55 protein-coding genes and 1 riboswitch (2 of these 56 cut by a window edge) are annotated in these 57671 nt (G+C 33.0%); of the genes, 21 read left to right on the forward strand and 34 right to left on the reverse strand.

All coding sequences use genetic code 11. The features are described 5' to 3' along the window. Positions 1 to 1464 carry the 3' portion of an ArnT family glycosyltransferase gene (locus CELAL_RS13200; protein WP_013551398.1) on the forward strand. It extends 198 nt beyond the left edge of the window, so only the last 1464 of its 1662 coding nucleotides appear in the window; its start codon lies beyond the left edge, outside the window; the stop codon is at positions 1462 to 1464. On the opposite strand, the gene CELAL_RS13205 is transcribed toward CELAL_RS13200, so the two are convergent. The 3 genes from CELAL_RS13205 to meaB are packed head-to-tail and all read right to left on the reverse strand — an operon-like array spanning position 1461 to position 4386. Further along, a complete protein-coding gene (locus tag CELAL_RS13205; RefSeq protein ID WP_013551399.1) occupies positions 1461 to 2330 on the reverse strand; it encodes a lysylphosphatidylglycerol synthase transmembrane domain-containing protein in 870 nt (289 codons plus the stop codon). The genes CELAL_RS13200 and CELAL_RS13205 overlap by 4 nt on opposite strands. Next, the gene (locus tag CELAL_RS13210) at positions 2314 to 3270 is read right to left on the reverse strand and encodes a glycosyltransferase family 2 protein (RefSeq protein WP_013551400.1); all 957 of its coding nucleotides are present in this window, start codon (positions 3268 to 3270) and stop codon (positions 2314 to 2316) included. Before CELAL_RS13210 ends, CELAL_RS13205 begins: the two co-directional genes overlap by 17 nt. A 33-nt stretch (positions 3271 to 3303) precedes the next feature. After that, positions 3304 to 4386, reverse strand: a complete 1083-nt coding sequence (meaB, locus tag CELAL_RS13215; RefSeq protein WP_013551401.1) for a methylmalonyl Co-A mutase-associated GTPase MeaB — start codon at positions 4384 to 4386, stop codon at positions 3304 to 3306. Positions 4387 to 4515: 129 nt separating this feature from the next. On the opposite strand from meaB, the gene CELAL_RS13220 reads away from it, so the two are divergent. Then, positions 4516 to 4941, forward strand: coding sequence for an organic hydroperoxide resistance protein (locus CELAL_RS13220; protein ID WP_013551402.1), 426 nt, complete (start codon positions 4516 to 4518; stop codon positions 4939 to 4941). Between the two features lie 50 nt (positions 4942 to 4991). On the opposite strand, the gene CELAL_RS13225 is transcribed toward CELAL_RS13220, so the two are convergent. Next, on the reverse strand, positions 4992 to 5894 hold the full coding sequence (locus CELAL_RS13225; RefSeq protein WP_041558149.1) for an aldose epimerase family protein: 903 nt from the start codon (positions 5892 to 5894) through the stop codon (positions 4992 to 4994). 88 nt (positions 5895 to 5982) lie between these two features. On the opposite strand from CELAL_RS13225, the gene CELAL_RS13230 reads away from it, so the two are divergent. Genes CELAL_RS13230 through CELAL_RS13240 form a run of 3 tightly spaced genes read left to right on the forward strand, consistent with a single transcriptional unit; the run spans position 5983 to position 8612 of the window. Beyond that, positions 5983 to 6540 (forward strand): RNA polymerase sigma factor, encoded by a 558-nt coding sequence (locus CELAL_RS13230; protein ID WP_013551404.1) that lies wholly within the window; start codon positions 5983 to 5985, stop codon positions 6538 to 6540. Continuing rightward, positions 6524 to 7108, forward strand: coding sequence for a hypothetical protein (locus CELAL_RS13235; RefSeq protein WP_013551405.1), 585 nt, complete (start codon positions 6524 to 6526; stop codon positions 7106 to 7108). Before CELAL_RS13230 ends, CELAL_RS13235 begins: the two co-directional genes overlap by 17 nt. After that, positions 7086 to 8612, forward strand: coding sequence for a hypothetical protein (locus CELAL_RS13240; protein ID WP_013551406.1), 1527 nt, complete (start codon positions 7086 to 7088; stop codon positions 8610 to 8612). The genes CELAL_RS13235 and CELAL_RS13240 overlap by 23 nt, the downstream gene beginning before the upstream one ends. Before the next feature lies 1 nt (position 8613). Here the strand turns inward: CELAL_RS13240 and msrA are convergent, their stop codons facing one another. Then, on the reverse strand, positions 8614 to 9279 hold the full coding sequence (gene msrA, locus CELAL_RS13245) for a peptide-methionine (S)-S-oxide reductase MsrA (protein WP_013551407.1): 666 nt from the start codon (positions 9277 to 9279) through the stop codon (positions 8614 to 8616). Between the two features lie 135 nt (positions 9280 to 9414). Here msrA and CELAL_RS13250 point away from each other — a divergent pair, with 135 nt between their 5' ends. The 6 genes from CELAL_RS13250 to CELAL_RS13275 all read left to right on the forward strand — a co-directional run bounded on the left by CELAL_RS13250 (position 9415) and on the right by CELAL_RS13275 (position 13658). Then, positions 9415 to 10308, forward strand: a complete 894-nt coding sequence (locus tag CELAL_RS13250) for an IS1595-like element ISCal1 family transposase (protein WP_013551408.1) — start codon at positions 9415 to 9417, stop codon at positions 10306 to 10308. 59 nt (positions 10309 to 10367) lie between these two features. Further along, positions 10368 to 11054 carry a peptidoglycan DD-metalloendopeptidase family protein gene (locus tag CELAL_RS13255; RefSeq protein ID WP_013551409.1) on the forward strand — a complete coding sequence of 229 codons (687 nt, stop codon included), beginning with the start codon at positions 10368 to 10370 and terminating at the stop codon, positions 11052 to 11054. A 179-nt stretch (positions 11055 to 11233) separates the two neighbouring features. Next, positions 11234 to 11470 (forward strand): hypothetical protein, encoded by a 237-nt coding sequence (locus CELAL_RS13260; RefSeq protein ID WP_013551410.1) that lies wholly within the window; start codon positions 11234 to 11236, stop codon positions 11468 to 11470. A gap of 438 nt (positions 11471 to 11908) precedes the next feature. Beyond that, positions 11909 to 12151 (forward strand): hypothetical protein, encoded by a 243-nt coding sequence (locus tag CELAL_RS13265; RefSeq protein ID WP_013551411.1) that lies wholly within the window; start codon positions 11909 to 11911, stop codon positions 12149 to 12151. Positions 12152 to 12584: 433 nt separating this feature from the next. Beyond that, positions 12585 to 12827, forward strand: coding sequence for a hypothetical protein (locus CELAL_RS13270; protein WP_013551412.1), 243 nt, complete (start codon positions 12585 to 12587; stop codon positions 12825 to 12827). A gap of 600 nt (positions 12828 to 13427) precedes the next feature. Continuing rightward, the gene (locus tag CELAL_RS13275) at positions 13428 to 13658 is read left to right on the forward strand and encodes a hypothetical protein (RefSeq protein WP_013551414.1); all 231 of its coding nucleotides are present in this window, start codon (positions 13428 to 13430) and stop codon (positions 13656 to 13658) included. Positions 13659 to 13792: 134 nt separating this feature from the next. Here CELAL_RS13275 and CELAL_RS13280 read toward each other — a convergent pair whose 3' ends face one another. From CELAL_RS13280 to CELAL_RS13310, 7 genes are all read right to left on the reverse strand, one after another. Then, positions 13793 to 14998, reverse strand: coding sequence for a sensor histidine kinase (locus CELAL_RS13280; protein WP_013551416.1), 1206 nt, complete (start codon positions 14996 to 14998; stop codon positions 13793 to 13795). Positions 14999 to 15183: 185 nt separating this feature from the next. Continuing rightward, positions 15184 to 18546, reverse strand: a complete 3363-nt coding sequence (secA, locus tag CELAL_RS13285; RefSeq protein WP_013551417.1) for a preprotein translocase subunit SecA — start codon at positions 18544 to 18546, stop codon at positions 15184 to 15186. 176 nt (positions 18547 to 18722) lie between these two features. After that, complete coding sequence (locus CELAL_RS13290; RefSeq protein ID WP_013551418.1) at positions 18723 to 18947, reverse strand: DUF2795 domain-containing protein; 225 nt, start codon at positions 18945 to 18947, stop codon at positions 18723 to 18725. 127 nt (positions 18948 to 19074) lie between these two features. Continuing rightward, positions 19075 to 19647 (reverse strand): cob(I)yrinic acid a,c-diamide adenosyltransferase, encoded by a 573-nt coding sequence (locus CELAL_RS13295; protein WP_013551420.1) that lies wholly within the window; start codon positions 19645 to 19647, stop codon positions 19075 to 19077. Positions 19648 to 19845: 198 nt separating this feature from the next. After that, complete coding sequence (locus CELAL_RS22460) at positions 19846 to 20334, reverse strand: hypothetical protein (protein ID WP_013551421.1); 489 nt, start codon at positions 20332 to 20334, stop codon at positions 19846 to 19848. 6 nt (positions 20335 to 20340) lie between these two features. Further along, positions 20341 to 22221, reverse strand: a complete 1881-nt coding sequence (locus tag CELAL_RS13305; RefSeq protein WP_013551422.1) for an ABC-F family ATP-binding cassette domain-containing protein — start codon at positions 22219 to 22221, stop codon at positions 20341 to 20343. A 27-nt stretch (positions 22222 to 22248) separates the two neighbouring features. Next, entirely contained in the window at positions 22249 to 23427 is a 1179-nt protein-coding gene (locus tag CELAL_RS13310) for a lipoprotein N-acyltransferase Lnb domain-containing protein (protein WP_013551423.1), read from the reverse strand. A 99-nt stretch (positions 23428 to 23526) separates the two neighbouring features. Here CELAL_RS13310 and CELAL_RS13315 point away from each other — a divergent pair, with 99 nt between their 5' ends. Then, complete coding sequence (locus tag CELAL_RS13315) at positions 23527 to 24291, forward strand: CDP-alcohol phosphatidyltransferase family protein (RefSeq protein ID WP_013551424.1); 765 nt, start codon at positions 23527 to 23529, stop codon at positions 24289 to 24291. A 290-nt stretch (positions 24292 to 24581) separates the two neighbouring features. On the opposite strand, the gene lptB is transcribed toward CELAL_RS13315, so the two are convergent. From lptB to CELAL_RS13335, 4 genes are all read right to left on the reverse strand, one after another. Continuing rightward, entirely contained in the window at positions 24582 to 25319 is a 738-nt protein-coding gene (gene lptB / locus CELAL_RS13320) for an LPS export ABC transporter ATP-binding protein (protein ID WP_013551425.1), read from the reverse strand. Positions 25320 to 25413: 94 nt separating this feature from the next. Continuing rightward, a complete protein-coding gene (locus CELAL_RS13325) occupies positions 25414 to 25767 on the reverse strand; it encodes a carboxymuconolactone decarboxylase family protein (protein WP_013551426.1) in 354 nt (117 codons plus the stop codon). Further along, positions 25760 to 26596, reverse strand: coding sequence for a twin-arginine translocase subunit TatC (gene tatC, locus CELAL_RS13330; RefSeq protein ID WP_013551427.1), 837 nt, complete (start codon positions 26594 to 26596; stop codon positions 25760 to 25762). Before tatC ends, CELAL_RS13325 begins: the two co-directional genes overlap by 8 nt. Then, on the reverse strand, positions 26596 to 27561 hold the full coding sequence (locus CELAL_RS13335) for a KpsF/GutQ family sugar-phosphate isomerase (protein WP_013551428.1): 966 nt from the start codon (positions 27559 to 27561) through the stop codon (positions 26596 to 26598). The genes tatC and CELAL_RS13335 overlap by 1 nt, the downstream gene beginning before the upstream one ends. Before the next feature lie 204 nt (positions 27562 to 27765). Between CELAL_RS13335 and recQ the strand changes: the two genes are divergently transcribed. The 7 genes from recQ (at position 27766) to thiH (ending at position 35800) form a co-directional block, all read left to right on the forward strand. Next, complete coding sequence (recQ, locus tag CELAL_RS13340; protein ID WP_013551429.1) at positions 27766 to 29967, forward strand: DNA helicase RecQ; 2202 nt, start codon at positions 27766 to 27768, stop codon at positions 29965 to 29967. A gap of 155 nt (positions 29968 to 30122) precedes the next feature. Next, a riboswitch (TPP riboswitch) is annotated at positions 30123 to 30218 on the forward strand. A 118-nt stretch (positions 30219 to 30336) separates the two neighbouring features. Next, a complete protein-coding gene (gene thiS / locus CELAL_RS13345; RefSeq protein WP_013551430.1) occupies positions 30337 to 30540 on the forward strand; it encodes a sulfur carrier protein ThiS in 204 nt (67 codons plus the stop codon). A 62-nt stretch (positions 30541 to 30602) separates the two neighbouring features. After that, positions 30603 to 32462 (forward strand): phosphomethylpyrimidine synthase ThiC, encoded by a 1860-nt coding sequence (gene thiC, locus CELAL_RS13350; protein ID WP_013551431.1) that lies wholly within the window; start codon positions 30603 to 30605, stop codon positions 32460 to 32462. A gap of 154 nt (positions 32463 to 32616) precedes the next feature. Further along, on the forward strand, positions 32617 to 33213 hold the full coding sequence (locus CELAL_RS13355; RefSeq protein WP_013551432.1) for a thiamine phosphate synthase: 597 nt from the start codon (positions 32617 to 32619) through the stop codon (positions 33211 to 33213). Positions 33214 to 33247: 34 nt separating this feature from the next. After that, positions 33248 to 33901 carry a thiamine phosphate synthase gene (gene thiE / locus CELAL_RS13360; protein WP_013551433.1) on the forward strand — a complete coding sequence of 218 codons (654 nt, stop codon included), beginning with the start codon at positions 33248 to 33250 and terminating at the stop codon, positions 33899 to 33901. A gap of 2 nt (positions 33902 to 33903) precedes the next feature. Continuing rightward, complete coding sequence (locus tag CELAL_RS13365) at positions 33904 to 34674, forward strand: thiazole synthase (protein WP_013551434.1); 771 nt, start codon at positions 33904 to 33906, stop codon at positions 34672 to 34674. A gap of 16 nt (positions 34675 to 34690) precedes the next feature. Beyond that, positions 34691 to 35800, forward strand: a complete 1110-nt coding sequence (gene thiH / locus CELAL_RS13370; RefSeq protein WP_013551435.1) for a 2-iminoacetate synthase ThiH — start codon at positions 34691 to 34693, stop codon at positions 35798 to 35800. Between the two features lie 2 nt (positions 35801 to 35802). On the opposite strand, the gene CELAL_RS13375 is transcribed toward thiH, so the two are convergent. The 15 genes from CELAL_RS13375 to CELAL_RS13445 form a co-directional block, all read right to left on the reverse strand. Next, positions 35803 to 36858, reverse strand: coding sequence for a S66 peptidase family protein (locus CELAL_RS13375; RefSeq protein ID WP_013551436.1), 1056 nt, complete (start codon positions 36856 to 36858; stop codon positions 35803 to 35805). A 46-nt stretch (positions 36859 to 36904) separates the two neighbouring features. Next, on the reverse strand, positions 36905 to 37750 hold the full coding sequence (locus tag CELAL_RS13380) for an aldo/keto reductase (protein WP_013551437.1): 846 nt from the start codon (positions 37748 to 37750) through the stop codon (positions 36905 to 36907). A gap of 167 nt (positions 37751 to 37917) precedes the next feature. Then, complete coding sequence (locus CELAL_RS21550) at positions 37918 to 38526, reverse strand: toxin-antitoxin system YwqK family antitoxin (protein ID WP_013551438.1); 609 nt, start codon at positions 38524 to 38526, stop codon at positions 37918 to 37920. A 246-nt stretch (positions 38527 to 38772) separates the two neighbouring features. Beyond that, positions 38773 to 39369 (reverse strand): toxin-antitoxin system YwqK family antitoxin, encoded by a 597-nt coding sequence (locus tag CELAL_RS13390; RefSeq protein ID WP_041557731.1) that lies wholly within the window; start codon positions 39367 to 39369, stop codon positions 38773 to 38775. A gap of 371 nt (positions 39370 to 39740) precedes the next feature. Beyond that, positions 39741 to 40298, reverse strand: a complete 558-nt coding sequence (locus CELAL_RS13395; protein WP_013551440.1) for a hypothetical protein — start codon at positions 40296 to 40298, stop codon at positions 39741 to 39743. A gap of 22 nt (positions 40299 to 40320) precedes the next feature. After that, positions 40321 to 42720 (reverse strand): TonB-dependent receptor, encoded by a 2400-nt coding sequence (locus CELAL_RS13400; protein ID WP_013551441.1) that lies wholly within the window; start codon positions 42718 to 42720, stop codon positions 40321 to 40323. A 39-nt stretch (positions 42721 to 42759) separates the two neighbouring features. Beyond that, positions 42760 to 43101 (reverse strand): hypothetical protein, encoded by a 342-nt coding sequence (locus CELAL_RS13405; RefSeq protein ID WP_013551442.1) that lies wholly within the window; start codon positions 43099 to 43101, stop codon positions 42760 to 42762. A 316-nt stretch (positions 43102 to 43417) separates the two neighbouring features. After that, the gene (locus CELAL_RS13410) at positions 43418 to 43738 is read right to left on the reverse strand and encodes a hypothetical protein (RefSeq protein WP_013551443.1); all 321 of its coding nucleotides are present in this window, start codon (positions 43736 to 43738) and stop codon (positions 43418 to 43420) included. A gap of 126 nt (positions 43739 to 43864) precedes the next feature. Next, positions 43865 to 45001 (reverse strand): sterol desaturase family protein, encoded by a 1137-nt coding sequence (locus CELAL_RS13415; RefSeq protein WP_013551444.1) that lies wholly within the window; start codon positions 44999 to 45001, stop codon positions 43865 to 43867. 174 nt (positions 45002 to 45175) lie between these two features. Continuing rightward, positions 45176 to 46924 (reverse strand): WG repeat-containing protein, encoded by a 1749-nt coding sequence (locus tag CELAL_RS13420; RefSeq protein ID WP_013551445.1) that lies wholly within the window; start codon positions 46922 to 46924, stop codon positions 45176 to 45178. Continuing rightward, entirely contained in the window at positions 46921 to 48186 is a 1266-nt protein-coding gene (locus CELAL_RS13425) for a hypothetical protein (protein WP_013551446.1), read from the reverse strand. Before CELAL_RS13425 ends, CELAL_RS13420 begins: the two co-directional genes overlap by 4 nt. Positions 48187 to 48206: 20 nt before the next feature. Then, positions 48207 to 48668 (reverse strand): hypothetical protein, encoded by a 462-nt coding sequence (locus CELAL_RS13430; RefSeq protein WP_013551447.1) that lies wholly within the window; start codon positions 48666 to 48668, stop codon positions 48207 to 48209. 27 nt (positions 48669 to 48695) lie between these two features. After that, positions 48696 to 49523, reverse strand: a complete 828-nt coding sequence (locus CELAL_RS13435) for a phosphodiester glycosidase family protein (RefSeq protein ID WP_013551448.1) — start codon at positions 49521 to 49523, stop codon at positions 48696 to 48698. A gap of 124 nt (positions 49524 to 49647) precedes the next feature. After that, entirely contained in the window at positions 49648 to 50742 is a 1095-nt protein-coding gene (locus CELAL_RS13440; RefSeq protein ID WP_013551449.1) for a DUF6688 domain-containing protein, read from the reverse strand. 88 nt (positions 50743 to 50830) lie between these two features. Continuing rightward, positions 50831 to 51025: a hypothetical protein gene (locus CELAL_RS13445; protein WP_041557732.1), complete on the reverse strand. Its 195-nt coding sequence runs from the start codon at positions 51023 to 51025 to the stop codon at positions 50831 to 50833. Between the two features lie 645 nt (positions 51026 to 51670). Here CELAL_RS13445 and CELAL_RS13450 point away from each other — a divergent pair. Together CELAL_RS13450 and CELAL_RS13455 are read left to right on the forward strand one after the other, a co-directional pair. Continuing rightward, positions 51671 to 52588 (forward strand): serine hydrolase, encoded by a 918-nt coding sequence (locus CELAL_RS13450; protein ID WP_013551450.1) that lies wholly within the window; start codon positions 51671 to 51673, stop codon positions 52586 to 52588. An 18-nt stretch (positions 52589 to 52606) separates the two neighbouring features. Next, entirely contained in the window at positions 52607 to 55432 is a 2826-nt protein-coding gene (locus tag CELAL_RS13455) for an MFS transporter (protein WP_013551451.1), read from the forward strand. A 32-nt stretch (positions 55433 to 55464) separates the two neighbouring features. Here CELAL_RS13455 and CELAL_RS13460 read toward each other — a convergent pair whose 3' ends face one another. The 3 genes in view from CELAL_RS13460 to CELAL_RS13470 are tightly spaced (at most 57 nt apart) and all read right to left on the reverse strand, a layout consistent with a single transcriptional unit that may run on beyond the window. After that, complete coding sequence (locus tag CELAL_RS13460) at positions 55465 to 56196, reverse strand: SDR family oxidoreductase (RefSeq protein ID WP_013551452.1); 732 nt, start codon at positions 56194 to 56196, stop codon at positions 55465 to 55467. 11 nt (positions 56197 to 56207) lie between these two features. Beyond that, positions 56208 to 57023 carry a haloacid dehalogenase type II gene (locus tag CELAL_RS13465; RefSeq protein ID WP_013551453.1) on the reverse strand — a complete coding sequence of 272 codons (816 nt, stop codon included), beginning with the start codon at positions 57021 to 57023 and terminating at the stop codon, positions 56208 to 56210. Positions 57024 to 57080: 57 nt separating this feature from the next. Beyond that, a protein-coding gene (locus tag CELAL_RS13470) for a TetR/AcrR family transcriptional regulator (RefSeq protein ID WP_013551454.1) crosses the window boundary here: on the reverse strand, positions 57081 to 57671 show its 3' portion. The gene runs 12 nt beyond the window's last position; only the last 591 of its 603 coding nucleotides appear in the window; its start codon lies beyond the right edge, outside the window; the stop codon is at positions 57081 to 57083.

Consider the following 57671-nt stretch of genomic DNA (forward strand, 5'->3'; position numbering starts at 1 on the left):
CTTGCTGCGTTATCTTTCAAGATTTTTGGGCTCCACGATTGGGCCTATCGTATTCCTGGAATGCTAGCTATATTTTTAGGAGCCTATAGTTGTTTTGGTTTAGGAAGGTTATTATATAATGAATATGTAGGCAAAACTGCGGCTTTAATTTTTCTTACCTCACAAACTATAGTTTTATCTGTAATAGATGTTAGAACAGATGCAGTATTAACCGGTTTTACAATTTTTGCGCTTTGGCAACTGACTAGCTATATTAATAAAAATTTCCTTTTAAATATTGTTTTAGGAGCTTTTGGAGCAGGTATAGCCTTTTCTACAAAGGGGCAAATTGCATTGGTAGTTTTAGGGCTTCCTATATTGTGTCATTTAGCATACACGCGTAAATGGATACAGTTTATCAATTGGCGCGTTCTTATTGGTGTTTTGGTTTTTGCAATTACAATAACGCCTATTCTTTATGCGTATTACCTACAATTTGATCTGCATCCAGAAAAAATAATTCGCGGTCAGAGCAATAGAAGTGGGATATTTTTTATTCTGTGGGAACAGAGTTTTGAACGTATGAGTGGTGAAGGAATCGGGAAAAATAGTAGTGACTATTTCTTCTTTTTTCACACTTTTTTATGGGTTTTCTTACCCTGGACCCTAATAGGGTTATTTGCTTATTATTGTAAAGTAAAAACATTTATAAAACTTAAATTTAAATACAATCCTAAATACGAATTTTTAACGCTTGGAGGTATTACATTTATTTTTATAGTGATCAGTTTTGCTCAATTTAAATTACCTCACTATTTAAATATTGTAATTCCACTATTTGCAATACTTACCGCAGCATATTTACATAGCTTAAATGTACATTCAAAAGATAAAACTATTAAAATTATCTTAGGAATTCAGTATTTTATATTTGCACTCATATTTGTTGGAACTACATTATTCTGTTTTTATGTATTTGAATTTGAGTCTATTATATCTTATGTTTTATTTGCTGTTGCAGGTGTAATTTGCATCTATTTTACATTGAAGCAAGAGGCTTATGCTATTCGCGTCTTAACAATAGCATCATTAGCTTCTCTTTTGTTAAACTCCGTTTTAAACTTTCACTTTTATCCTAATTTATTAGCGTATCAGGCAGGTTCTGCAATGGCTAAAGTTGTTGCTAAAAATAACATTCCAGTAGATAAAATTTATAAATTGAGTGAAGAGCATACCTGGTCTTTAGATTTTTATAATCAGAAACCCGTTCAAATCACAAAAATAGATGCTCTAGAAGACATTGAAGATTCTTGGGTGTATATATCTGGAGATGAATTACTGCAGTTAAGAGATGTTGGTCTAGATTGGGATCAGCAGTATGAGGTGGATGATTTTAGAATAACCAGGCTTCAAGCTAGATTTTTAAATCCGGCTACTCGTAAAAAAGTAATCAAACATAAGTACTTAATTCACCTCGTAAATTAAGGATTCGTCTGTAACTTCGGTTTTTTAAAGTGATAGTAAATGCCAATAAACGATACGGATGCAGTAATTAAGAAAAACACCATACTGATACTTATGGATGTACTTTCGTCTAAATTCAATAGGGTAGCACCATAGAAGAACGTTAGTTCTCTACTTCCTATACCGCCTATGGTTAAAGGGATAACAGAGACAATTGAAGATATTAAAAATATAAAAAGATACGCCACCGTATTACTTTCAAAGTTTAATGCTTTTAAGATAAATAGTACGCTAATTAATTGAGATAATTGCACTAAAGCAGAATATCCAAATGTTTTCCAAAAAATAGAAAGCACATAATTAAAGAATTTCTTAGTTAAAAACCAGAAAACTACAATGCTTAAGACTATTGCAGTAATAGCATAGATTTCAATATTTTTTAAGAAGCTTACCTTAAGAAAAATAATAAGAAGGCAAGCGTATATAAAAAGCAATAATAAACCGCTTAAACGATCTAAAACTAATACGGATACAATTTTTTTAGTGTCTACAGGGAACTCCTTTTTAATAATGTACCCTTTGTAAGCGTCACCACCAATACCACCAGGTAAAAATAGATTGTAGAACATACCTAATGCATACAGCTTCAAATTACTTTTATGGGTTAGCAATACATTTAATTGATGAAAATATAAATTAACTCTAAAAGCAGAAATAACCTTAGATATGATAAAGAATAGTGTAGCTAAACTTAAGTATAATGGATCTGTTTTTTTTAAGGTTTCAAAAACATCCGTATAATTAATTTTAGTAAAAACAAAGTATAGTAAAACAGCACTAATTATAATTTTAAGTGCTGTTACTAGCTTTTTATTGGGCTTTATCACCTATAAGAATTTTTTTAATTCGGTATGGTCGTTTCTGTTGTGATTCATAATAGGTTCTAATTAGTAATTCCATCACAATACCTATTGTAAATAGTTGAATACCAGCCAATATAAACATCAATCCAAAAATTAATAATGGACGATTGCCAATATCTTCACCCATTAACTTAACGACAAGTAGATAGATGTTTATTGCGCCACCTAAAAGCATAAGTAAAACTCCGAAAATTCCGAATAAGTGAATAGGTCTTTGAAAGTATTTACGAATGAATAATAACAACATCATATCTGCAATTACTTTAAATACTCTTTCTAAACCATATTTAGAAACCCCTGCATGTCTTGCATGATGTTTTACAGGTACCTGCTTAATTTGTGCGCCTTCTAAATAGGCTAGCAACGTTATAAAGCGATGCATTTCTCCGTATAAATTTAGATCTTTTGCAATATCTTTAGTAAATACCTTTAAGGCACAACCATTATCCTTTATGTCTAATTTAGTCACACGACGAACTAAAAAATTTGCAATTTTAGAAGGGATTTTCTTTACTAAAGAATCTTTTCTTTTTTGACGAATACCAGTAATTAAATCATATTCTCCTTCAATCGCATAAGAAAGCATTTGAGGAATATCACTAGGGTCATTCTGTAAATCGCCATCCATAGTGATAATGTATTCTCCTTCTGCATAATCTATTCCTGCGGCCAAGGCTAAACTTTGTCCGTAGTTTTTCTTTAATTCTATTAAATGAACTTTGCTATCGTTCATTTTTTTAACCATCATGCGTGTTGCATCTGTAGAGAAATCATCTATGTAAATGATCTGATAAGAATACCCAACCAGACTTTCATGGATTTTTTCGGTAAGTAAAACAACATTGTCTTCTTCATTATATAAAGGAACAACAATAGAAAGAAGCGCGTTAGTTAAAACAGTCATAGTAATTAAATTGAAGCTGCAAATTTATGCTTTTTATTTAAGTTCCTTTTGGTGTATCGCCAACAATTGCTCTGCAGCAACAAATGGGGACACTTTTGCATTCATAACCTGTACTGTAAGTTGTTTTAGTTGTTCTTGTATGGCATCATCTTCATAAAATCGTATTTTTAGATTGTCTTCTATAGTTTGAAGTAACCAAAATTTATTTTGATACTTTCTCTTTTCATACATCGAATTTAAAGTTGCTTTTTTAAAATTTATAATGGTTTGCCAGACTTCAGAAATACCTTCGTTTTCTAAAGCGGAACATTGCAATACCATAGGAATCCAGCCATTTTCTTTTGGCGGATAAAAGTGTAGGGCTCTAGTAAATTCTATGCTTGCTAGTTTGGTTGCTTGTTTATTTTTTCCGTCGGCTTTATTGATGACAATAGTATCCGTCATTTCCATAATGCCTCTTTTTATTCCTTGTAACTCATCTCCGGCTCCAGCAAGTTTTAGTAATAAAAAAAAATCGACCATGCCATGTACTGCTGTTTCACTTTGGCCAACACCAACAGTTTCAATTAAAATAACATCAAAGTTGGCAGCTTCACATAAAATAATAGATTCCCTTGTTTTTCTTGCAACGCCTCCTAAAGAATCTCCTGAAGGAGATGGTCTTATAAAGGCATTCTCATCTTTAACCAAAGCCTCCATTCTTGTTTTGTCTCCTAAAATACTTCCGCTACTTAAAGAGCTCGTTGGATCTACTGCCAGAACAGCTACTTTTTTACCTATACCCGTAAGGTATTTGCCTAAAGCTTCAATAAATGTGCTTTTACCTACACCTGGCACTCCTGTGATACCTACTCGTAAGGTGTTTTTTTTATTTGAAATACAAGCTTCAATTATTTGATTGGCTTGTGCTAAATGTGTTCTATTCTTACTTTCAACTAAGGTAATAGCTCTACTTAGTGCTATTTTATCTCCGCTATTAATATCTTGAATTAGGCTAGCTACAGACGGTTGTTTTTTTCTAAAGTTTTTTATTCTAGCAATAGAAGCTTCATTAGAAATAGCATTAAGATGTATTCCCTCTTTTTCTTCTAGAGCTGATTTTTTATTTTTTTTCAAGGAGATAATTGGTGTTTTATAGAAAAATAAGGCTTTTTACTAAACATTCACACAAATTTAATAATTCATTTTTCGTCAGTGATTGTTCTATTAGTATATTATGGTCTTAAACTATTAAAATAAATTGAAATGAAAACAATATTCGAATCAAGTGCAACAAATACAGGTGGTAGGTCTGGTCATGTAACTACGGAAGGCGGACTAATTGATTTAGATGTGAAAATGCCGAACGGCAAAGATCCTATCGAAGAAAAATATACAAATCCAGAACAATTATTCGCTGCAGCCTATTCTACCTGTTTTGCGGGTGCCTTGCAAGCTGTAGCTAAAGAAAACGGAGTAGATGATTTAGGTGATTTTAGTGTTACCGCTATTATTGGTTTTGGTAAAGATGAAGATGGTTTTAATATCGAAGCAACTTTAGATGCTTATTTACCTACTGTGGATAAAGAAAAAGGAGAAGAGCTAATTAATGCAGCTCATGAAATTTGCCCTTATAGCAAAGCTACCAGAGATAATATTACTGTAAATCTTAATTTGCTTTTAGACGAATAAAAATTTACAACTCAGTTTACTAAAAATAAAGCCCGATTATTCGGGTTTTTTTATGCTTTGAATCTAAATATAGATTGGTTAAAATATTTTTCTCCTTTGTTTAAAACACTCGACGGGAAATTGGGTTGATTAGGAGCATCAGGATAGTTTTGTGTTTCAAAACAGATAGATCCTGTAGTTTCTGGCGTGTAAATGACTACTGCAGCTTGGTTGGTTGTTACTTCTAAAGTAATTCCGGAAATTGCAGAATGTACTGATGCGCAAATTTCTTTACGCTTATCAATTACAAAAGGAGTATCTAGGCGTGTTGTGTTTATTTTTTTATTTTCTAAGAAATCATACTTGGTATGCGCAACTTCAGTTAGTTTCCCCGTAGGGATAAGGTTGTCATACGTATCTAGAATTTTAGTACAATCTAATTGTAAGTCGTAATGGTTTATTTCGGCTGTGTTGTCTAATTTAAAGTATGAGTGATTTGTTAAATTAACTACTGTTTTTTGATCAGTTGTGGCTTCATGGGTAACAATTAAAGCATTGTCTTCTAAAGTATACGTAACGCTTACTTTTAAAGTACCAGGATAGCCTTCTTCCAGGTGTTCACTTATATATGAAAGTTTTATAAATGGATTACCTCCGTGATTAACTTCATCAACTTTAAAATACTTCTTATTAAAACCTGCGGAACCACCATGTAGGTGAACACCTTTTTCTTCTTGTATAGGGTATATTTTTTTATCAAGAGTAAATTCTCCTTTAGAGATTCTTCCTGCATAACGCCCAATACACGCACCTAAAAACATAGGATTGTCTAAGTAGTCTTTAGGTTGTTCAAAACCAACGACCATATTGGTAGGATTGCCGTTTTTATCTTTTACAATAATCTTTTGAATAATGGCGCCAAAATCTAGAACAGTAAGTTCAATCTTGTTATTTTTAATAGTATTTTGAATCAAAGCTGAAAAATTTATAAACAAATTTAAACTTTTTTGCAACACTTTAATAATGCTATCGTCTTTAAGGTAACAACAATTATAAACCATCTTGGAAAAAGTGCTAAAATTCCAAACAGTTCTAATAGAACAATGTAAGGCTAACGATCGTAGAGCGCAAATGAAGCTTTATGAAAAGTACTGTGATGGCATGTACTGTGTCGTGATGCGGTATTTGCAAAATAGTGATGATGCAGAAGACGTTTTGCAGGAATCATTTATTAAAGCATTTTTGAAAATAGATCAGTTTAAAGGAGAAGTGACCTTTGGTGCATGGCTAAAAAAAATTGTTATTCATAAATGTATAGATTTTTTAAAGGCTAAGCGTAATGCACATATTTCGATAGAAGAGAATGAATTGCTTCTTGTTGAAGATGACGATTGGGATGTAGAAGTATCAATAACCATTGAGGAAGTGCGAACAGCTATTCATACCATTTCAGAAAAATATAGGTATGTTCTACTGCTCTATTTAATGGAAGGATATGATCATTCAGAAATTTCTCAGATTTTGAATATTCAGGAAACCACTTGTAGAACACAACTAATGAGAGGTAAAGCTTATTTAAAAGAACATTTAATAAAAAATAAATATGAATCAAGATCTTAGAAACCTTTTTAAAGAAACACCTGAAAAGGAGGGTTATAGCTTAAATTCTGGTCATAAGGAACGTTTTGCTAATCGCTTAGATCAAGAATTGCCTAAAAAGACAATTGTACCCATTTTATTTTTTATGAAAATTGCAGCCACGGTATTAATCATGATTGGCGTAGGTGTTTATTTCTATGCCAGTAATCGGGTTGAGATTATGGTCGAAAACCCAAGCGTAGTGGGGTTAGCTGAAAAATCTGAAATTCAAGAGATTTCTTTAGGTGATTTATCACCTGATCTTAAAAAAGTAGAGAACTATTATTTGGCAACTATCAACCTAGAGTTGGCAAAATTAGAAGTATCTAAAGAGAATAAAGGATTGGTAGAAGGTTTTATGGAACGATTAGCAGAATTGAATAAAGAGTACCAAGGCCTCAATAAAGAATTAAATGCCATTGGGCCAAATGATCAAACTATTTCAGCGCTAATACAAAATTTACAGTTGCGTTTACAGTTGTTGCAGAAATTAAAGAACAAGTTAACCGAATTAAAATCATCAAAAAATGAAACAGCAATCAGTATATAAACTAGTATTCATATTCTTATGCATAGTAACTTCTGGGAACGCTCAAAAGCAGACTAAAACCTATCTTGAAAATTTTAATGTAAAGGAGAATGCTATAATCAATATCAATACATCACATACCGATATTGAATTTGAGACGTGGGATAAAAACCAAATAGAAATAGAAGTAGTAATAGAAATAGAAGGAGCTTCTAATAATGATATGGCAAGTTATTTTAAGCAAAACGAACTGAATATTGCAGGAAATAGTAGTCAAATAACCATTACTTCGGGAACACAGAATTCTTGGACGGCGCTTCATACTCCAGGCGCATTTAAAAGTTCATGGGATGCTAATGAATTTGAATTACCAGAGATAGGTGAGCTGCCAGAAATAGAGCATTTAGCGCTTATGTTAGATTCTCTTGAATTTCCTGAAATTCCTAGAATAAATGTTCCAGAATTTGATTTAGAAGCGTTTAAGAAAGACGGTGACGTTTATATGAAAAAATGGCAAACAGCATTTGATGCAGGTTTTTCTGAAAAAGATAGGAAAGCATTTAGCGAATTAGAAAAAAAGGTGGAAGCAGAGCATCAGAAAGCAGAAAAAATAAGACTTGAAATGATGAGCACCAGAGAGAAAGCGTATGAAGAGCGCAGGGCAAAATTAACTGCTGCACGAGCTGAACGTTTTGGTGAATTAGAAGAAAGAAAAGAGTATTTAGAAGAGCGTAGGGCAGCGTATAAAGAAAAGCGAGGAGCAATGCTTGAGGAGTTAAAAGAAAAATCGGAATATAAAAAGCAGCAATTTGCAGGTAGAAGAACAGATACTATACTGAGTGACGCGATATCGTTTGGCTATTACACGATGCCAAATGTATATTACCAGTCGTCTAATGCGAAGGGTGTTAATTCTAAAATAAAAGTAAAAAAACATATAAAAATAAAAATGCCCAAGTCTGTAACCCTTAAAATGAACATACGCCATGGAGAGGTTAAGCTTGCAGCGAATACCAAAAATATTCAAGGAACTTTTGCGTATTCAGGATTGTATGCCAATAGTATTGATGGCGATCAAACGCAAATTGATGTTTCATACTCACCTGTAAACATTCAAAATTGGAATTACGGTAAATTAAAAGTGAGTTATTCAGATAATGTTTCTATAAATACAGTCAAGAATTTAACACTAAGTGCTACGTCTTCAGAGGTCACAATTGCGCATTTATTAAAAAATATTTTTGCTAAAAATAACTTCGGTTCCTTAAAAATAAATGAGGTTAGTAAAGATTATTCGGCAATAGATGTATCTGTACAGAACGGAGCGCTAAAGTGTAAAATACCAAAATCCCCATTTACAATTACGGTAAATGAGGAGAGTTCTAAAGTAATAGCACCTACATCATTAAATTTAGTAAAGACTAAAAATGATAAAACTACCCTAAGTAAAGGGTATTATCTTTCTAAAAATACAGATAAGACCTTTACTGTTAATGCTAAATACAGTGAAGTGGTGCTAGAGTAGTTTAATGATTACCTTTCTTTATTAGTTCAGGAAATTTACTTTGAAATTTTTTCAACCTAGGTACAGAGACACCTCTTATGTAAGAATTGTCAGGGTGTTTTTTTTCATAATCTTGATGGTAATCTTCTGCATCATAAAAGATATCAAATTTGGTAACCTCTGTAGCTAATGGCTTATTGTAGACCTTATCATTTTTTAATTTAGTCATATAAGCTTCAATAATTTTTTTCTCATTGTCATTTTTATAAAAGGCAATAGATCTATATTGTTTTCCCATATCTGGGCGCTGACCATCTACAGTTGTTGGGTCATGAGAGCCAAAGTATACCTTCACTAAAGTTTCAAAACTTACTTCTTTAGGATTATAATAAATTTTTACGGCCTCTGCATGTGTAGTCCTGCCGTAACCAACGGCCTCATACGTAGGGTTTTTTTCTTTTCCTCCAGAATAACCAGAAACAACTTCTTTAACACCCTTGACACTTTCAAATATAGCTTCTACACACCAGAAACAGCCACTCGCAAAATATGCAGTTTCATAAGAAGACAAATCTTGAGCAGGAACCTCGCTATGTATGGGCGTAATTTGTTTGTCTTTTATTTTTGATTGGCAGCTCGTAGTAACCAATGCTAGGAGTGCAATAGATGTAATTTGTAAATATTTCATAGTGTTTTTTATTATTAGTGGTATATCTTTAAATTTACTTACGGAGTGCTGCTTACCTAAGTTGTTAATTATATATTAAATTTTAGAGGTCAGTAGCTAACTTCGTATCTTGATACTCAGTAAATATATTAAATTATGGATATTTTCAAGGGTCAAAATCTTCTAGAGTTCTCTGATTGCTTCAAAACGGACAATGATTGCAAAGAATATTTAGCAAATATTAAGTCTAAAACCCCTTTTAAATGTTCTAGATGCAATCATATAGCCTGTCAAACACGTGCTGATTTCTCTAGGCAATGTAATATTTGTAGACATACAGAATCCGCAACAGCAGATACATTATTTCACAAGGTAAAGTTTGGTGTTCGCAAAGCATTTTTTATTTGTTTTGAGATGGCTACAAGCACGAAAAGCTTATCTGCAAGTTATATGGGAGTACGTTACGGAGTAACAGAAAAAACAGCTAGACTTTTTATGCTTAAGGTCAGAGAAGCTATGTCTTCGAGTGGGAATAATCCTATGGACGGAGTTGTTCATGTAGATGAATTTGTTTTAGGGGGCAGAGAAGAAACAAAAGTTGGCAGAAGCTACAATGCTAAGAAAAAGAAGGCGGTTACAGCTGTTCAGCTTACAGAAGATGGAAAGGTAAAAAGAATGTATGCTATGAAAATAGATGATTTTTCAGCACAATCCTTACAATATATTTTTGTCAACCATATCAGCCGAAACGCAAAGATTACTACAGATAAATGGAGAGGCTATAGTCCTATTGCAAAGGCTTACGACATCACACAAATAGAAAGTAATGGAGGGTTAAATTTTAAAGCGCTTCATACAATGATACATCAGGTTAAATCTTGGATAAGAACAACTTATTCTTGGGTTAGTGACAATAATTTAAATAGATATTTCAATGAATTTTGTTTTAGAATAAGCAGATCTCAAAGTAAAGCTACAATATTCAATAATCTTATTGTTAAAATGGTCAATAATGATAAAATCAATCAAGCTGAATTAATAAGTAATTAACTACTGACCTCTATTAAATTTAATTGCTTAGGCTATACATAATCATTTGTTGTAAATATATGAACCTATTAGAAGACTTATTGTTAGACTATTCTAAAAAGAGTATCTCCATTTTAGATGCAGAGATTTCGATTACTAGCTATTGTGCATTAGATCTCTCTATTTCTAATGATTTTTTAACTACTGTAGCAATAACAGATCCGAAGGAATGCCAGGAATATATAGATAAGGTGCTCACTTTAAATAAAGCAGAAGTAGCTTACGGAGGTTATTTAGAAAGAAGAAACCTCTATGCGGATAAATCTAATTTTTCAAAAGAGCATAGCGTGGCTAGAAATATACATTTAGGTATTGATTATTGGGCAAATGCAGGCACTAAAGTTTTAGTTCCTATTGAAGGTAAGGTGCATAGTTTTAAAAATAACAGTACGGTGGGCGATTATGGTCCAACAATTATTTTAGAGCACATTCTTAATAAAGTATCTTTTTATACGCTATATGGTCACTTGTCTCTAGATTCAATTAAAGATTTAAAAACTGGTCAGGTTTTTAAAAGAGGTACTTGCATTGGGTCTTTAGGGACTCCAGATATAAATGTAAATTATGCACCACACCTACATTTTCAGGTTATAAAATCTATACAGGAGTATATGGGTGACTATCCAGGGGTGTGTAGTGCTCAAGATCTAGAATTTTACAAGAATAATTGTCCAAACCCCAATCTTCTATTAAAAATAGGTGTTTAAAAACCATCGGTAAAATACCGATAATTACGATGATAGAATTTTGAAGTAAAAACCGTTATCGGATAAAAATCTGCTTACATCTAGATAATCCCCAGTCACCGATAGTTAAATGGTATTGGGCGAGAATCGACGAAATACGCTTTAGCTTGGTAGTATCTTTACAGTATAATACACAAGTCATGAAAACTATCTTAACTATTTTATTTGTTCTTTTTATCGGTCTATTTGCTCAAGCACAAGATGCTAAAGCAGAAGTAAAGGTAGCTGCACAAGTAGAAAGTGTTGTTTTAGTTTCTTCAACAATAGAAGCTACATTAAATAGTAACGAAACTAAAGTTGCTCGTTTATACATGGATAGAAATTATAAAGTAAAAAAGCCTTGTCTTTTTACACAAAAGCAAACAAAACTAAATTAGCATAATTTTACTTGATCCATACGTTATATAATTCACGTACATCTTTATAGTTTTTTTTGCATAGAATCTTCTCTTCTCCGTATCATTTAATTTACCTCTTTATTATTTAGTATTTGTTTTTAGCGCTATGTGCTTTGAACTTAATTTTTTATTACTAGAAGAACGTGTCTCAAGTACGCTATTCTAAAAGATATGGTATTAGTTACTTTTTCTCTGCTATATGTATTCTGCTGATGTAGCTATGGAAAAGACATATTTGTAATCATCGGTAAAATACCGATAATTACGGTGATAAAATTTAGTAGTAAAAACCGTTATCGGATAAAAATCTGCTTACATCTAGATAATCCCCAGTCGCCGATAGTTAAATGGTATTGGGCGAGAATCGACGAAATACGCTTTAGCTTGGTAGTATCTTTACAGTATAATACACAAGTCATGAAAACTATCTTAACTATTTTATTTGTTCTTTTTATCGGTCTATTTGCTCAAGCACAAGATGCTAAAGCAGAAGTAAAGGTAGCTGCACAAGTAGAAAGTGTTGTTTTAGTTTCTTCAACAATAGAAGCTACATTAAATAGTAACGAAACTAAAGTTGCTCGTTTATACATGGATAGAAATTATAAAGTAAAAAAAGCCTTGTCTTTTTACACAAAAGCAAACAAAACTAAATTAGCATAATTTTACTTGATCCATACGTTATATAATTCACGTACATCTTTAAAGTTTTTTTTGCATAGAATCTTCTCTTCTCCGTATCATTTAATTTACCTCTTTATTATTTAGTATTTGTTTTTAGCGCTATGTGCTTTGAACTTAATTTTTTATTACTAGAAGAACGTGTCTCAAGTACGCTATTCTAAAAGATATGGTATTAGTTACTTTTTCTCTGCTATATGTATTCTGCTGATGTGGCTATGGAAAATACATACTTGTAATCATCGGTAAAATACCGATAATTACGATGATAGAATTTTGAAGTAAAAACCGTTATCGGATAAAAATCTGCTTACATCTAGATAATTCCCAGTCACCGATAGTTAAATGGTATTGGGCGAGAATCGACGAAATACGCTTTAGCTTGGTAGTATCTTTACAGTATAATACACAAGTCATGAAAACTATCTTAACTATTTTATTTGTTCTTTTTATCGGTCTATTTGCTCAAGCACAAGATGCTAAAGTAGAAGTAAAGGTAGCTGCACAAATAGAAAGTGTTGTTTTAGTTCCTTCAACAATAGAGGCTACATTAAATAGTAGCGAAACTAAAGTTGCTCGTTTATACATGGATAGAAATTATAAAGTAAAAAAAGCCTTGTCTTTTTACACAAAAGCAAACAAAACTAAATTAGCATAAGTATGGAAGTATCATTAATACTAGTAATAGCTCTTACATTCTTTAATATTATAAGGTTAAATATACAGACTACTTCAAAAATGAAAGAGATGTTTGTTGCTATGAAAAAATAAAGTCACTCCTTAGTAGAGTCTAGTCTTAAAATAATAGAATAAAAGGTTCCTGAAAAGGAACCTTTTATAGTTTAATAATTAAACCATTTGCAATTGCATTTAGAGGTCTTTTTAGGAGGTTATGGCTGTTTCCAATACTCATATCAAATTGTACTTTTAGAATCTCTAATATGTTGTAAAAAAGAGAAATAAGGATTCTAGATTGTGCTTGTTGTTTGGAAATTTAAATGAGTTGTATTTAATTGAATTGTAATAGTTCTCAACATAAAAGATGAATTTTAAACCTTTTATTCGAAATGATGAAAGGGTAAATACCGATTAACGACCTGAAATTACGATGATGCATTTTTAAGTGAATTACCGTTATCGGACAAAGGGTTCTTTACACCCTGATAAAGTTCATTCACCGTTAGATAAATGGTGTTGGGCGAAAATCGACGAAACGCACTTTAGCTTGGTAGTATCTTTACAGTGTAATATCCAAGTCATGAAAGCAATTGTAACTATTTTATTTGTTCTTTTTATCGGTTTATTCGCCCAAGCTCAAGAAGCGAAAGTAGCTACTCAAACAGAAAATGTTGTTTTGGTTGCTCCAACGGTAAAGACTACATTAAATAGTAATGAAACTAAGGTTGCACGTTTATATATGGATAGAAACTATAAAGTGAAAAAGGAATTATCTTTTTATACAAAAGCAAACAAAACTAAATTAGCATAATTATGATGGTAACAACTATAGTACTAATAACTTCAATTCCTCTTGTAATTTTATTTTTAAATACCAAACAGAATACAGCTAAACAGTTAAAGACCGTAAAGGTAAAAGTAACTAAACGTTAAGTAGCCTATAGTTTATGCGATTGGTTGAAAGTTTTGACCAATCTCTTTAAATGTTATAATATAATTGGTTCCTTTTTTAGAGGCATCTTTTAAGATAGAACCCTGCAGTTGTCTTGTAAGGTTGTAGATAAGTTTTAATCCCAGAGACGTTGTTGTTTGTGGTGTGATACTTTCTTCATAACCATCTCCATTATCACCAATGTTTAAGACGTAATCCTGATCTTCTTGGCCTTTTTTAAGAGCGATACTTATTTCGCCTTCACCATTGTCTTTAATACCATATTTTAAAGAATTTGTAATGGCTTCATTAATAAGAAGTCCTAATGGGATGGCAGTATCTATTCCAAGATTAATATCTATAATATCAATAGCTACTTTTATTCTATTATCAGTTCCTTTTATAGACCGGACTAAGTAATCACTTAATTCCTCTACGTACGACTTGTATTCAATTTTTGATAAGTCTTCACGCATGTACAGCATTTCATGTACCATAGCCATAGAGTTAACCCTATTCTGGCTACTCTTAATCATTTTTTTCATTTCCTCATCTTTCATGTTTCTTGCTTGTAAACTTAAAAGACTAGATACGGTTTGCAAATTATTTTTTACACGATGGTGTACTTCTTTAATAAGCGTTTCTTTTTCACGTACTTTTTGTTCGACCTCCATTTTGGATTTGTACAAATTATAATGTGTTTTGACCAATATCTTACCAAATACTCCGCCTAGTATATATAAGGAGAAAAGAATACTTATAAAATTAAAGAGATCTTTTGAGTCTTCAGGAACTACATTCCTAATATAAGGAAGATTTAGAATAGACTGAAAGTAAATTAAGGTAACGATAATGAATGCACAATAGAGGTAAACTTCTCCATAGCGCTTTGTAGTTACATAGCCAGCAAAAACAACTAAGCCTAAGACAAAAATAAATGCGCTGTTAATACCGCCGCTAAATAAGGTAATAATAATACAGCTAAATAAAGTTACAAGTGATGTAACATTATACATCAATGATAAATTTTGATGCTTTTTAAATGCAAAGGTGTTTGCTAGGTTTATAATCGAAAATAAAAAAAACACGTACGGAATTACTTCTGTAATCTTTAAAAAGTAAATACATATGAAACCAAACACTAAGGATAGGGCTGATGAGATGTAATTTACTTTTAGAATTAGGTTTTTTTTGGTTTTAAGGCGTTGTTGGTGAGCCATTTATTTAGTTTTACTGCTAATAATTTTCCTTAACAGGTGGAATTTCCAAGCATTAAGATAAGTATTTTCTCTATAATACCATCAAAATACAAAGAATCTTATGTAAAACTAAATATGTTTTTTGGTTAAAAGCAAAAACGACAGCCATTATAGGCTGTCGTTTTAGAATATATTTTATATGAAAATTAATGCGCTGTGATCACCCATTCTCCTTTTGAAAGAAGTGGTTCGGCTTGTTTAAACTTTACCGTTTTACTTTCTCCAGACATTACATTTTTAATAGTAACACGGTCATTACGTCCAATTTTTGGAGCTTCACGGGTTATTGTCTCGGTAATTGCAGGTCTGCTTCCTTGATTTTGACCTACAGCTCGATGTTGTGCAGCAAGTTCATCACTATTTAAAACCTCTTCTTTACTAACGTTTAAACTTTCTTTAGGCTCACTAATAGTTTTGGCTTCTTGAATGTTAGTATCGTTGCCATTAGGGATTTCTCCTTTATATAAGAATGCTACAACTTCTTTATTAACGTTTTCAATCATTCCTTTGAATAATTCAAAAGCTTCAAACTTGTAAATTAACAATGGATCTTTTTGTTCGTGAACCGCAAGTTGTACAGATTGCTTCAATTCATCCATTTTACGTAAATGAACTTTCCATGCATCATCAACGATGGCTAAAGTGATATTTTTCTCAAAATCTGTAATCAACTGTTTACCTTCACTCTCATAAGCTTCTTTTAAATTGGTAACAATATTAAAAGTTTTTATGCCATCAGAGAAAGGAACCACAATACGTTCAAATTTGTTTGCATCATCTTCAAATACATTTTTAATTACCCGATTTGCAACGGTAGCACTACGCTCCATTTTATCTTGATAATGTTGGTATGCATTTTTATACAATAAAGATGCTATTTCTTGAACACTTCTCTTTGTAAATTCTTCTTCTGATAACGGGGACGTAATCGAGAAGTATTTAATCAATTCAAATTCAAAATTCTTATAATCACTAGCATTCTTATTTGTTTCCGTAATTACTTCGCAAGTGTCATAGATCATATTTGCAATATCAACCTTTAGACGCTCACCTTGTAAGGCATGACGACGACGTTTGTAGACAACCTCACGTTGTGCATTCATTACATCATCATACTCTAATAATCGCTTACGAACTCCAAAGTTGTTCTCTTCAACTTTTTTCTGAGCACGCTCAATAGATTTGGTCATCATTGAATGCTGAATAACTTCACCATCTTCTAAGCCCATTCTGTCCATCATTTTTGCTACTCTGTCAGAACCAAATAAACGCATTAGGTTATCTTCAAGAGATACATAGAATTGTGAACTTCCTGGATCTCCTTGACGTCCAGAACGACCTCTTAATTGGCGGTCAACACGACGAGAATCATGACGTTCTGTCCCAACAATTGCTAAACCACCTGCTTTTTTAACGGCTTCTGATAATTTAATATCGGTACCACGACCAGCCATGTTTGTAGCAATAGTTACAATACCAGCTTTACCAGCTTCTTCAACAATATCTGCCTCTTTTTTATGCATTTTAGCATTCAAAACATTATGAGGAACTTTGCGAATACTAAGCATACGAGATAAAAGCTCAGAGATTTCAACAGATGTTGTACCTATTAAAACAGGTCTTCCAGCAGCAGAAAGTTTAGTAACTTCTTCAATTATCGCATTATACTTTTCACGTTTTGTTTTATAAATTAAATCATTTCTATCATCTCTAGCAATAGGCCTGTTGGTAGGAATCTCCATAACATCTAGTTTGTAGATTTCCCAAAACTCTCCTGCTTCTGTTATAGCTGTACCCGTCATACCGGCAAGCTTATTATACATTCTAAAGTAGTTTTGTAAAGTAACTGTGGCAAAAGTCTGTGTTGCAGCTTCAATTTTTACACTTTCTTTAGCTTCAATAGCTTGGTGTAATCCGTCAGAATAACGACGACCGTCCATAATACGACCCGTTTGTTCATCAACAATCATTACCTTATTTTCCATAACAACATATTCTACATCTTTTTCAAAAAGTGTATATGCTTTTAATAGTTGATTTAAAGTATGAATACGTTCGCTTTTAATACCAAATTCTTTGAAAAGTTCTTCTTTAAGTTCAGCCTCTTGCTCAACATCAAGATTTTGACTTTCAATTTTAGCGATGTCTCCACCAATATCAGGCATTAAGAAGAAGGTAGGATCTTGTTCCCCAGAGATATGTTCTACTCCTTTTTCGGTAAGCTCTATCTGATTATTTTTTTCGTCGATAACAAACCAAAGTGCCTCATCTACTTTTGGCATTTCACGGTTGTTATCTTGCATGTAGTAATTCTCAGTTTTTTGAAGCAGTTGTTTTACACCTTCTTCACTTAAGAATTTTATTAATGCTTTATTTTTTGGTAATCCACGGTGAACTCTTAATAATTGAAAACCACCTTCTTTAGTATCACCAGAAGAAATTAATTTTTTAGCTTCCGCTAAAACGCCTGTTAGATATTGCTTTTGTAAGGTTACAATATCGTTTACTTTTGGTTTTAATTGATCAAATTCTTGAATGTCTCCTTTTGGTACAGGACCAGAAATAATTAAAGGGGTACGTGCATCATCTACCAAAACAGAATCGACCTCATCTACAATAGCAAAGTTGTGCGGACGTTGTACTAAATCACTTGGCGTATGCGCCATGTTATCTCTCAAATAATCAAAACCGAATTCATTATTTGTACCGTAAGTAATATCTGCATTATAGGCTGCGCGTCTACCATCAGAATTTGGTTGATGATTATCTATACATTCTATAGTAATACCGTGAAATTGAAATATTGGAGCCATCCAAGCGCTATCACGTTTGGCTAAGTAATCATTTACCGTTACTAAATGAACTCCATTACCTGTCAATGCATTTAAATATAAGGGTAAAGTTGCTACTAAAGTTTTACCTTCTCCTGTGTGCATTTCAGCAATTTTGCCTTCATGTAATGCAATACCACCAATAAGCTGAACATCATAATGTACCATGTCCCAGGTAACCTCTTTACCAGCTGCATTCCATGAATTCTGCCAGATAGCTTTATCACCTTCTAAAGCAACATACTCTTTTGTTCCAGAAAGCTGTCTGTCATACTCAGAGGCAGTTACTTCTATTGTAGTATTATTAGCAAAACGTTTTGATGTTTCTTTGACAACAGCAAAGGCTTCTGGTAATATAGCTTTTAGCGTTTTTTCAGAAATTTCATAAACTTCCTTTTTAAGGGCGTCTATTTCTGCGTAGATATCTTCATTTTTGTCAATATCTTTTGAGTTTTTCACTTCTGCTTCAAGCGCCTGAATCTGATCGTTAATGACTTGTGTGTCATTTTTAATTTGTGCTTTGAATGAAAGTGTTTTATTTCGGATTTCATCATTGCTTAAACCAGCAAGTTCTTGTTCGAAAGAATGAATCTTATCTATGATAGGTTGTAGTTCTTTGACATCTTTCTTAGCCTTATCGCCTACAAAAACTTTTAAAACAGAATTTAAAAAACTCATACGGTAAATTATTTTTTTTAATCTATGCTATAACCATACCAAAGGTATTATGCCGGAATAACATGACAGAATGAACTATAATAAACAGCAATATTGATAATGCTGTCACTCAAGTTCAAAATTAAGTAAAAAAAAAGCCTCAAATGAGACTTTTTTAATGTTATTACGTTAATATTTTAATATTCGTCCTCGTTCCAAAGGTAATCTTCTTCCGTTGGGTAGTCTGGCCAAATTTCTTCGATAGATTCGTAAATTTCACCGCCTTCTTCTTCCATAGACTGTAGATTTTCTACAACCTCTAGTGGAGCTCCGGTTCTAATTGCATAATCTATCAATTCGTCTTTGGTAGCTGGCCAAGGTGCATCACTTAAATAAGACGCTAATTCTAAAGTCCAATACATGTTAGTGGTATTATTTTAATTTTTTGCAAAACTAAATTTTAAAATGATATATCCAAGTTTTTTCGTAGTTATTAATAAATTATTTTTTAATAAATATGCTAATATGTTGATTATTAGCATTTTGTTATTATTTTTTTTCTGGAATCCATTTTATTTCTTCAACGTTTAAATGAGCAGATAAACCCCGACCAAGCATAAACAGATAATCTGATAGTCTATTTAAATAACGTAAAACATTTGCTTCAAAGGGTTCATTGTCATTTAAATGTGATGCAATACGTTCTGCTCTTCGGCATACCGTTCTGGCAATATGACAGTATGACACGGTTGTATGGCCCCCTGGTAAAATAAAATGAGTCATTGGAGGTAAGTTAGCTTCAATAGTGTCCATTTCTTGTTCTAGCAGCAAAATATCATCGGCACTAATTTTATCAATATTTAAACGTTCTTTTCCGTTTTTTAATAGTGCTTTTTCAGGATCGGTTGCTAAGACGGCACCTACAATAAATAATTTATGCTGAATAAGGGTGAGAATGTCTTTAGAATGCTGATCTATTTCTTGATCACGAATTAAACCTATCCATGAATTTAATTCATCTATAGTTCCGTAGCTTTCAATTCTAATATGATGTTTAGGAACCCGAGTACCTCCAAAAAGTGCTGTTGTACCTTTGTCTCCTGTTTTTGTATAAATCTTCATTGCTTCTGATTTTCTTTAGTAGAATTACGTCTTTTAGGAAGTTAGCGTTTGTTGCGATCCATAAACCTGCGGTTTTTTCGTTCTTTTGTTCTCTTTTTATTTTTAAGGAGGTTTCCTATGAAAATAACAGCCAAAACAGCAAATGATATGTAAATGATGTACTTCATTTTTAATAGAATTTAAACTAAAATTACAGGTTTATATCCGAATCTTAAAATGTTCTTTTACTTGTTCCCGTCTAAAAAATAGAATACCACAGTGAAAGGTATCAATGCTTACCGTCACTTTTTCTAATGTAATAAGCTGGTTCCAATGTGTGTAGTTTTTATTAATGGCATTAATAAAAATGAGTGTTTCATTAGTAACGCTATTTATATTCCTTAAATAGGCTAAGTTTTTTTCAGAAAGAGTGTCTAAGTAAATAAAATCAACAGAATTATCATCGGCAACTATTTTAGGAAATTTTTGCTGTACTAATTTTTCTAGTTCCGTATTTCTGTCTTTAAAACAGACTTTAGAACTATTAAAATAATCCAATAGTTTTAAAGCCGTATTTAAAGATTTGTCAGAGGTGTGTTTTTGATTCTTGTACAAGCACTTGGTTACAAGAGCATACACAAAAGGGGAGTGCACCCCATGCTGATTGGTTGATGAAAAGATAAAAAATAAATACCTTAGAAATTGCATTTTAAATTACTCTATAAGTGCAGAAAGTTCAAACCAACGTTCTGTTTTAGCTTCAATAGCCGCTCCTATTTCCTTTAGTTCAATAGATAACTTGTCTATTTGCTCACCGCTTAATGAAGAATCTGTAAATTTATGTTGTGTTGCTTCTTTTTTGCTTTCGAGTTTTTTAATCTCTTTTTCAAGATTAGTGTACTCTTTTTGCTCGTTAAAAGTTAACTTCTTTTTATCTTCTTTTTTTTTGGAACTTTTATCGGTGTCCGTACTTGTCGTATTATTTTCTTTTTTAGCAGCTCGGCTTTCTAATACAGCACTATCCTCGTAAGATCTAAAATCTGAGTAATTGCCAGGAAAATCTTCAATAACAGCATCACCTCTAAATACAAATAAGTGATCTACAATTTTATCCATGAAGTAACGGTCGTGAGATACTACTAATAGACATCCTGGGAAATCCATTAAGAAGCTTTCTAGAACGTTTAGCGTTACAATATCTAAATCGTTGGTAGGTTCATCAAGAATTAAAAAGTTTGGATTCTGAATTAAAATAGTACATAAATACAAACGCTTACGTTCGCCACCACTTAATTTGCTTACAAAATCATACTGTTTTTTACGGTCAAATAGAAAGCGTTCTAGTAATTGTTGGGCAGATATTTGTCTGCCTTTCATTAACGGAATGTAATCACCAAATTCACGAATTACATCAATAACTTTTTGGCCTTCTTTTATATCAATACCTTTTTGTGTGTAATAGCCAAATTTAATAGTTTCACCAACGACAACTTTTCCGCTATCTGGCTCATCTAATCCGCTTAAGATATTTAGGAAAGTAGACTTTCCAGATCCATTTTTACCGATAATACCAAGGCGTTCTCCGCGAAGGAAATTATACTCAAACTTATCTAATATTGGTTTTCCAGGGTATGATTTTGAAATTTTATGGAGTTCAAGAATTTTACTTCCCATACGTGCCATGTTAATCTCCAATTCTACCTCGTTCTCATTTCTACGCTTGCTTGCTTTATCTTTTATTTCGTAGAAATCATCTATTCTAGATTTAGATTTTGTAGTTCTAGCCTTTGGCTGTCTGCGCATCCAATCCAATTCTTTTTTGAATAAAAGTTTAGATTTATGTTGTTCTGTAGCTTCTTGTTCTATCCTGTTCTCTTTCTTTTCTAAATAATAAGAGTAGTTCCCTTTATAAGGGTACATGATGCCTTCGTCTAATTCTATAATTTCATTACATACGCGTTCTAGAAAGTAGCGATCATGCGTTACCATGAATAATGTCATGTTTTCTTTAGCAAAATACTCCTCTAGCCATTCAATCATTTCTAGATCTAAATGGTTGGTAGGCTCATCAAGTACTAATAAATCTGGTTTATTAATCAGTGCATTTGCTAAGGCTAAACGCTTTTTCTGTCCCCCAGAAAGGATATCTACTTTAAGGTGAATATCGTTTAAATTAAGCTTTGATAAAATTTGCTTGTATTGTGTTTCAAAATCCCAGGCTTGAAAGCGTTCCATACCTTCAAAAGCAGTTTGATATGCATCTGCATCTTCAGGGTTTTCTAAAGCATGTTCGTAAGCTCTAATTACTTTAAGCACTTCATTGTCAGACGCGAAGATTGTTTCTTCGATAGTTAGATTAGGATCTAAATTAGGTTCTTGATCTAAAAACGAAACACGAATTCCTTTTCGGTAATTTACTTGCCCGGAATCTGGAGTGTCTAATCCTGATAATATATTTAAAATAGAGGTTTTTCCACTTCCGTTTTTAGCGATAAGCGCTATTTTTTGGTCTTTGTTTATTCCGAAAGATATATCAGAAAATAAAACGTGTTCGCCGTAGGCTTTTGCAATATTTTCTACTGATAATAGATTCATGTAATTTTTGTATTAGAACTGGCAAAGTTAGTGAACTCTAGCAGACCTTAGCGAATAAATTAAAAAGGAATATCTAACGACCAATGCAAGCACAATTGGAATTATTAAAATGCTGAATATTTGTACTTTAAGTAGCCAAAGTAGCATCGCTATAAAAATACAAACTAGTAGTACAATTAAGTAGGGTATCATCCATTTTGGAGTAATACTCTTTTTAAATACGATAAAAGCAATGAAAGTATTTAAAGGAAATGTCCATAAGAAATTAAAGTTCTTTGCTGTAGCTTGATGATCTGTTCCGAACCAAAGGAAAACTATTAAAATGCCTGCTAAACCTGTGATAAGGAACAATGTAAAATCTAAATACCTAGATCGTTTTTTGGTTTTATAATCTTTTAGTGTCATTAGGCATACGAGTATACCTATTAGGGATAACCAAAATAATGGCGATAAAAAAAAGTTATGCTCTTTTTTTACGGGTGTTTCCTTCAATAGGATGGTGTCATTTGAAATTAGCTTCTTTCCATTTAAAGTAGCGTATGGTAATTGTTTGTATACATATATAGGGAGAAATAAATGTTCCCAAGGTGTTGCTTTTTTATCTATTACGGAGCCTAATGCTAAATCTATTCCGAAATTTGACCATGAATTTATTTCTAAATTTTGATGTATTAATTCTCTGAATGTATATTGGTTTTCTAAGTGGTTGTATTCAAATTTTAATTTATTGCCTAAAACTGTTTTTAGTGCATCAGGTATTCTGGTAGAGCAATTATCAAATAAGAAATCATATTTGTAGAATCTATTTTCAGGAAGATGGTTGTTTTCTAAAAATTTTAAAAAATCATTTCTTTCCGCTAAGGTGAGTTGTAAATCTTGTTCTCTTACCCATCTGTTTTCTAGTTCATACCCATATAAAAAACCGGAAAAGGATTCTCGTGCTAAGGAATATAATAATTTTCCTTGTGTAAATTTTACATAAAAATTCGGCGTATTAAAATCAAAATGGCCATAATTATAAACTACATCAATACCTAATGTTGGGTCTTGAACCCGTATGGCGCTATGGCCAAATTTAGCGTAAAGCTCATCTGCAGTCCCCACAGTTAGGATGCTTATTTTTGATTTAGAGGAAAGTGTTGGTTGAGAAAATCCAAATAAAGAAAAAGCAAAAAGGAAACCTAGAATATATTTTTTAAATGGCATAGTTTGGGGTAATGATTTTCTGCAAACAAATATGCGAAGAATTTATTTGAGATAATTAGTTCCGGTAAAAATATCCTATTTTTACCAAAAGCTTAACACATGAAAAAATACGTACCAAATCTTATTACTTTGCTTAATTTATTCTGCGGATGTATTGCTGTCTTCTTTGCTGTACACGGAGTTTTTGAAATGGTAGCATTGTTTGTTTTTTTAGGGATAATTTTTGATTATTTTGACGGATTTGCAGCACGAATACTTAATGTGAAAAGCGAATTAGGTTTGCAGTTAGATTCACTAGCAGATATGGTTACAAGTGGTGTTGTACCTGGTATTGTAATGTTTAAGCTCTTAGAAATGTCATCAACAGGTGGTTGGAGTAGTGGTTTGTTGTCAGAAAGCTCAGGAATGGTTACATGGCAATCTTTTAAAATAAACCCTCAAGAATTGATTCCTCTTTTAGGGTTAATTGTTACGCTAGCTTCTGCTTATCGCTTGGCAAAATTTAATATAGATGAAAATCAGACCAATTCTTTTATTGGATTACCAACGCCTGCCAATACCTTATTAATTATTTCACTGCCTTTGATCTTATTATATCAAAATAATGAAATACTGAATAGCATTATACTAAACCAATGGTTTTTAATAGGGTTAACCTTCGTAAGTGCCTACTTATTAAATTCTAATGTAGCGTTATTTGCGTTGAAATTTAAGAATTGGAGTTTTAAAGATAATGCGATTCGATATGTATTTATAATAATGAGTTTAGTGCTTTTAGTTACCTTAAAATTTATGGCAGTACCAGTGATTATCCTCTTTTATATTCTTATTTCGGTACTAAGTGCACTAGGAGAGAAAAAATAATTGTAAAGACTTTGTGATGGGGCAGTTGGGGTACGTTAATTTTTACATGAATTGTTATTTTTACGATAGTAACAATTCTCACCGATGAAATTTTCACAAGGTGCCGATTAGTGATCATGCGGCCAATAGCTATAGTAAACCATTTTTCTTATTACTCTCTCTCTTTACTTCATTGAAAATGAGAAAACAGCTGTAGTTTAACAGTTGTAAATAATAGCAGCGTTGTTTGGGGTCTTTATTTGGTGTGTAGGTTTTGCATTATTTTAAATAACTACTTAAAAATTAAGTATCTAAAACACTTTCTTTTTACGGAGCTCAAAATTCTGACCTAAATACACTTTACGTACCATCTCATCTGCAGCTAAATCTTCAGGGATTCCTGATTTTAAAATTCCGCCTTCAAACATTAGATACGAACGTTCTGTAATCGCTAGGGTTTCTTGAACGTTGTGATCGGTAATTAAAATACCAATATTCTTTTCTTTCAGTTGTGAAACTATACGTTGTATGTCTTCTACTGCTACAGGATCTACACCAGCAAAAGGTTCGTCTAATAGAATAAATTTTGGGTCGGTAGCTAAAGCGCGAGCAATCTCGGTTCTTCTGCGTTCTCCTCCCGAAAGTAGATCGCCACGGTTTTTACGAATATGTCCAAGACTGAATTCTTCTATTAAAGATTCCATTTTCATTTCTTGCTCTTTCTTGCTCAGCTTCGTAAGTTGTAAAACACTTAAAATGTTTTCTTCAATACTTAGCTTTCTAAATACAGAAGCTTCTTGAGCAAGGTATCCTATTCCGTTTTGTGCTCTCTTGTACATCGGGAACTTGGTAATATCCTTGTCATCTAAATAAATATTACCGCCATTAGGTTTTACTAAACCAACGATCATATAGAAGGAGGTAGTTTTTCCGGCTCCATTTGGACCAAGAAGTCCTACAATTTCTCCTTGATTAACTTCTAATGAAATTCCTTTAACTACTGGTCGTCCTCTATAGGACTTCATTATATTGTCTGCACGTAACTTCATAAATGCTAGTTCGTTGTTGGTTTTTACCTAATTTTCCTAGTTCAAAACTAAAGGAAAATGTGGTCCCTCTCTATTAATTAGTGAATATTTAACCCTATTCTTTTTCTTGTGCTTCTAGTTCTTCCCAATATTCGTAAGCTCTACGTAGGTGTGGAACCACAATTGTACCACCCACTAAAGTAGCGATACTTAAGGTTTCCATAACTTCTTCTTTAGTAGCACCCTCGTTATGAGAACTTTCTAAATGGTACTTTACGCAATCATCACAACGTAAAACAGCCGAAGCTACAAGTCCTAGAAGTTCTTTAGTTTTAACATCAAGAGCACCAGATGCAAAAGCATTTGTGTCTAAATTAAAGATTCTTTTAATTATTTTATTATTATCAGCGAGTAGCTTATCGTTCATTTTAGAACGGTAGGCGTTGAATTCTTCTATTTGATTAGGCATTTTTCTTTCTTTTTGCTTCTTTTTTTAAATCTTTTCGAATCACATATCCTGAGATATAAATACTTACTTGGTATAAGATAATAATAGGAATAGAGACTACTATTTGACTAGCAACATCTGGAGGCGTGATTACCGCAGATAAAATCAAAACAATTACTAGTGCTATTTTTCGATATTTTTTTAATATTTCAGGGGTAACTAATCCTATTTTTGTTAGGAAATAGATGATAATAGGTAGTTCAAATATAATACCACAAGCAATTACAGATGATCTTAAGGTTGAGATGTAGGAACTAAGGTCAAATTCATTTTTAACCACATCACTGACCGAATAAGTTCCTAAAAAGTTAATAGATAAAGGAGCTACAACATAATAACCAAATAATACGCCCAAGAAAAATAAGAAAGAAGCTATAAAAATAAAACCTCTAGAGTTTTTGCGTTCTTTTTCATAGAGTCCAGGACTAATAAACTTCCACATTTCAAATAAAATATACGGAAATGCGACAATAATTCCGGCCCAAATTGCGGTCCAAATATCAGCAGAAAACTGGCCCGCCATGGTTCTACTTTGTATGGTAAATGGTAATTCTTCAGCACAGAAATCAGACGTAAAATTAAAAAACTTAGCAATATCACAAAAGAATCGGTAGGTGACAAAATTCATTTTACTAGGTGCAAAAATTACCCAGTCAAAAATATAACGGCTAAAAGCAAAAGCTACTGAGCTTACAATTAGTACTGCTAACGTGGAACGGATTAAGTGCCAGCGTAACTCTTCTAGATGGTCTAAAAATGACATATCTACGGTGTCTTTTTTCTTTGCCATTATAAAATTCCTTCGTTGATTAAATTATGTATATGAACAATACCTTTATAAGTACCATTCTCTATTGAAATAAGTTGAGATATGTTTTTGGCTTGCATTAATTCTAAAGCTTTAACAGCAAGAGCATCATTCTCTATAGTTTTAGGATTCGCAGACATGATGTCACGAGCAGTGAGTCCTTTTATGTCGTCATACTTGTTAAGCATTCTACGAATGTCTCCATCGGTAACGATACCCACAATTTTATTATTTTCTAAGACCGCAGTTACTCCCAGCATTTTTGCAGAAATTTCTACGATGACCTGTTTAACGTCAGAATTAACGGTTACTTGTGGCTTCATGTTATTTTCAACAATATCAGAAACGCGAAGGTAGAGTCTTTTGCCAAGAGAGCCCCCAGGATGGAATTTTGCAAAGTCTTTACTGCTAAACCCGCGTAATTCTAAAAGGCAAACAGCTAAAGCATCGCCCATCACTAATTGCGCTGTTGTACTTGTTGTTGGTGCTAAATTATTGGGGCAAGCTTCTTTTTCTACAAAAGTATTTAGAATATAATTTGATTGTTTAGCCAGTACCGAATCTAAATTTCCAGTCATGGCAATAAGCGTATTTCCAGTTTTTTTTATTAAAGGAACAAGCATTTTTATTTCAGGAGTATTGCCACTTTTAGAAATGCAAATAACAGTATCATTTTCTTGGACGGTGCCTAAGTCGCCATGAATTGCATCAGCAGCATGCATAAATATAGCGGGAGTGCCGGTAGAATTAAGTGTTGCAACTATTTTTGAAGCAATTAAAGCACTTTTTCCAATTCCAGAAATAATAATTCGCCCTGTAGAATTTAATATATGATTGATAGTATTCGCAAAATTAGCATCTAATAATGAAGATAAATTTTGAATGGCATTAGCTTCATTTTCTATGGTTCTTCTTGCTATGTCAAGTATCGCAGTATTATTTTTCAAATCAATTAATTCAATTATCTGATTGTATTCCTAAAAGAATGTCTTATATTTAGTTACAAAATTACATAAACTTAATGTTAAAAGATATTTTAAATTCTTTAAAGTAAACTTTTGTTTTTTGTGTTAATTTTAAACTTGCTAAGAAACTAACTAAATCGTATATAAAACACGAACTTAGCATCAGTATTAATAGTAAAATATATTATGAGTTTGAGTGAAATTGATTTGCATTCCTCACTAAAAAAATATTTTGGATTTTCAGAGTTCAAAGGACTTCAAGAAAGTGTAATTACAAGTATTCTTGAGGGTAAAAATTGTTTTGTTGTAATGCCAACCGGCGGTGGAAAATCGCTTTGTTACCAACTTCCTGCATTAATGCAAGAAGGTACTGCAATAATAGTTTCCCCACTTATTGCGTTAATGAAAAACCAAGTAGATGCCATTCGTGGTATTTCGTCAGAACATGGCATTGCTCATGTTTTGAATTCTTCATTAACAAAAACAGAAATAAAACAGGTGAAAAGCGATATTACTAGTGGTATCACTAAATTGCTTTATGTAGCACCAGAATCATTGACTAAAGACGAGTATGTTGAGTTTTTACAATCTGTAAAACTATCATTCGTTGCTGTTGATGAGGCGCACTGTATTTCTGAATGGGGTCATGATTTTAGACCTGAATATCGAAATTTAAGAAGTATTATTAGTCGTTTAGATGATACAATTCCTATTATAGGACTTACGGCAACTGCGACCCCTAAAGTGCAGGAGGATATTATAAAAAATTTAGGTATTACAGATGCTGATTTATTTAAGGCATCATTTAATAGGCCTAATTTATTTTATGAAGTACGGCCTAAAACCCAAAATATAGAAGCGGATATTATACGTTTTGTCAAACAAAATACTGGTAAATCGGGTATAATTTATTGTCTGAGTAGGAAAAAAGTAGAAGAGTTAGCTCAAATACTACAAGTAAATGGCGTAAGTGCGGTACCATATCACGCTGGTTTTGATACTAAAACACGATCAAAATATCAAGATATGTTCTTGATGGAGGGTGTAGATGTTGTGGTGGCAACCATTGCTTTCGGTATGGGGATAGATAAACCAGATGTTAGGTTTGTTATTCACCATGATATTCCTAAAAGTATAGAAAGTTATTACCAGGAAACGGGTAGAGCAGGTAGAGATGGTGGTGAAGGTCATTGCTTGGCTTTTTATTCTTATAAAGATATTGAGAAGTTAGAAAAATTTATGTCTGGAAAACCTGTTGCCGAACAGGAGATTGGTAATGCATTGTTACAAGAAATGGTAGCTTATGCAGAAACTTCTATGTCTAGGAGAAAGTTTATTCTGCATTATTTTGGGGAACATTTTGATGATGTGACAGGAGATGGAGCTCTAATGGATGACAATACAAAAAATCCGAAACAGAAAGAAGAAGCTAAAGATGATTTGGTTAAAGTGATTCAAGTGGTACAGGGTACCATGGAAAAATTTAAATCTAAAGAAATCGTAAAAGTACTTACAGGAAAAGTAAATGCTATTATCGCTTCACATAAGACAGATGAAAAACCATTTTTTGGTATAGGAGACGATAGAGACAAAGAACATTGGATGGCATTAGTGCGCCAAGGTTTGGTAGCTGGGTATTTGCGTAAAGAAATTGAGCAATACGGAATACTACATGTGACACCTAAAGGGGCAGAATTTGCAAAAAATCCAGTTTCTTTTATGATGACGAAGGATCATGTGTACAATCAAGCAGCAGATGATGCTATTGTTAGTGCCGCAAAAAGTAGTGGTGGCGTAACAGATGAAGCTTTGCTTAAAGTGTTAAAAGATCTTAGAAAGAAGCAAGGTCAGAAATTAGAAGTCCCTCCTTTTGTTATTTTCCAAGATCCATCTTTACAAGATATGGCGCTAAAGTATCCTATAACTTTAGAAGAACTTGTAAATATTCATGGAGTAGGAGAAGGTAAAGCAAAAAAATACGGAAAGCCTTTTGTAGATTTTATTAAAAAATATGTCGAGGAGAATGATATTACTCGCCCTGATGATTTAATCGTTAAGAGTACAGGAGCCAATTCTGCTTTAAAATTGTATATCATCCAGAATGTAGATCGTAAACTACCTTTAGATGATATTGCTTCGGCAAAAGGAATCGCTATTCCTGAGTTGATAAAAGAGATGGAACAAATTGTGTATAGTGGTACCAAACTAAATATTACCTATTGGGTAGATGATGTACTAGATGAAGATCAGCAAGAAGAACTGCATGACTACTTTTTAGAAGCAGATTCTGATAACATAGATTTAGCCTTAAAAGAGTTTGATGGCGATTATGAAGATGAGGATCTTAGATTGTATCGCATCAAATTTATTAGTGAAGTAGCCAATTAAGCATTCATTTTATACTTAAAATTTTAAATAACACTCCTATTTTTTAGGAGTGTTATTTTTTTATAGGCATATTGCTAAAATGTTAATTCTTATTAATTATAGATTAAATCTTCTATTTAAGCTTTTAGTTCCATTGTTTTTTTATAGTTTTACGGAGTAAACTTTAGGGGTGTTCCTATTTTTGGAACTGAGACATACCCTTTGAACCTGATGCGGTTAGTACCGCCGAAGGGAAAAGTTGAAAAACACCTTGAAATGGGTGTTTGCAACCTTTTCATAATTGTGCGCTTTGTTCTTAAAAGCGTATCATATTTTCAAAGAATATTCTCTGCTTTTAAATTTTACAGCATATTTAAAAATATCCTGTACATGATTTCTATTGTTGTAAACGAAAAAAGAATGGGCATCGAAGAAAATTCGAATGTTATTCACCTTCTTAATCACCTCAAAGCCACTCAAGATGGTATTGCTGTTGCTATTAATAGCATGGTTATTTCTAAAGATTTCTGGAAGTATGAAATTCTTTTCGAGAATGACGTAGTTCTAATTATCAAGGCTACACAAGGCGGATAATCTGCAAAACTACACACTAGATTCTATTACCTATATAACGAAGACCTAAATTCTCACACTTTATGAAAAGCAAAGACACCGCACCAAAAAACGAAAAGCTAACGACACAACCTTTTCCAAATTCAAAAAAGATTTATGTAGCAGGTAAATTGCATCCACAATTAAAAGTGGCCATGCGAGAAATTGCACTGAGTGATACTAAAGATTCTCTTACAGGCAAGCTTACACCAAATGAATCTGTTACAGTTTATGATACTTCTGGCCCTTATACCGATCCAGATAAATCTATAAATGTACATCAAGGTATTGAAAGAATCCGTGAGCAATGGATTTTAGACCGTGGAGATGTACAGCAATTAAATAGCTTTACTTCTGAGTATTGTAACCAACGGCTAAATGACAAAAGCCTAGATCATATGCGTTTTTCACTTTTAAAGAAGCCAATGCGTGCTCAGGATGGTAAAAATGTTACCCAATTACACTACGCAAAAAAGGGAATTATTACTCCAGAGATGGAATATATTGCTATTCGTGAGAACCAACGTATGGAGGAAATGACGGAGATAGCAAAACAACATAAAGGAGAACATTTTGGAGCATCTATACCTAATAAAATTACAGCAGAATTTGTTCGTGAAGAAGTCGCTAGAGGTAGAGCCGTAATCCCTTCAAATATTAACCATCCAGAAGCAGAGCCCATGATATTAGGGCGTAACTTCTTGGTAAAAATAAATGCCAATATTGGTAATTCTGCCGTAACCTCTTCCATTGAGGAAGAAGTAGAGAAAGCCGTTTGGGCATGCCGTTGGGGAGCAGATAATATTATGGACTTATCTACGGGTCAAAATATACACGAAACTCGGGAATGGATTATCCGTAATTCTCCAGTACCTGTAGGAACGGTGCCTATTTATCAAGCATTAGAAAAAGTAAACGGAGTAGCGGAAGACCTTACATGGGAAATTTTTAGAGATACACTTATAGAGCAGGCAGAGCAAGGAGTAGATTATTTTACCATTCATGCGGGTGTTCTTTTACGCTATGTGCCCATGACTGCTAAACGTGTTACAGGAATTGTTTCTCGTGGTGGGTCTATTATGGCAAAATGGTGTTTAGCGCATCATAAAGAAAGTTTCTTGTATACACATTTCGAAGATATTTGCGAAATACTAAAACAATATGATGTAGCTTTTTCTTTAGGAGATGGTTTACGTCCTGGTTCTATTGCCGATGCTAATGATGAGGCGCAGTTTGCGGAACTAGAAACATTGGGAGAACTAACTAAAATTGCACGTAAGCACGAAGTACAATGTTTTATAGAAGGTCCTGGTCACGTGCCAATGCATATGATTAAAGAAAATATGGAGAAACAAATAGAACTTTGTGATGAAGCTCCTTTCTATACTTTAGGTCCCTTAACTACAGATATTGCTCCGGGTTATGATCATATTACTTCTGGTATTGGTGCTGCAATGATTGGCTGGTTTGGTTGTGCAATGTTGTGTTATGTAACGCCAAAAGAGCATTTGGGCTTACCCAATAAGCAAGATGTACGTACGGGAGTAATTACGTATAAGTTAGCGGCACATGCAGCAGATTTGGCAAAAGGACACCCAGGAGCACAACATAGAGATAATGCCTTATCAAAAGCACGATTTGAATTCCGATGGGAAGATCAGTTTAATCTAGGTTTAGATCCGGAATTAGCGCGCGAATATCACGATGAAACCTTACCAGCAGATGGTGCAAAAGTGGCCCATTTTTGTTCTATGTGCGGACCAAAATTCTGTTCTATGAAAATATCGCAAGAAGTAAGAGATTTTGCAGCAGAACATGATATTGTAGATAACGAAGTCATTCAAAAAGGGATGGATGAAAAGTCTAAAGAGTTTAAAGAAAAAGGATCAGAAGTGTATTTGTAAAATAATTAGGAGGTTCCTACGCCTTGAAAAAAGGCGTAGTCGGGCTTTTCGTTATATCTTTTGCGTATTCATGTAATTTTATTTCATTTTACTCCATAAATTTACACGAACAGCTAGCAAAAGGATGCCACTGCAATCCCTAACCCAAATAATTATGATAGTTCTTATTGCACCAGAAGAAGATATTGCTAATGAAATTGAAATTTTGAATCAACTTTTTGAGGAAGGTTTAACCTGTTATCATTTTAGAAAACCTAACAAAAGCTATCAAGAGCATAGTGATTATTTAAATCAAATAGCATCAAAATACCATAATCGTATTGTGGTTCATTTTCATCACGAATTAGTTAATGAATTCAGTTTAAAAGGGATTCACTTTCAGGAACAAAAAAGAATAGACCATATAGATAATCCTGGGCAATATTTTAAGCCCTTAGATATGTACGGAAAAACGATTAGTTCTTCTTTTCATGATCCAGAAGTGTTAAACGCTTGTGAGTTTGAGTTTGACTATCACTTATTAAGTCCTGTGTTTTCTTCAATCTCTAAAAAAGGATATGAAGGCAAAGGTTTTGATGTGAATCATATTGAAAAAAGAATCATAGGTATGGGGGGTGTTACTAAAGACAACATTGCAGAAATGCATCGATTAGGTTTTAAAGGTGTGGGCGTTTTAGGAGGAATTTGGAATAGCGTGTCGCCAGTAGCAGAATTCAAAGCAATGCAAGCGTATTATAGCAAAAATAAATAGTAAGGACTAATATATAAATACAAATATAGCACTAATGCAATTACCTAATTTACACTACATCTCTCAAGGAGAAACCCCTCAAGAGCATTTAAAAAATATAAAAAGTGCTTGTACTGCAGGAGCAACTTTGGTACAATTAAGGTTAAAAAATTTAAGCCCGAAGAAGGTTTTAAAATTTGCGAGCGAAGCCAAAGAGATTACAGATCATTACCAAACACGATTAATAATTAATGATCATTATAGAATAGCAAAAGAGGTAAAAGCAGATGGTGTTCATTTAGGAAGAACAGATACGTGCCCTTCTATAGCACGAAAGTATTTAGAAAGCTGGCAAATTATTGGAGGCACTGCAAATACAATTAGTGATTGTAATGCGCTGATTGCAAAAAATGTAGATTATATTGGTGTAGGGCCTTATCATTTTACAAAAACAAAAGAAAGTCTGAGTCCTATTCTTGGCCTTGAAGGCTATGCGGCTATACTTGAAAAACTAAAAACAACTATTCCAATAATAGCTGTTGGTGGTATAACGGTTACGGATGTTCCTGAAATTTTAAAAACAGGAGTTTATGGTGTTGCAGTGGCAACAGCCATTACAAAAGACTTCAATACAATTACACTTTTTAAAAAAATATTAGAAAAATCTGATATTGAAGAACAGGTGTGGAAACCAAAACAAACGGTATAAATATGATTGATTTACTTCATATAGCAGATAAAAAATTTACCTCAAGACTATTTACAGGTACAGGTAAGTTTTCAAGTTCTCAGAAAATGAAAGAAGCTATTTTAGCTTCCGAGAGTGAGCTGATAACGGTTGCTTTAAAACGTGTGGATTTAGAATGCGAATCTGATGATCTTCTAAGTTATTTAAGCCATGATAACATAAGTTTATTGCCGAATACTTCTGGAGTCCGTACCGCAAAAGAAGCTGTTTTTGCCGCACAATTATCAAGAGAAGCGCTTAACACTAATTGGATAAAATTAGAAATTCATCCAGACCCTCGTTATTTATTACCAGACCCTATAGAAACTTTAAAAGCAGCCGAAGAATTAGTAAAACTAGGTTTTGTTGTTATGCCATATATACATGCGGACCCAGTTTTGTGCAAGCGTTTAGAAGATGTTGGGGTGCAATGTGTAATGCCTCTTGGAGCTCCTATAGGTAGCAATAAAGGAATAAAAACAGAAGATTTTTTAAAAATCATTATAGAACAAAGTAATATTCCTGTGATTGTAGATGCAGGAATAGGTGCGCCATCACACGCAGCATATGCCATGGAACTGGGAGCCGATGCTGTTTTGGTAAATACAGCGATAGCCGTTTCTCAAAACCCAGTAATGATGGGGCATGCTTTTAAACTAGCCGTTGATGCAGGAAGAATGGCTTACCTAGCAAAACTTGCACCTATCAAAGAACAAGCTGAAGCGAGTAGTCCATTAACATCATTCTTGAACTAACTTTAAAAATAATTCTATGTCTTTCAAAACTATATTTAAGCAATACGATTGGAATACCTTAGAAAAGGAAATCTATGAGGTTACCACAGCTGAGGTTGCGCAAGTACTTCAAAAAGAAAAGATAGCATTAGAAGATTTTAAAGCGTTGATATCTCCCGCCGCAAAACCTTTTTTGGAGCAAATGGCACAGCGAAGCAATCAGCTTACAAAAAAACGCTTTGGAAATACAATTCAAATGTATATTCCCATGTATTTATCAAACGAATGTCAGAATATTTGTACCTATTGCGGATTTAGCATGACCAATAAAATTCCAAGAAAAACCTTAACGGATGCTGAGATTTTAAAAGAGGTAGCCAAGATTAAAAGCTTAGGATATGATCATATTTTGTTAGTTACTGGGGAGGCTAATAAAACGGTAGGAGTTTCGTATATAAAGCATGCTATCGAATTGATAAAAAATAATTTTTCCAATATAAGCATGGAGGTGCAACCGTTAGACCAAGAGGAATATGAAGCCTTAGTAGCTGCAGGCCTATATGCTGTTTTGGTATATCAAGAAACGTATCATGAAGCCACCTATAAAGTACATCACCCGAAAGGGAAAAAGTCAAATTTTCAATATCGTTTAGATACTCCAGATAGATTAGGAAAAGCAGGAATTCATAAAATAGGTATTGGTGCTTTATTTGGATTAGAAGATTGGCGTGTAGATAGTTTTTATACGGCTTTGCATTTACGGTATTTGCAAAAGACCTATTGGAAAACAAAATATTCTATTTCTTTTCCACGATTACGACCTTTTGAAGGTGATGTAGCCCCTAAAGTAGAAATGACAGATTCAGATTTAGTGCAATTAATTTGTGCGTATCGCTTGCTCGATGAAGATGTGGAGTTATCTATGTCTACCCGGGAAAGCGAAAAATTTAGAGATCACATTATTCATTTAGGCATTACGTCTATCAGTGCAGAATCTAAAACCAATCCTGGAGGGTATAGTGTAGCGCCACAATCCTTAGAGCAGTTTGAAATTTCTGACGAGCGTTCTACTGCAGAAATAAAAGCAATGATTCAATCTCAAGGATATGAGGTTGTATTCAAAGATTGGGATAAAGCCTATTCTTAAATTTACAGCACGGATTTTTCCTGTAGTTTCAGCGTCATTTTATCCGCATCAAAAGTGGCCTTAATGCCAATAGGAAGTGTCATGTTGTTTTTCACGTGACCAAAACTCATACCGTAGGCCGCAGGAATATTCATAGGTTTAATTCGGTCTAAAATAACTTCTTTAAGGGTAAAGCCTCCGGAAGAAACTGGTTTATCACAGCCATTGCAAACACCAATCATGATAGCGGCTGCATTTTTAAACGTAGCACCTTCAATTAATTGGGTAAGCATCCGATCTATTCGGTACGGAGCTTCTTCTACATCTTCTATAAAAACAATAGCATCGGTAAAATCTATTTCATGTGGTGTACCAATCAACGCATTGATGAGAGTTAAACTTCCTCCTACCAATTTACCCGTAGCTTTTCCTGTGGTAATCGTATACCGATCAAACTCCGGATTGTTTAAAAGTACCTCGTCTTTAAGAACAGCATTTTTTATGAGGAGCTGGTTTTCAGGATGGATGATTACATTCTCTAATTGTTGAATGGAATAGTCATCGTCTAAAGTGCTCCCCACTGGGCCATGAAAAGTAATAAGTCCGGTCTCGGAATATATGCCATTGGCTAATGCGGTAATATCACTAAATCCCACAAGTACTTTTGGGTTGTTTTTGATTAGCTCATACTCCAGAAGATGCATAATTCTTGTGCAACCGTATCCGCCTCGAGCACATAAAATTCCGTCTATATTAGGGTTGGCAAACATTTCGTTAACATCATCAGCGCGTTCTGTATCGGTATTGCTAAAATAACCGTGGTTCCAGAGTATACGCTCCGTATGGTATGGAACAAAGCCCATTTTAATCAGTGTTTCTTTTGCTTTTTCTAAGACCTCAGGCTTTACCGCATAACCCGGAGCAATTAAACCAATGGTATCCCCTTTTTTAAGACGCTTAGGTTTAATACTTTCTATCGTTTTTTTATGCTGTTTTACGTTGGCGAAAATAGAAAAGGGTAGGAGCGACACTACTGAAACACCTATAATATTACTGAAAAAAGTTCTGCGAGATTTCATTCTAATGGTTTAAAGGCGATTTGTAGGGTATTTTAAAAATAGGAATTTATTCTTCTCTATCTGGCCATACATTAGGATGCTCTCCGCTATACCCTAGTTTTGGAATATCATTAATCTGTTGAATTTCTTCTTGTGTTAATTTAAAATCGAAAATATCAATATTTTCTTTGATGCGTTCTTTTGTTGTCGATTTTGGAATTACAATAACCTCATGCTGCGTTACCCAGCGTAAACAAACTTTGGCAACTGTAGTTTTATGATTTTGAGCAATTTTTTTTAATGTTTCGTTTTCTAAAACGGCTCCTCTGCCAAGAGGCGACCAAGATTGTACCGTAATATTTTTAGTTTTACAATATGCCGTAACAGCTGGTTGCCAATATCCAGGGTGAAATTCTATCTGATTAATAGCGGGTAAAACTCGTGCTGTTTTAAAAAGCGCTTCTAAATGTCCTGGCCAAAAATTACTAACACCAATAGATTTTATTTTCCCTTCGGTCTGCAAATCTTCCATAGCGCGCCATGCTTCCGCATTTGCATGCTGCCAATGATCATAATTTTTAGCATTTGCAGGCCAATGAATCAAGTATAAGTCTATGTATTCTAATTGTAGTTTTTGTAGAGAGGTTTCAAATTCAGATTTAGCCTCTTCATAGGAAAGGTTTTCTCTCCATAATTTTGTAGTAACTTTAATTTCTTCTCTAGGAACACCACTTAGTTTGATGCCTTTACCAACGGCTTCTTCATTGTTATATTTTGCAGCAGTATCTAGCAAGCGATAGCCATTTTTTAAAGCAAATTTAACAGCTTCAATACCTTCTTGTTCTGTTGCTTTATACGTTCCAAAACCTATAATAGGTATTTTATTTCCGTCATTTAAAACAATTTCTTTCATGTGGGTTCTCTATTTTATAAGCTTGTAATGTGCTATCTACTTTTGATACATTAAATATATTGATAAACTATATATGGAGGGTAATAAGCAGGGGCATTTAACTTTTTATTGAGAGTGATAATCAGAGAAGTATGGTAAAACTATTCGTCATGAAATTTAATGGTTGTTTAATTGGAATCTGGAGTACCGTCCGTATAATTTATTTGTTTATCTAAAGTGCCATCTTGCAGGTAGGTACACCATTCTCCTTCTTTTTTACCGTTTTTATAACGTCCTTCTTCTTTTAATTTGCCAATTTCATAATAGTAGTCTTTAAAAATTCCATTACCAGAGGTCCCAAATGATGTGCTATATAGTATTTCGTTTTTAGTATTGTATACTCTATATTTATCTATAATTAAGCCGTGTTGCCAGCATTCTTGTTTGAGTAATTTGTCATTATAAGTTGTTTTCCATATGCCATTTTTTCGATTATTGAGAAAGGTGCCAGTTGATATATAACCTGTCATTTTGCCAAAGGAAAAGTCTGATTCCTCCTCAAGAATATCTGTAACTTCTTCATTTTCGTTATCATCAATGATAAGATATATGGAGTATTCCTTATTCTCTATTTTTTTATTTTTGTAATTATAGTTGTAAATAATTATGCCATTAGTTGTTTTAACTTCTACAAATAAAGAATTCAAAAATAATGGAGGCAGATTGGGGATACTTCCCTGACCGCTTGCAAATAAACTAGTGCAAAATATTAGAATGCTAAAACAAATATTTTTCATTTTATATAAAATTTGATTATATTTTTTTTGAGCTTTTCATTGAGCTTCCAAAAATATTTTTTATTTATTCGTTTTTTTTTGGGATACCGAGCCTTAGTTAAATTTTTTATATTTAATAATTATTAATACAAATTGGCAGGGGAACCTAAAGCAAATTAGCCTTGTCAATATAATGCATTTAACTTTTTTTTAATAGCAAATTTTGAGAGCTATTGTAGCTATTTTATTATGAATTTCAATAGTTAATTATTTGGTATCCGGATTTCCGTCTGTATAATTTATTTGTTTATCTAAAGTACCATCTTTTAAGTAAGTACACCATTCTCCTTCTTTTTTACCTTTTTTATAACGTCCTTCTTCTTTTAATTCGCCAATTTCATAATAGTAGTCTTTAAAAATGCCATTGCCGGATGTCCCAAATGATGTGCTATAGAGTATTTCGTTTTTAGTACTGTATACCCTATAATCGCCAGTTATTAGTCCATGTCTCCAATTTTCTTTTTTAACTATTCTATTTTTTTGTTTAGTTTCCCATAGTCCATTCTTGAATCCATTTTTAAATATTCCTATTTCAATATTTTTATCAGTTTTGTATTTGCTAAAGGGTAGATCATATTGTAATGTCATTCTTGGACCATCACTGTCATTTATAATAGAATCTTTTTTAGAGGAGTCTTTGTAAAATATAAGAATGTTATAATCACCTTCTAAAGCAGAATTTACTTCATATTGGTATAGCGGAATACCTTGTTTAAGAACTATTTTAAAATCATAAGAATTTGTTGGTCTAACATTAATATCTGGAGAGATTCTCTTGTTTTGAGAGGACACTATCGAAATCATAAAACAAAAAAATAGCTTTATTATATACTTCATTTGGTGTAAAATTTGATTATATCATCTTGCAATGCCTTCCATTGAAATTTCCAAAAAGATTTTCTTTTATTAGCATAGTCCATGAAATTTTCTGTTTTTTAAATGTTCATGATATCGGATCTTAGATATTTATTTTGTGTTTAATAATTTAATAATACATACTGGGACTCTAATCTACAGAAACCTAGATTATTGAACTATAAAGTGCTGCCAAATTTTAATACACTAAATATAGACAATAGTAAGTAAAGACATTTATCTTTTTATGGAACGTTACCAAAAAAAAAGCACTTTATAGGCGGCCTATAAAGTGCTTTTTAAAAATTAAGAAATTATAATTACTCTACAGAGACGTCGAAAGATACTAAAATATCGGTTTCTCCTCCTGCACTCTCAATACCATCATTTGGTTTTGTAGGCTCATGACGTAATGTAAACGTTATAGATCCTGTACTTGCTGCACCTGTTGTTAATGTAAATTCCGTTCCTAATGGGTTGCCATCGCTGTCATTATTACTGTACGCTGTTGTAGCGTCAAGTCCTGAACTTATCGTATAGAAAAATTGGTGCTCATCACTTTCTTCTTCTACTTCTTCCGTAATATCCTCAGCAGGGCTTTCTGTTTCATTTAGCAAAACGATAGCACCATCGTAGGTTGTTCCTGAAACAAAGTTTCCTGAAATAGTAATTACCGGAGCATCTGATCCATCACCATCTAAATCCCTAGATTGTAAAGTGATGACCTCACTACCATCATTAGGGGTAAGTGTTACCGTCATAGTCGTAATTACTTCTTCCTCGTTTACAATTTCTGGAGTGTTGTCATCATCATCTGAACATGATGCGAAAGATAATGCTGCTACTACTGCCAAACTTAGTGTTTTGATTGTTTTCATTGTACTTGTTGTTTTAAATAGATTAATAATTAAATTTAAGATTGAATAAAAGGTTTCTCCCTAAATCATCAGCATAATAACGCAAGCTGTTTAGGTAATTTCTGTATCGTGTATTTAAAAGATTGGTAACGCTAAAGCCTAATGTTAGGTTAGATTTTTTAGTAATTGGAAAATCGATACTTGACCTAAAATTTAATAGGTGATACGCATTAGGTGGTGTGCTAACATCTACTAATTCAAAGGTTTCTGATTGAGCAATGTACACTTCAAAATTGTTATTTGGATACTCGTTCTGGCGAAAAACATATTCACTTTGTAGGGCTAGCTTCAAATTGTTTTCTTTTAAATTCTGATACTTAATTTCATTGGTGGTATTCACTGGGGGCATACTAATTAGAGCGCCGTTACTATTACGATCATAGCCTTTTGTTAAAGAAAATTGATGTTTGAATTCAAAATTTTTGATGAATGCATAGGTAGCATCAATATCAACACCCAATAATTGTGCATTTGTTTGTCGGTATTCCCACACCTGAAAATTTCCTCTTATCGTCTGCTCTACTTTAGTAGGCTCTATTACTATAAAATTATTGATGTTATTTATAAATGGTTGAATAGTGAAACTAAAAACATCGCCATTTTTCTGTAAGGTTAAAGCAACTTTGTTGGCAATTTCACTTGAAAAATTTAAATCTCCCAGTTCAATTCTTGAAGCGGAGTGGTGCAAACCTTCACTAAACAATTCAGAAGGGTTTGGTACTCGAGAGGCCAATGAATAATTGAAAAATAATTTAAGTTTGTCGCTAAAAGAATACGTAGAACCTATTGTACCTGATGCATTATAAAAATTGTATTGAGGATTGGTTAAAATTTGATTATCAAATTCTTCTACGACAATTTCAGGAAAAAGTTCATCATAATTTCTTTCTTCCCAGAATGAGGTTCTGTAAAATTTGAATACATCCATATAGCTATAATCAAATCTTGCCCCTGCTTCTAGTACCCAATTATCTTGTAGTTGAAAGGTGCCGATGCCATAAACTCCTAAGTCATATTTTTCGTAATCAGGTATTAACCTTCGAACACCCGTAGATGGATCCGCAAAATTATCTTGATACCTAGCCATAATACCCGATTTTAATGTGGTATTATTAGATAATTTACTTTCAATATCTAATAGTAAGGTATGTGTTTTTAAAACCAGATCTAATGATGGTTTTTCAGAATCATCACCCACACGAATGTCATATTCAAGCCTATGATTTTGCTGATAGTCGTATTGTAAGCTTACTTTACCCAAACCAGCGAACTTTTTGAAAGCTTTTAACCGAGCTAATTGATGGGTGATATCTTGTTTGGGATTACCTATATCATAGGTAAAATCATTAATAATTAAAGGTGTATTACTATTTATTGCCCTAACTTGATCTTCCGCGCCACCAATGTGTGATGCAGATAAAATTCCTATTTTATTTTTGTAGAAGGAGTAATACCCTTCTATTCCATAGTTGAATTTATTAAGTCCAAAACGTAGAGACGCGCTATTTTCAGAGGTGCCAGTATTACTTAGTATATAATCAGGAGCTTCAAAATCTCCATATCTTTTTCTAGTGCCTTGCAGGGTACCAAACCAGCCGCTATTTGAGCTTTTTGTTAGTTTTGATGTTAGTGTTGAGCCTCTGCCATTGGAACTTGCTGCAACTATGGTTTTTCCATACAAACTATCTTTGATGAAAATGGCCTGTGGCTCAGTAATAATCACTCCGGCTATAGCATCTCCACCGTATTGAATGGCTCCAGCACCTTTAATTAGCGTTATGCGATCTGCAGTGTTCACATCAATGTTGGGTGCATGTTCAACACCCCACTCTTGATCTTCCATGCGCACGCCATTGTTGATCAGCACTACGCGGCTACTGTGTAAACCATTGATCATGGGTTTGACAACAGTACTTCCTGTATTTAGAGAGCTTACGCCAGATAAACTATTCAGCGCATCCCCTAAGGATCCATTGCTATATTGTTCAATAGATTCTTGTTCTAATTTGCTTTCAGCTACTGTATTTATTTTAGTATTCTCCTTATGGCCTCTAAGAACTATTTCATTTAATTCCTCTAAATGGTGTTCCAACTGGAAATATTTACTCGTATTTCCTTGTACTTTTACCTTATAACCGCTGGTTAAGCAGTAGGGATGAGAAATTTGAATAGCATACGTTTGATCACAAAGATTTTGGATGTTAAAATTTCCATTGCTATCCGTGATTGCTGTTTGTTCTGTTCCTGCAATAATAACAAGCGCTCCAACTAGAGCGGTACCATCATGTGAGTCTGTTATTTTACCCGATAGTGTATTATTGCAATTTTGCGATATTGATGATAAACTGCTCAATAGCAGTACCATCAGTGCATAAATGCGCATAAATATTCTTGATTAAATTTAAAAAAAATGTTTTTTTAATTAAGCAAGAAAACTAGGAGGGCCCCTTAGAGAAGTGTTGTTGTTATTGAAAGAATTGATAAATTGAGTTGTAAAACTATTGGTTACTTTTAAAGAAAAAGTAGTTTTTACCAACTCGGGATAAGATGAAAGATCATAGGTGAATGAAAAGAAATGAAAGTCGCAAATATGACAATCAAGAGATTTCTGGTGAATATGGGTATTTTGGTTATCCTGATCTTTACAGGTAGTGTGCTCGTGGTTTTCAAAAGAATGTACAAATTGAATAGCTAAAGGCAACATCATAAACAACAGTAGAAATACTGCCGTTAGTGCTTTAGAAATATAATTTGTTTTTTTCATTTTTAGCTATAGCTAGCCGCAAATCTAAAAAACAAATCAACACAGAAAAAATTTATAGCTCTTATTGTAATTCTTTAACTTTTTGTTAAGTTTTAAAGGAAAATCAATTTTTATTAAATTTTGACGCTGTTTATGGAGCCAACATAGCATTTCTAGCTTCGGGGCTATTGTGACTCGTATTGATGATAAAATCATAGCCATTGATATACGTTCTATACTTATTTTGTTCCATTAGCGTACTGACATCTTGTGACAGTTTAATGTTGAAAATTTCAAAAAACTATAGCAGCTATGGTTTCTTTGCTTGAAGTAGCATCTACTTGTACGCCTTGAGAGGCAAAAAAATAGCATAAATCACCTCTTTTATCTGCGGGTACTTGACATCCCATTCGTTTTCATAGGTTTCTATAAATGGGATGATGGTGGCTTGAAATTTTGTTATTTCATCTGTACGAAGCATAATGAGGCCTAATTCTTTTCCACTGATATATACGTTCTCTCCAGAATCTTCAATACGTGCTAAACCGTCACTAATGTTTTGATTTACTTTTCGGGCACTTTTAATATTCCAGCCATCAATTAAATTAATAGTCCATCCTATCTCAGGAGCATGGAAAGTTTTTTCTTCTTTGAACAAGCGTTACTAAATATAACGATTAGGCATAGCATAAGAAGTTTGAATTTCATACTGAAGGTAATAGCTATTTTAAATTAGAGGAATACGAAGATTTTGTACCTATTATTTTGGTGAGTTTACTCCCTATTACCGCTCACTAGGATTCTCAATCTCATTATTTTCAGCTGGGTTTTTTGTAAACGGAAATACAAATTGCCGCGCAAATCCTTTTGGGAATTTTACATCACCTAATCCTGTACTTTCTGGCCAGGTTGTTCCCATAGGATAATAGGTTCCGAAGAGCATATCGATAAATGGAAAATGAATAGCGAAGTTTTTATCATAGGCTTTTGGATCGTCTGAATGATGCCAATGATGGTATTGCGGAGTTACAAAAACATAGCGTAGCAACCCAAAATTTATCCGGGTGTTAGAATGTGCTAAAACTGCCTGGAAAGAAACAATTACAATATACGTGGTAAAGACAGCCGGACTAAACCCAAATACATATAAGGGTAAGAAAGATACTGCGCGCACCACTATTAAATCTACAAAATGGGTTCTAGAACCTGCTAACCAGTCAATGTCTTTGGTAGAATGATGTACGGAATGAAAACGCCATAAATACGGGATTTTATGAAAAAAGTAATGACCTGTATATTGAAATAAATCTGATACCAGTAAGGCTAATAACAGTTGAGGTATAAACCATATGCCTTGAATCCATTCTTGAAAACCAGATAACCCAATGTTAGAAAAAGCCAATACTGCGGGTAACTGTACTAATACTCCCGTAACTTGAATTAGTAAATGACTAATAATAAAATAAACTAAATCTGTTCTCCATTCTTCATGAAATTTTGTTTGTGTTAACCGTTTAGGTAAAAATAATTCCATAGGAATGAATATAACCGCAGAAATTAAAATATCTAGCAAGAGCCAATCCATGCCAATCGTAAAACGCTTGGAGTCTATTTCTTGGTATTCCGGTAATCCATTAGCAAGAAAAATTGATGCAGCGATGAGGATAATCGCATAGAAACCAAGTTTTGTTTTTTTGCTGAGAATAAAACTGGTTAAAGCAAAGGCAAAAGATAAGGTAAGGACTATTAAAAAAGCCCACTTTACATAGCCTGGCTTGTAGAGCGCACGAAAATCTGCTGTAGTTAAATACTCAGGATAGTAAGCACAAATAGTGGTTCCAAAGCAGATTATAGCTAAAAATATCGAGATGTAACCGCTAATTTTACCTTCGCCTATTTTAAGTCTTTTATTTTGATTCATTATAAGTGGTATGTTGGTTGGTATTTTATTTGGTTAAACTTATAACGTAAAATGCTTAAGTTTTGGTATTTATCGTAATTCTTTATTTTTTAGCACCGAAGGACCGCTATGTTTTATTTTTTAGTATATAAAATAAAACATAGCGGTATAGATAGCAATAGAATTTAAAATCTTTTAGTCCTGTTTAGGGATAAGGTCTCCTTTGTAATTATACGTTTTACTTCCATAATCAAACTTATAAATTCTTCTACCTTGATCATCTTTACTTAAAAAATTCATGTAAGATTCTTCAGTGTCTACTAAAACCTTTCCGTTTACGTCTATAAGTTTATATGTTCCATTGAAGCGAGCGGCTGTTATACCATCTTCAAACGGTTCTGCAGTTTCATATTTTGGAGGGATAACGCTTTTCCCTTTCGGGTCTATAAACCCAATAAGATCACCATTACTTACTAAAATTCTGTTATCGGATAATCCATCATAAACTCTAGTAACATTTGGGACTGGTGTTTCATTACCCATCATATCAATAATGAAGTATGAATTATTTCTAAAACCAAAAAGTATTTCACCTACCTCAGTTAGCTTATCATACTTTTTTGGACCTATAGGCTTATAGTTAGAAAAAAATAGTTCAATGGCATCGTTTTCATCTTCTGGTTGAATACCTGCTAATCCATTTTTGTAAGCTACAAGATTATAGACGAGTAGGGTGTCTAAACTTTTGTTTACTCTGTTTAAATGGTAATAATATTCATTATCCTCATAATAATCGCCACTAATGTTTACAAGACTTATGTTGTCATTTTTTATCTTTATTTGATGCGCTCCGTTTGCATTTAAAAATATAAGCGAATCATCAGTACTCATATTAAATAATTCATCTATAGCATTAAAAGGGTGAGTATTGTGTGCTGTAAATTTTACTTTCTCGTTTTCTGTATCCTTACTAAATAATAGTTTTATGGCATCTACGTGTCCATAGAAATAATATTCTCGATGGAAGAGTCCGTCCTTATCATTAAAGTAATCAATATTGTTTAAGTGTTTGCGTAAGTATTTTTGAAAATCTGCGGTACTTTTAAAATCTCCATCATTCAGTTTTTCTTGTACTATTTTCAAATACTTTAACATTTCGCTAAATATACCTTCAGAATCTCCGGGAGCTATAGTATTGCTAGAAGAACCACTTCTATCTATAAGTTTACCTTCCTTATTATATCCTTGAACTACAAATGGTGATGCTATGGTATCTGAGAGGGTAATGTAAGCGTAGTTATTATCCGTTTTTACTAATTTAATCTCACCTCCTTTATAATTAGTTTTATTATTTTTATTGGATACTTCTACACTATCATAATCTTTTATATAAGCTAACTCGTAAGAAATATCAATGCTATCTATAGGTTTAGCGGTACCCCAACCTTCTCTATCAAAACTAAAATCTACCATATAATTTTCAACGCTATCTGTTTTAATTTCGCCAGAGTGATAGTAGATTTTGGTAGGGCTAAAAGTTTGACTGATACCTTGCCCTAATTCTAAAGGTCTTCTTTGATCCGTATTTGTAAATGAAAATTTAAGATGACTTTCATAAGATTCAAAATATTGATCAAATACGACACTATTAAATTGATTCAAGGCGTTATGAATACCAGTAGTATCGATCTTAAATTCTTCTCCATATTTTTCATCCTCTTTTTTGATGCTTTTGATGCTATTAGAAAAAGAACCATCAAAGAAATTTAAAAAAGCTTCAAATTGTTTAATGTTGATATTCATTTCTTCTTTTATTTCATCCAAAGATTTATCATCCAGTGCGGAAATAAACTCGTCTAAATCTTCATTATTTTTTGTCTGCGTTTGTACATTACTGCAGCCAGCTATAATCAAAAATAGCGTTATAAATAATACTTTATTCATTGTCTTATTACTTTAAGTTCGCTAGTTCCCTTGGGTTGGTATAAGAAATAGTTTAATTTTTTACTGTATTTTTTTCCAGTTAATATAAGCATGGCCTCTTTATCTTCAGGGTATACGTATACTAACTTACCACCGTCATAAAATTGAATTTCAATATCCTTAGCTATGGTATATTTATAGCTGTTGTAGGACCATGATACATATTCTTCCCAGTTTTCTCTTGCAGTTTCAAAATCAGTATCAAAGGCTATTTGTTGTGATTCTAGGTCAGACTCGTAAAAGAGGTCATTAATAGCTTGTTCATTATTTGCTAATACTGCCTTTCCAATTTTAGTATAGAGGGCATTAATTTTAGACACTAAATTTTTATCTTTACGTAAGTCAACACCATCTGTCCAAGCTTTTGGATAAAAGGGGAGAACTAAATCATACGTGTTACTAAAATTAACTGGTGTTGTTCCTGATAGCTTTAAGTTATTTATTTCCGCATAAATTTCTTCGGTATCAAAATCATATAATACCGCTGAGAAGTGAGCATCATCATTAAAACGTCCTTGAGAACTATTTTCGTTTTGGGTATTTGGCTTTATGATAAATTCTAAGCTAGATTTTTCATTAGTAATATATTCGTTTAAAAATATTTCGCTATATAGAATTGCATTGGGTATTTTTATACCATTCACTATGATGTCATAATCACAATCTTGCTCCTTAATTTTTAGTATATATTTTGGCGCATTAGGATACGTTTTTATTTCTTTATGAAGGTTTGCTATTGGCAAGTTATAAAGGGTTTTATAGCTTATTGTTAATTCGGCATTATCCTTGTCTCCCATGGCTGCCAAATGTTTCCCGTTTTTTAATTTTACGACTAATTTAATGTCTTGGGTTTCTTGTTTCCAATCAAATTCTATATCGTTAGAGTATCCATCAGAAATTGGGCTTAGTCCATATTTGGCTTCCACGGTTTCTAATATTTTTCTACCTGAATAATTAATAGTATCTGTTGTCAGAATCATATAGTTATCGGTCACTAAGGCCTTCATAATGGGAGTTCCAGCGTAGTGCATCCCTTCAATAGTGAGTTCATTAAAACTATAAACGGTGTCAATCTTTACCTCTTCATTCTCTTTCTGTATTTTATTAAGGAACGTATTAATGTCTGATTTCTGGGTTATTTCTGCAAAGTCATATTTTTCTTGCCCACAGGAGGTAACGGAAATTCCCGTAAGTAAAATAAGTGAACTAATAAATTTTTTCATTGGTTGAAATTTGAATGGTTTTATTTGAACTTTAGGTCTAGATTATCAAAAGCTTTGAATTCCCCCTTTTCTTTACGGATACTTAATAATATGTGTAATGTTTCTGTGTTCCATTCATAGTATATACTAGTATCGTCATCATCATCTATCTCTGGTTCACCATAGCTTTTAATTAAATTGGATACAATGGTTTCATAATCTTCTTTTTCATCAAAAGGTTTTAATTCCATGCTTAAGCCGTTCCAATCATTAGAAAATGAAACTTTATCTATGGGGACCTTATAAAACATTAAAAAACGTTCATCTTCAAACAGAAGATCTCCTGCGTAATTTTCACCACTAGGAATGCCTTTAAAAAAAGCTTTTAAATCTGTTTCTGCAGTAACGTTCTCTAAATTTTTGATTAACCCTTTATAATCAATCTGGGCAAAAGTGAAAAGGCTTGTAAACAGTAAGAGTGTACATGCTAATTTAAGTTTCATAAAATATGAGTTTTTGAGGTTGGATTTTTATTTTTTTGATATTCCAATGACATTTGGGATAGACCAAAATTTAGTGTTATCATCATTCTCGTTGAAATCTGTTTCATAGCTTCCCATTTTTTCAACTTTAGTGCCATTATGGTCCATATAGAATGATGCTTCAGGACCACCTTCTAAATACATCAAATTGTAGACGTCCAGAGAAGAATTCAAGAGGATAGAAATAAAATCATGAACGGAATAGGGAGAGCGAGTAAAAATAAATAGGGCGTTACCTTCCTTATCTTTTCCGATAACCACCATGCTCCATTTTTTAGCTTGTTGTCCCCATTTGTTTTTCTGATTGCAATCTACCATACGAATAGATTGTGTAAATGAGTTGTATTGATCTTTTAATTGATCCCAGTTTTGGCATGTTCTATCTATAATCTGAAATTCAGGAACACTGTCGTTCTTTCGGTTGAAGGCAGCAATAGTATTGTCTTTATTTAAACGTCCATTATTTACAAAATCGAAATTTTTCATGAAACCGACATTCGTCGCAAAATCTTGCATATACATGCCTGCATTTATAACTGCAATTTGATTTTTATCTTCTGCCCATTTTTTTGCAGTTTTAACGCGTGCTCCATTTTCTTTGGCGCTCAGTAAATTAAGGTTGTATAATTTTGGAGAAATCTTTAAAATAGTAATCTTGCTATCTCCATAAGTAGCCTTTTTAGGGGCATCATATTCAGCGTAAAAAAGCCCTTCATCAATTTTGTTCCAAGTAATTTTTTCTTCATCAGAAAAGCTATTAAAAGAAAGTAAGAGTATTGCAATTGAAGCTAAAATAAAGGATAGTAGGTATTTCATTTTGTAAGTTATTATAATTAATCGCTACCGTTTTAAGGTGAATTATTTTTATTCAGAGTAAATATACGCTTACTTTAGATTATACGCTGGACTAAAAGGTAATTACCATGAGTTAGCCCCTTGTTTATGCTGACATAGCATATTGCTTATTAATTTTTAATTCTGGTTTGGAGCAGAATAAATATAGGCTTATTAAAAACACCCATTCTAAAGGTTTCATTGCTAGGTATGTGATGCTTGACCGTTTTGGCGTATTAATTTTCTTTGAAAGGTTGTATCCATATAAATCGTAATTTTTACGAATAATATGGTGGACTCTCGGTGAAAAGTCTTGAATCATTTCTTCAAAAGCATTGGCAATAAGCAATTGTCTGTTTACAATAATTGGTCTGCCATTTCGCTGTCCTAATCGCAATGGCTTTACAATTTCCGGATGTCCAGATGCTGCTACGGTACATAGGTAATGCCCTTTATGATCTAATATTGGTGGGTGTATTTGTTGTGATAGTTTCCACGTAGTTGTTTCTGTAAATACTTTAACTATTGAGTCTGGATCTTGTCCCACTAAAATTAGAAGTAGCGTACATATAAAAAACACAGGAAATAACAATACTATAATCCATAAGGGATGTCTACTTCTTGTTACTAGAAAACTTTGAACACTATTTAAGTAACGGTTTGCATAGGTTTTCTTTAAAGTTTCATCTACCTGTTCTGTAATTGTTTTATAGATAAGGGAACATCCTATAATTAACGCCACAAAAGGAGCAAATAAAAACAGAATATGTTCCGTGTCGCTCACATATATACTTATACTTTCTGTATTGTGCGTAAATGTTTGGTACAAAATAGCAAGATTAAAAATAATTCCTATAGCTATAAAAATTAAAGCTAAAATTAAAGTTAAGGGAGGGAGTTTTTTACTTCTTTTCCAAACCAAAAATAATGCGGTGTTAAAAGCTATGAAATAAAAAATTAAGGTTAAAATATGTTGTTCTGAAAAAGGGCTATAGCACTCCCCATCAACAGGATCAATAGCTTGGTAGTATGGATTACTATGGATAAGCATACCAATTATAAATAGTACAAGCGTAAACACATAAACGGTAGCAATAATTATGTCTAATGGGCTAGCTACTTTATTAGATTTTTTTAAAGCAAACCAGACTAAAAATAAAAAAAGTAAAGAAATTGAAATTATAATTAGAAGAGCTGTCATGAAATAGGATAAAGAATAGAACTTAAAATTTTAATTACTCTGGTAAGAAGGCACAATGTAAATTGGATTATTTGTTAGTTCAAATAAATTATACATCCTTCTTGGATTCTTTTCTATAGCTGAATAGTAGTGCAATAGTTAAAACACTCCAAAAAAGTCTATAGACCCAGATGTCTACAGGGTAACCCAATATTTGTGACCCTTCTGTTATATTCCCAAAAAAACTATAAACGACAATTACAAATGCAAAAATTCCTAGAATAAGTGATATGTATTTTTTCATACTAATTGAAATTATGTCGGCTTTAATTAAGGGAACTATTATTTCTCAAATATAAGATTTTTATTAAGGCTTAATAGGTTTCGTAGTTGCTCTCTTTATAAGATTGGTTTTTACTATACTTTCTTTAAGTGTTTCAGACTTTTTTTTCAAATCCTAATTTTTTTGTAGCCTTGTTTGAAAATTGCCTTACGCATTAAAAAAAATATGCTGTAGCAAATTAAATTATTGCGTTTAAAAATTCCAAATTCAGCTTTTCAGTGCCAATACATATCGCGAAAATCATTAAAAAAAGCTTAGTTTTTTTAATGATAAAGGGCTTGAAAAAGAACAATTAAAAGGTCTTTTTTATCTATCACATTTACGGTCTTAATTAGAACTATTGATGAAATTAGAGTTTTAAATTTTTAAAGAATTAACGCAAACTAAATTATTCCAGAAATGGAGTTGATTTAAATAGTTTAAAATACGTAACTTTAAGTTTTTTAGGTTGTCTAAGCATAGTTTTTTTAACACTTTTAATGCTGTAATTTGTTGTAAACTATAGTGTTATATGGGTATTTATTTTTTTTGAATTATTGAAAATTTAACACTTGACTAAAGGATAAAAAAAATACATTTGACATGATTTAAATCTGTATTTCAATTATGAAGAAGAATTCATTAATACTAGTTTTGTTGCTACTAATTTGCACTTCCGTTTTTGCGCAAGACGAGCTGCCTATTCGTATTCCAGATACAGAAATAAAAAGCCTTCCAAGCTTATATAATAAATCTTTACAAACCAATTTAGAGAAAGAATTAAAAATGAATCCTAAATGGAAGAAATTAATTCTTGAAAAGAAAATGGCCGTTGGTGTAGTAGATTTAAGCGATCCAGATAATACTAGGTTTGCAAGAATCAATGGGAATCATATGATGTATGCGGCAAGTTTACCTAAAATAGCCATATTATTAGCTGCTATGGATGCCATTGATAAAGGGCAATTAAAGGAGACAAAAGAGGTTAAAGATGATATGCGTTTAATGATTAGCAAATCTAACAACCAAGCATCTACTAGAATGATTGATCGTGTTGGGTATAAGAAAATAGAAGATGTCATGACAGATCCTAAATATGCTTTTTACGATGAGCATAAGGGTGGTGGTCTTTGGGTTGGTAAACGTTACGGTAGTGGGGGAGATACGAATAGAGAACCATTAAAAAATTTAAGTCACGCAGCTACAGTTACTCAAGTATGCCGTTATTATTATTTGTTAGCAAACGGAAAATTAGTAAATGAAAAACGCTCTAAGCAAATGTTAGCCATCATGGAAAATCCTGATTTGCATCATAAATTTGTAAACACACTAGATCGAATAGCTCCACATGCACGTTTGTTTAGAAAATCTGGTTCTTGGCGCACTTACCATTCTGATTCTATACTTGTATGGGGAGAGGATCCTGATCGTCGTTATATTTTAGTTGCATTGATTGATGATGCTAGTGGCGAACAGATTATTAGAGATTTAGTGAAACCTGTAGAGAAAGTTTTAAAAAAGAGAATATCTTTGGTTAGTAACTAGTACTGTTTAAAACGTTTCATGTTCCTAAATCTAATAAAAAAAACATTTGATATAAGAGAAGGAGAGTTTAAGATTTCTTTTTACATGTTGGCGTATATTTTTTTGGTAATAGCCTCTTTGCTTATCATCAAGCCAACAGTAAACGCTCTATTTTTATCAGAACTGGGTATTGAAAACCTTCCGTTGGCATTTCTTCTCGTTGCAGCAACTGCTATTATTAGCTCGTATGCGTATTCACGGGCCTTGGCTCGTTATTCCCTAAAAAAAATAATTAGGTTTACCTTATTTGTTTCCATTATTCTAATTGTAGTGTTAGCACTTTTGCTGAGATTTCATTTATTAAATAAATGGGCACTATACTTTTTCTATGTTTGGGTAGCCATACATGCAGTACTTTCTGCCTCTCAGTTTTGGGTCATGGCCAATTTGGTATATAACGCTAGAGAAGCAAAACGCTTATTTGGTTTTATAGGTTCAGGAGCTATTTTAGGCGGAATTTTAGGAGGGTATTTAACCTCCTTATTAGCACCTCTTATAGGAAACGAAAATGTCATTTTTATTGCCGCATTATTTTTGGGGATTTGTATCCTATTACTCAATAAAATATGGAAGGCAAGAGTCATAAAATTAAATACCTTTAAACAAAAGAAGCGCACAGGAGTACGAGAGGTAAAACCAATCACTTTAATTAAAAATTCTAAGCATCTAACTTATTTAGCCGGTATTGTTGGGGTCAGTGTTATTGTCGCAAAACTAGTAGATTACCTGTATAGTGATTTTGCATCGGCAAGCATTCCAGATCCAGATGAATTGGCATCCTTTTTTGCTTTTTGGTTTTCAACCTTTAATTTATTGTCTTTATTAATTCAGTTGTTTTTTACACAACGTGTTGTAGGGGTGTGGGGTGTGGGGTTCTCTTTAATGTTATTACCATTAGGCATATTTGCTGGTGCTGCTTTATTTTTTGTGATCCCAGAACTATCCGTAATTATTTTTATTAAAGCCGTAGATGGGACGCTCAAACAGTCCATTCATAAAAGTGCTACGGAACTATTATCACTGCCATTACCTTTTGATCTTAAAAACAAAACTAAATCTTTTATAGATGTGGTGGTGGATAGTGTGGCAACGGGTATTGCGGGTTTTATTTTAATTTTCGCTATTAAAGGACTAGAATTACCAGTATATTATATCACTTCAATTATTATACTTCTTGTAGGGGTATGGATGTTTTTTATTTATAAAGTTCGGCAAGAATATTTTCAAACTTTTAGGGAGAACCTTGCAGAATTAGCGAACATTAAACTAAAAGATACGACGAATACTAAAAATGTTTCGGTTGTAGCAGGAATGAAATCTGTTTTTAAATCGGGATCAGAAGGTCAGATCTTATTTATGTTACAAAAATTACAAGAAATTAATGATAAACGTTTTATCAAAGAGGTAGAATTACTTGTAGACCATCCATCTGTAAAAGTAAAAACAGCAGCCATTCAAAGTCTTTACTTTTTGAATAGTAATAGCATGATTGCGCAAATACCCACACTATTGCAAAGTGATGATGAAGATTTGGTAGAAGCTACTTTAGCCTATTTGTTATTGCATGCCCAAAAGAATGAAAACATTGTCTTTGATGTTTATTTAGAGGATAAGAAACCATTAATAGCAACAACTGCATTAGTAAGTTTAGCTCGGGAGTCTAGAGATAATTACTCCTTACGAACCAACTATAAACTCCATGATAGAATAAAAAGAGAAATTAGTGTAGTCAAAGAAAATGAAAATGATTTAGAGCGTTTACAACTGCTTTTGAAAACGGTGGGCGCAGCTAATATTTCTGAGTTTCATTATTTTATACATGACTATCTTTTGTACCCTAATGAAGCGGTACAGAAAACAGCAATTATAGCAGCAGGACAAACATTGAGTCCTGAATTTATTCCCTTGGTTGTAGCTTTTTTGCCTAGTAAGAGTTTGCGATATACAACGATTATGGCACTTCAGAATTACGGACAACAGGTGCAACATACGCTGTTAGAAATGATCAAAGCACATACCGTATCTATTGAAATAGCAAGGTTTATTCCCTTAGTTTTTAAAGCGTTTCATTCTCAAGATTCTGTTCGCTGTCTGTTTCAGTTATTAGAAGATAAGGATTTAGCTGTCAGATTAGCTGCTATTCGTGCCTTGAGTGATTTAAAGACAGACTACCCAAATCTTCATTTTAATAATAGTAAAATTGTAGCTAGTATTTATGATGAATGTAAACTGTATCATAATACCCTTTCTGCGATGCACACCCAGATTATTGTTTCATATCGAAATAGAAAAAAATCAAAAGAGATTATTTCAGAAGCAGAAAGAGATGCTCGTGCTAGTTTGTTAGAATTGTTAGAACGTAGGTTAGATGCAGGTTTAGAACGTATTTTTAAACTCTTAGGTTTAAAATATAAGCAGAATGATATTACTATTGCTTATGCTGGTTTGGTAAGTGAAAAGCAAGAAGCAAGAACTAATGCTATTGAGTTTTTAGACAATTTACTTTCAGGAGAATTAAAGCGAAAATTACTGCCCATTATAGAGAGTAGTGCAGTAGATGTAACTTCAGAAGAAGTAATTCATCAATTTAAGCAAAAAATAGGCACAGAGTTAGAGTGCTTTCAGTTGCTTTTAGAAGCAAATGATCAAAAACTAAAACTTGCTGTTTTCTTTTTGATGGGAAAACAGCAAGACAAGAAATATCTTCCTTTACTTAAAAAATACTTAGAAGAGGATAACTTTAAAATTAGGTCTTTTGCACAAGAAGCAATTGATGAATTAGAGAACGTCAAGAATGAACTATAGGGTGCTTTTTGGGCTTTAATATCACGAAACGCTTAAACTAAGGCACCATTAGCACCAATCACTTGTCCTGAGATCCACTTAGAATCATCACTTGCTAAAAACAAAACGACCTTAGCGATATCTATTGGTTTTGCTAATCTATTAAAAGCATTCATGCCTCTAAGTTTAGTTAAAACTTCCTCAGATTTACCATTTAAAAACATATCTGTTTCCGTTGCTCCTGGAGCTATAGCATTTACAGAAATTCCTCGGCCTATTTCTTTAGAAAATACACGCGTCATCTGTTCAACAGCAGCTTTTGTTGCGGAATAGAGGGAATAGGTAGGGAACATTAATTTAGCGGTACTAGATGAAAAATTAATTATACTGCCATTATCTGCCAATTTGCTACTAGCTTCTTGTAACGTATTAAAAACACCTTTCACATTCACATTAAAAAGAGCTGCAAAATCGTCTTCACTACTATCTTTTAATAGTTTAGAAACCATTATTCCTGCATTGTTTACTAAAACATCAATTCTTCCGTAAGTTTCAAGTGTAGCGTCAAATAATGCGGTTACTTGAGTTTTGTTACTTACATCTGCTTTATGCGCAAATGCTGTTCCTCCGTTTGCGATAATAGTTTCTACCGTTTGATTGGCTTCTATTTCGCTGTTGGAATGATTTACAACTATTTTTGCGCCGTTTTTAGCCAATAGTATGGCCGTTTCTTTACCAATTCCTCTTGATGCTCCTGTTACGATGATTACTTTATGTTCTACCATGTGATACTAATTTATGTTAAAGCGATTAATTTGTCTGCAATCAATTTTAGATTAGATTCATTGAATTCAGGAGTGGGAGCTAAGGGGTATAATTGAGCACCAGGTCTACTTATAAAAGCAGCTCTCCAATTAGCCCAAAGTGCACCAGCAATATCCCAGCCATGTGCTGCTACTAATAAACATTCCTTTGGTTGTACACCCATTTTTCTTGCTGCCCAATCATAAGCATCCGAATGGGGTTTAAATTTTCCAATATCCTCTACACTTAATCGTTCTTCAAATAAATCTATTAAGCCCGAGTTTTCAAACTGCGTTTTTACCCCTAGGTTAGAAGAGTTTGTAAAGGATACAATTTTATAGCCTGCCTTTTTTAAATTCTCTAATGAGGATCTAACCTCTGGGTGTGCAGGTAAAGATCGTAATGGCTTTAAAATAGCTTCTGTAGCTTGTTCTTTTGTTAATTTAATTTTGTTGTTAGAAGCTACCATTTGTAAGGTGGCAACACCTACAATTCCAAAATCGTGATATTGTCTAGCTACCGTGTCTACTAATGAATATTGTAACATAGTGGTAAACCATAAGGACAATAAATCATTTCTTTTTCCCAATGCATTCCCTACACTTTCTCTCATGGCATTAAGGTCTAATAGCGTTTCGTTTACATCAAAGAAGATAACTTTTGGACGTTCTAATACGTAGGAGATATTTTCTTTTTCTAATTGTGCTTCGTTAGCAGAAAAGCCTAAATGAGGCATAGCCATTCCTGCTAAACCTAATAGGGCAGACTTTTTTACAAAATTTCTCCTTTGTTCGTTTTGATGACTCATAATGGGTATAGTTATGTTAAAAACATACTAAGTAGTATGTTTTGTTATAAAAAAAAATTAAGCTTCTAAGTTTTGTAAATATATAGAGAGACCAGAAATGTATTCATCTATGATGGCGTCATCTGTATATAATTTACGAATGCCACGAATACCTTCAAAAGCACTGATTAAATACACAGCAACAGCTTTGCTTTCGATGTTTTTCTTAATACTATTTTCAGATTTACCTCTATCTATTAAAAATATTAAAGCTGCTTGCCACTCCTCAATAATTTTCTTTAAAGCAATTTGATAAACAGTTTCGTTATCTCCTATTTCATTTATTAAATTATTCATGGGGCAACCATGCTGCTTCTCAAGAATAGAAAATGATTTAAGACGCTCGATAAAGGTATTTTTTAAAATCTTAATTGCATTACCAGGTTGGTATAAGGGAGCAATCATACCGTCATAAACTCTTTGTTTTACTTTGGATGATATTACAGCAATTCCTAATTCTTTTTTATTTTTATAATGATGATAAAAAGCGCCTTTCGTAAGTTTGGTAGCGAGCATAACCTTATCAATACTAGTGCTCTTAAATCCGTTAGAATAAAATAGCTTAAAAGACTCGTTAAGAATCAATTGTTTTGTGAATTCGGATTTCTG

Source organism: Cellulophaga algicola DSM 14237 (genome assembly GCF_000186265.1).
Lineage (GTDB): Bacteria > Bacteroidota > Bacteroidia > Flavobacteriales > Flavobacteriaceae > Cellulophaga > Cellulophaga algicola.

Excerpts from the sequence above, each read along its gene's own strand:
- CELAL_RS13210 (WP_013551400.1), bottom strand. The coding sequence starts at position 3,270 with ATGACTGTTTTAACTAACGCGCTTCTTTCTATTGTTGTTCCTTTATAT.
- CELAL_RS13220 (WP_013551402.1), top strand. The coding sequence starts at position 4,516 with ATGAAAACAATATTCGAATCAAGTGCAACAAATACAGGTGGTAGGTCT.
- CELAL_RS13235 (WP_013551405.1), top strand. The coding sequence starts at position 6,524 with ATGAATCAAGATCTTAGAAACCTTTTTAAAGAAACACCTGAAAAGGAG.
- CELAL_RS13240 (WP_013551406.1), top strand. The coding sequence starts at position 7,086 with ATGAAACAGCAATCAGTATATAAACTAGTATTCATATTCTTATGCATA.
- msrA (WP_013551407.1), bottom strand. The coding sequence starts at position 9,279 with ATGAAATATTTACAAATTACATCTATTGCACTCCTAGCATTGGTTACT.
- CELAL_RS13250 (WP_013551408.1), top strand. The coding sequence starts at position 9,415 with ATGGATATTTTCAAGGGTCAAAATCTTCTAGAGTTCTCTGATTGCTTC.
- CELAL_RS13255 (WP_013551409.1), top strand. The coding sequence starts at position 10,368 with ATGAACCTATTAGAAGACTTATTGTTAGACTATTCTAAAAAGAGTATC.
- CELAL_RS13260 (WP_013551410.1), top strand. The coding sequence starts at position 11,234 with ATGAAAACTATCTTAACTATTTTATTTGTTCTTTTTATCGGTCTATTT.
- CELAL_RS13265 (WP_013551411.1), top strand. The coding sequence starts at position 11,909 with ATGAAAACTATCTTAACTATTTTATTTGTTCTTTTTATCGGTCTATTT.
- CELAL_RS13270 (WP_013551412.1), top strand. The coding sequence starts at position 12,585 with ATGAAAACTATCTTAACTATTTTATTTGTTCTTTTTATCGGTCTATTT.
- CELAL_RS13275 (WP_013551414.1), top strand. The coding sequence starts at position 13,428 with ATGAAAGCAATTGTAACTATTTTATTTGTTCTTTTTATCGGTTTATTC.
- CELAL_RS13280 (WP_013551416.1), bottom strand. The coding sequence starts at position 14,998 with ATGGCTCACCAACAACGCCTTAAAACCAAAAAAAACCTAATTCTAAAA.
- secA (WP_013551417.1), bottom strand. The coding sequence starts at position 18,546 with ATGAGTTTTTTAAATTCTGTTTTAAAAGTTTTTGTAGGCGATAAGGCT.
- CELAL_RS13290 (WP_013551418.1), bottom strand. The coding sequence starts at position 18,947 with ATGTATTGGACTTTAGAATTAGCGTCTTATTTAAGTGATGCACCTTGG.
- CELAL_RS13295 (WP_013551420.1), bottom strand. The coding sequence starts at position 19,647 with ATGAAGATTTATACAAAAACAGGAGACAAAGGTACAACAGCACTTTTT.
- CELAL_RS22460 (WP_013551421.1), bottom strand. The coding sequence starts at position 20,334 with ATGCAATTTCTAAGGTATTTATTTTTTATCTTTTCATCAACCAATCAG.
- CELAL_RS13305 (WP_013551422.1), bottom strand. The coding sequence starts at position 22,221 with ATGAATCTATTATCAGTAGAAAATATTGCAAAAGCCTACGGCGAACAC.
- CELAL_RS13310 (WP_013551423.1), bottom strand. The coding sequence starts at position 23,427 with ATGCCATTTAAAAAATATATTCTAGGTTTCCTTTTTGCTTTTTCTTTA.
- CELAL_RS13315 (WP_013551424.1), top strand. The coding sequence starts at position 23,527 with ATGAAAAAATACGTACCAAATCTTATTACTTTGCTTAATTTATTCTGC.
- lptB (WP_013551425.1), bottom strand. The coding sequence starts at position 25,319 with ATGAAGTTACGTGCAGACAATATAATGAAGTCCTATAGAGGACGACCA.
- CELAL_RS13325 (WP_013551426.1), bottom strand. The coding sequence starts at position 25,767 with ATGCCTAATCAAATAGAAGAATTCAACGCCTACCGTTCTAAAATGAAC.
- tatC (WP_013551427.1), bottom strand. The coding sequence starts at position 26,596 with ATGGCAAAGAAAAAAGACACCGTAGATATGTCATTTTTAGACCATCTA.
- recQ (WP_013551429.1), top strand. The coding sequence starts at position 27,766 with ATGAGTTTGAGTGAAATTGATTTGCATTCCTCACTAAAAAAATATTTT.
- thiS (WP_013551430.1), top strand. The coding sequence starts at position 30,337 with ATGATTTCTATTGTTGTAAACGAAAAAAGAATGGGCATCGAAGAAAAT.
- thiC (WP_013551431.1), top strand. The coding sequence starts at position 30,603 with ATGAAAAGCAAAGACACCGCACCAAAAAACGAAAAGCTAACGACACAA.
- CELAL_RS13355 (WP_013551432.1), top strand. The coding sequence starts at position 32,617 with ATGATAGTTCTTATTGCACCAGAAGAAGATATTGCTAATGAAATTGAA.
- thiE (WP_013551433.1), top strand. The coding sequence starts at position 33,248 with ATGCAATTACCTAATTTACACTACATCTCTCAAGGAGAAACCCCTCAA.
- CELAL_RS13365 (WP_013551434.1), top strand. The coding sequence starts at position 33,904 with ATGATTGATTTACTTCATATAGCAGATAAAAAATTTACCTCAAGACTA.
- thiH (WP_013551435.1), top strand. The coding sequence starts at position 34,691 with ATGTCTTTCAAAACTATATTTAAGCAATACGATTGGAATACCTTAGAA.
- CELAL_RS13375 (WP_013551436.1), bottom strand. The coding sequence starts at position 36,858 with ATGAAATCTCGCAGAACTTTTTTCAGTAATATTATAGGTGTTTCAGTA.
- CELAL_RS13380 (WP_013551437.1), bottom strand. The coding sequence starts at position 37,750 with ATGAAAGAAATTGTTTTAAATGACGGAAATAAAATACCTATTATAGGT.
- CELAL_RS21550 (WP_013551438.1), bottom strand. The coding sequence starts at position 38,526 with ATGAAAAATATTTGTTTTAGCATTCTAATATTTTGCACTAGTTTATTT.
- CELAL_RS13390 (WP_041557731.1), bottom strand. The coding sequence starts at position 39,369 with ATGATTTCGATAGTGTCCTCTCAAAACAAGAGAATCTCTCCAGATATT.
- CELAL_RS13395 (WP_013551440.1), bottom strand. The coding sequence starts at position 40,298 with ATGAAAACAATCAAAACACTAAGTTTGGCAGTAGTAGCAGCATTATCT.
- CELAL_RS13400 (WP_013551441.1), bottom strand. The coding sequence starts at position 42,720 with ATGCGCATTTATGCACTGATGGTACTGCTATTGAGCAGTTTATCATCA.
- CELAL_RS13405 (WP_013551442.1), bottom strand. The coding sequence starts at position 43,101 with ATGAAAAAAACAAATTATATTTCTAAAGCACTAACGGCAGTATTTCTA.
- CELAL_RS13415 (WP_013551444.1), bottom strand. The coding sequence starts at position 45,001 with ATGAATCAAAATAAAAGACTTAAAATAGGCGAAGGTAAAATTAGCGGT.
- CELAL_RS13420 (WP_013551445.1), bottom strand. The coding sequence starts at position 46,924 with ATGAATAAAGTATTATTTATAACGCTATTTTTGATTATAGCTGGCTGC.
- CELAL_RS13425 (WP_013551446.1), bottom strand. The coding sequence starts at position 48,186 with ATGAAAAAATTTATTAGTTCACTTATTTTACTTACGGGAATTTCCGTT.
- CELAL_RS13430 (WP_013551447.1), bottom strand. The coding sequence starts at position 48,668 with ATGAAACTTAAATTAGCATGTACACTCTTACTGTTTACAAGCCTTTTC.
- CELAL_RS13435 (WP_013551448.1), bottom strand. The coding sequence starts at position 49,523 with ATGAAATACCTACTATCCTTTATTTTAGCTTCAATTGCAATACTCTTA.
- CELAL_RS13440 (WP_013551449.1), bottom strand. The coding sequence starts at position 50,742 with ATGACAGCTCTTCTAATTATAATTTCAATTTCTTTACTTTTTTTATTT.
- CELAL_RS13445 (WP_041557732.1), bottom strand. The coding sequence starts at position 51,025 with ATGAAAAAATACATATCACTTATTCTAGGAATTTTTGCATTTGTAATT.
- CELAL_RS13450 (WP_013551450.1), top strand. The coding sequence starts at position 51,671 with ATGAAGAAGAATTCATTAATACTAGTTTTGTTGCTACTAATTTGCACT.
- CELAL_RS13455 (WP_013551451.1), top strand. The coding sequence starts at position 52,607 with ATGTTCCTAAATCTAATAAAAAAAACATTTGATATAAGAGAAGGAGAG.
- CELAL_RS13460 (WP_013551452.1), bottom strand. The coding sequence starts at position 56,196 with ATGGTAGAACATAAAGTAATCATCGTAACAGGAGCATCAAGAGGAATT.
- CELAL_RS13465 (WP_013551453.1), bottom strand. The coding sequence starts at position 57,023 with ATGAGTCATCAAAACGAACAAAGGAGAAATTTTGTAAAAAAGTCTGCC.